Below are 45,891 nucleotides of genomic sequence, written 5' to 3' on the forward strand. Positions count from 1 at the left end.
TTGAATGATTACGGGTTGGAGAGGTTGGCGGCGGAACAGAGTTTCCAATTAGTCCGGTTTGACCCAGCCGGTAGGGACTTTAATTATTAAAGACAATACCACTGGAACCCCGACCGTTTCCAATTAGTCCGGTTTGACCCAGCCGGTAGGGATTTTTGAGTTAGAGATCTCAGAGCATAAAGTTAGAAGACTTAAGTTTCCAATTAGTCCGGTTTGACCCAGCCGGTAGGGAGTTCTTATAGGAAGCCTCTCCCAGTATAGTCTTCAGATTGCAAATCTCCATGGGTTATTTTCTTGTCAACTAGTTATAGATTATTGACAGGTAGTTGACTTTGGGATAGAGACCAGAAACCTTATGTAGCAGTGCATCTCCATAGGTTTGAGGCAAAAATAGGTTTTCTGAGGATCAGGTTACCTGTGGAGGTAGTAGCATTTCATAGGAAGAAATAAACTCAAATTTGGCGGGCAAATTAAAAAATGTAAACACTGGGAGGCTCTTGAGATGGGGAAGAACCAAGAGTTAAAGAATTTTTTACTGCCTCTGGGGCGAGCCAATAAAAGCGAACATTGTCTTCATCGAGGTTTATTTGCTTTTCCACCCTTTTATGCAGCTCTCGCATTTCCTCCAGTTCCATAAAACACTCAAACACAGAATATTGTACCCGCCGTCCATAACCTTCTAGGAAATTAGCTAATCGAAGGCGGCGCTTGTCATCAGGAATATCGTAGACAACTACTACCAACATTTTCAGTTATCAGTGAACAGTGAACAGTTATCAAAAAAACGTTATTTTGTAGCTATAGTCTCGATCGCTATAACTTCACTTCTACCATAACCCCCCTATCTTCCTTCATAACAACTGATAACTGTTTACTGTCTATTGTCTCCTCAGCCACGGTTCGTAGATAAAAGCATCATTGACTAGGTATTGCTTATAGCGCCTGATCTGGAATTGAATTGCTCGACGGTAACTGACTTGGGTTTGAATGTCTGAATGAGTGACCAACTCGGATATCCGCTCCTCAAAGTATTTTAGAAATATCCTCCGGGCTGTATTAGTCAGGTAAATACCCCCGTTTTCTTTGTACCAACTAAAATCTGTCGGCTTGATGATTTTTTGGTTGACTAGCTTCATTACCAAAGTATCCACGATGGGCGATCGAAACTCCTCCATCAAATCAAAAGCTAAGTCTGCCCTTTGATCATCCGTGCCGTGCAGATTTCCCAGATAAGGATTTACCCCTTCTGCCAACAGGAGACTGAACACATTATTTAGGAGTTGAGTGTAGCCAAAACTCAGGAGAGCATTCATCGGATTATTGGGGGGATGAAATACCCGCTCCGTCAGTTCAAACCCCTCACTGGTAATAGCTTGCCCCAGAGCCGGGAAGTAACGAGCCGCTCCACAACCCTCATAACCCAAGATTTCAGCAATATTTTCAGCATTTTCTAGAGCTTCTAGATCAGTGCTTAATCCATTGATAGCCGCTTGGATTGTTTCTAACCTACGCTTACGATTTAGCCGGAGTAAGAGGAGCTTGGAGTTGTAGAGCTTGCCTTGGACTACTGCCCTTGCCATCTGGAGCCGAAAAAATTCATCTTGGCGGCGATCGAACTGGGCTAATTCGATGGTCATCGATCGGTTTTCGGCATTCCAGAGCTGCCCCTTGTATTCTCCGAGTTGACTGAGGAAAATCACCGGAATATTCTCTTCTAGGGCTACGAAACAAAGGTCTGTGAAAATTTCACAACGATCAAGTAGATGATAAATTGTGGAGCGATCGAACTGTGGGGCGATCATGACAAAGCTAGAAAGCACCAAATCCAAATCAAGGATTTTCGATAGGTTCACTTTCCCAGCTAAGAATTAATCCTGCTGATCTTCTAACTAATAACTTATTTCTCCTGCTCACTGATTGTCGTTTCCAATTAGTCCGGCTTTTTCAGGGATCAGTCAACAGTAAACAGTTATCAACCTTTTCCATTATTTCTGGCTGAAAAAACAATCTCAGACACAAACAAAAAAGTGAACAATTACTCTGTTAACTGGTAACTGTTCACTGATTGTCGTTTCCAATTAGTCCGGTTTGACCCAGCCGGTAGGGCAGTTTTCACGTAAAAGTCAAAGGGAGCTTTGACCGAATTCTAAAGGTGTTTCCAATTAGTCCGGTTTGACCCAGCCGGTAGGGACTTGAAGTAGAAGATGCAGACACTGGTGAAACAATCCAAGTTTCCAATTAGTCCGGTTTGACCCAGCCGGTAGGGGGAACTACTAAGAGCCAACGGAAAACTAGCCCTAAATGGTTTCCAATTAGTCCGGTTTGACCCAGCCGGTAGGGGCTAAAGTAGCCTCTTTTATGGAGTCCCTAAGACCCGGATAGTTTCCAATTAGTCCGGTTTGACCCAGCCGGTAGGGGCTGAAGTAGTCTGTAATCAAAATAATAATGTTGCCCTGTCAAGTTTCCAATTAGTCCGGTTTGACCCAGCCGGTAGGGTATATATCAAATCGGTCGGTGGGGCAAGCGGATTGATCTCGGTTTCCAATTAGTCCGGTTTGACCCAGCCGGTAGGGAACAAGTCACGCTCATAACTCCATATGGAAATCATTACTTGTTTCCAATTAGTCCGGTTTGACCCAGCCGGTAGGGCAGAGCGGTAATCCTGCTACAATCGACATTACAACGCTACCGTTTCCAATTAGTCCGGTTTGACCCAGCCGGTAGGGAGTTCTTTTAGGAAGCCTACCCCAGTATAGTCTTCAGCTTGCAAATCGACCTAGGTCATTTTTGTGTTAATTATTCATGGCTTATTGACAGATAACAACTTTAGTATGGAGGCTGGAACCCTTGTGGGATAAGCGACCTATCAAAACTCCTCCATCAAATCAAAAGCTAAGTTAAGGAAAGTTATCAGTGAATGGTTATCAGTTGAATTAGGTTATGATTTCTGCAAGAGGTCTGTTAAATAATGAGACTACTTTACTATGCCAGCCAGAGATGTTTACCATGATATTGTTAAAAATGCCCTGATTAAAGATGGTTGGAAAATTACTCACGATCCACTCCGTATTCGTTTAGCACGTGGTAAGAATCTCTTCGTTGATTTGGGAGCAGAACGATTATTAGCGGCAGAAAGAGGAAGCGAAAAAATAGCAGTTGAAATCAAGAGTTTTACAAGTCCTTCAGACATGAATGATTTAGAAAAAGCAGTCGGTCAATTTGTTTTGTATGCTCATTTGCTAAAACGTTATTATCCAGACCACATTCTATATCTTGCAGTGAGTGAAGACACGCGCAAGAGGGTTTTTGAAGAAGAAGCTGGTCAAACTATGATTGAAGACAATATTATTTGTTTAGTAACTTTTGATCCCATTGAGGAGGCGATCGTTAAATGGATTCAGTAAATGTTCATTATCGCAATATTGTAGAAAAAGTCATACAAGACTATATTGATTTTCTGGGTAGTAATGATCAGGTTCAATTTGAACTAGTATTTGATTATGCCCACGATCGCTATCTATTAGTAGAAACAGGATGGGAAAATGGTTATCGCATTTATGGAACTTTGCTACACATAGATATTATTGATAATAAACTTTGGATCCAGCATGATGGAACTGAAGAAGGTATTGCTGTGGAATTAGTAGCTGCGGGAGTTCCTAAAGCAGATATTGTTTTGAGTTTTAGACCTTTAGCTGAAAGAAGATATTCAGATTTTGCTGTTTCATGATGTTATTTTTGTAATTTCCTTAATTGATTTTCCGCCCATGAATCCAATTCAACTTACTTTAACCTCTGGGGAAACTAGCGATCGCTTGGTTTACCAACATCTCCACATTGAGATTACCGGTGATGGCATTGCCGAACCTCAAGACCTAATCGGGTTGAAACTACCAGAGGGAGTGCGATCGAACCAAGGAGTAGTCCTAGAGGGAAAAGCCCCTATTTGGCTCTATGGATATTTAGTCCATGAATGCCATGCCACCGCTTGGGTTGGTTGCTACGATCCGCGTTTAGATGGGGCAGTGGTGGTAGAAAGTCATACTAAAGGAGTCAGCGTGGGGCAAGTGGTGACAGTGAAAAGTGATCAGCAATAACTGATCACTGCTAGGAGATTAATCATTATCATTTCCTCTGTATAGTACTGGGTCAAAGTCGATCGCAACGGGTTCTTTTTGACCTTGGGGTAGAGGGTTTCCTTGCCAATCTCGATCAGAACTTATATATTGCATTTTACGTTTTGGTGGAATACAAGCCATAGCCAGAGCCACACTCATCATTTTTGTGCCGCCAGTCACATCTACTAGGATATGCTCTCCCTTAATGGTAGATTCCTGAAATATCTTTTCAGTAATCGCTGTGAATTCAGCATACTTCCATTCATCAGTAAAAAACTTGCTAGGATCAACATGAACTATGATATCCTTACCATACTGAAACTTTAGATATTTTTGGAGAATCTCGGCAGTTTGCTCAGAACCTTTGCTGCCTACTAACCATACTTCTTGTAGAGTTTTTTCTTGTACACAATGGTATTTCACAGCTTTAATTTGCGGTTCCAGATTTGAGTTGAAGAAGTTTATTCTAGAAAAATCTGCCTCTGTTAAATTATCGATCGATTTGTCTAGTATATTTTTGATTCCCACCTCGATTTCTTTCTTGATTTGCTTCTTAATTTCAGATTCAGTAGTTGATTCCAGTAAGTTAATTCCAGATGAATCTGCTTCTGTCAAATCAGCGATCGAATTATTAAATACCTTTTGAATTCCTGCTTCAACTCGTGCTTTGATTTCATCTTCAATAGTTTTCCTCCCAGCTGAGTATGGTCCTAATAACATAATTAAACCCTTTGCTCCACTGGGGGATACTTTTTCGGAGGTAATTCCAATACTTTTTTCCTTTCGTTGACTAATATCCACCCGATGCAAAAGCCAGTATATTATCGTGAGTAATAATATTCCCCAAAGATTACCAGCAGAGGCTAAGCCAAATGAAATATTAACTACTGCAAAACCAATAAATTGCAGAGAGGAGCTAGGCGTGAATATATCTTTTAGTGTTATTTTCTTAAGCATTTTTACCTCTCTAGAAGATTAATTAAGAAATTGTGAGCTTTGTCTGCCACTAACATGACTTGATGCTATATATCTAAGTATGAGTGATACACAATACACTGCAATTACCTTTGCGCCGGTTCAAGGCTTTATTGAAAAATCTCGCAAGCTCCGGGATTTGTACGGTAGCTCCTATATTTTATCTCACTTGGCAGATGCTGTTTGCCAAGCTGCCGAAGCTAAAAGTTTAACAGTTATATCGCCAGCTTTGATTGCTGTGGCAAAGGGAACACCCAATCAGATCATAATTAAGGGTGATTTTCCAGAGCGAGAAGCACGGGAAGTTTTCCAACAGGCTTGGGGAGAAATTGTCGATCGCTGCCGCAGTTGGATTGAAACAGAAATTCCCCAGACTTATCGCTGGCGTGAGGAATGGAATCAATGGCGGAATTATGCGTGGGAGTTTTTCTGGGTACAGGGGGAAACTGCTGATAGGGCAAGGAAGAATTCAACAGACTTGAAGCGATCGCGCGCGTGGATTGGGATTAACTGGAAAGGGGAAAGCTCGACACTTTCGGGGGCAGATGCGATCGCCTATCCCTCCATGACTCTATTCAACCCCCAAAAAGGTAGCTATACCCAAGAAGATGACAAAATCAAAGCATTCTATCAAGCTCTGAGCGATCGAACTGGGGAAATTATTGAATCCAGTGAACAGTTAAGCATTCCCGAACTGATCAAACGCCTCGTAACCATGCCACAGGTTGCTAGAAGAGTAGGTATTCAAGAAACTCCAGAGACATTTCGAGATCTGAACCGCCTAGAAAGCAATTATCAAACAGGTTGGTTCCAAGGAGATGGAGATAGTTTTGGCACATACCTTAAGTCGCTAACTGAAGATCAATCAAACCCCGGTAAAAGCAAACCAAACGCCGATGAATTAAGTAAGAACTTTAGTTTATCCCTGCGGAACTGGGCTAAGGACCACTTTTCTGACTGGGTAGAAAGAGATCAAGGCGGCAGGGTTGTTTATGCTGGGGGGGATGATTTTCTAGGGATTTTTTATCGCTTATCTTCAGAAGATTCAGCAGATTCTAAATTGATTCCCTTAACTGCAACTAAATGTCTAGAGCGGTTTTATGAGTTTCCTAAAGTGTGGCAGAAACATGGGGAACCCGTTACAGTTAGTGTCGGGTTTGTGTGGGCGTTTCCCGGTGTGCCGCAGCGAGAGGTATTGCAACATTGCAGCAAAGCAGAAAAAAAAGCTAAGGAGTACGGGCGCGATCGCCTAGCTATCAGGGTTCTTTTTAATAGTGGTAATTATTTGGAATGGGCTTGTCCTTGGGCTTATCTCCAGAAGATTTTTGAGGGATATCGCGATCGTTCTGGAGGGCAGAACTGGACACATCTCTACAATGATGTTGCCGTGTTGGAGTCTCGCCATGCCTTTGATCCTCAAGGAGCGATCGCTCAGGCTCTCTGGGAAATTTACTTTCCAGAAATATCTAAAGATTGGAATTTGGATAATGATGATTTCCTATGGAATAAAGAAGATCAAAACAAACAAAGACAAAGCTCTGGAATTTTAGGCAAGCGAGCTACTCCCAGCCAAAGTTTTACAGACTGGTTCATTAAACTTGCTAATGTAGGATTTCATCTATGTTCCAATACTTAATCACCATTGACCCTTTGGGGTTACTCTACGGCAGTGCGGGGCGGTTTCTTTCTCCAGATAATTTAGTGGGGCGATCGGGGGATAGTTTTCCGCCTAGAGCCATGGCGATCGGAGGTTTATTTGCCCATGCCTTGAGTAACGATCCAAAGAAAAAAGAGAAACTAGAAAATCTCGTAGTAGCCGGGGCATTTTGGGCATATAACCAGAATTGCCAAACTATCCAAAATTTCTATGTCCCCACACCCCAAATCTATTTAGTGGATAAGGAAACAAAGCAGGTGAGCGATCGCCTAGTTTGGCAAGGGGAAAAGTGGAGCAAGAGCGATGGTAAATTTGAGCCGGGAACTTGGATGGCAATCAAAGAATGGGATACTACTGCTAAACCAAAAGTTAAAACCTCCCCTTGGGAATCTCACCCCCACCTTCACCCTAAATTGTGTCCCGACGAGCGCCGCACTTACATCGAGCAGTTGGAAGATGGCACAACCCGGGGCGGTTTATTTTTAGAAAATGCAGTGCAACTACACCCCGATGTTTGTTTGGTGTATTTATCTAACCAAGAATTAAAACCGGACTGGTATCGCTTTGGGGGTGAGGGGCATATGGTAGAGGTCAAATGCCATAGGCTGTCAGAAGAAACCAAGAAACTGTTCAACGAACCTGTAGGCAAAAGTTTTGCTCTAATCACTCCCGCCGTGTGGGGTTCTAATAATTTTTCCTATCGAGAGCCGGGTCAGCAAGTAAACGACACTTGGCAAAATGCTTGGGAGGTAGAAGCTTTGTTGACCGATCGACCTCATCCCTTCCGCTATCGTCGGGGTGGACATCTCTCACGAGGACGTTATGCTGTGCCGGCGGGAACTGTGTATGTACTAGAGAAGGAAGAAAAACCTTGGTCTGAATGGTCAGAGGATTGGTTTCCGAGCGATCGAGATAAGCCCGCTAAGGATGAAGATCCCCAGACTTTCAAGAAGCTAACCTTAAAAAATTGGGGTTGTGGATTAGCTCTGCCCCTAACGGTGAGCTAGGAAGATTTTAGAAATTTTTAGTAATAGGAGACTAATTAATGTATCAAAAAGCCTACGGAATTATCGAAACTCTCGCCCCTCTGCATGTGGGAGCCAGTGCTGGGGAAGAAACAGGAAACCTGAACCTAATTTTCCGGGATCAATTCACCCAAACCGGCATCATTCCCGGCAGTTCCATCCGAGGCAGATTTCGGGCAGATATGCGATCGATCGATACTACTGATAATAATTTAGATTATGGTTTAACTAATGATTGCTATGGTCATGAGTCTAAAAATAATGATCCAGAGAGCACGACGGAAGCACAAGTTAAATTTGAATATGCCTCGTTAGTTTGGCTACCAGTCTTTTGTCCCGGTCAGCCAGTTGTCTGGGTTACTTGTCCTAGGTTATTAAGAAGATATAAACAAGTTGCTCAGTTAGAATATGAGTTACCCAAACACTATACTGTTCAATTACAAAAACCGTGTAGAACCCTATTTTTTAACTTAGGTCATCTCACGGGATTAAGAAATGTCAAAAAAACTGATATTGATAACTTAGAGCAATGGATTCCTGAAACTAAAAATCTAAACTTTGCCCCAAATAATTTAGTAGTTGTTGGTGATAATGATATTAATATAATTCATGAAATGTCTCTTTACCGTCAAAGTAGAACTAAGTTAGAAGATGACGTAAAGAAAGTGAAAAATTTCTTTGGTGTTGAAGCTCTACCAGAAGGAAGTATATTAGCTTTTCCAGTAGCAATTAAACAAAAAAATAAGGAAAGAAATGAAACTGAGTGGGAAGAGGCTTTAGGCTATACTCAATGGGAGAAAAAACCATCAGACACTCAAAAGCATATACTGTCTAAAGAACTTTATTTTGGTGGTTTAGAGTCTATTGGTTTCGGTCGTTGCCATGTAACTTTAGCAGGTGAATACTTTAACCAAGGAGATAAATAATGAGTTGGGAACCTTATTCGCTGGATCATGAGGCACGGAAACTAGTAAAAGAACAAAATGAACACTCTCTCCGAGAATCCTACAAAATGCGGGAGGCTGTTGCCTACGGACTTGAAAGATTTTGGGGTGAGGCTAAACGCTACGAAGCAAATCAAGAGAGATATCTAGATGGTGATCAGGAATTAAAAGCTGAAATTGAAGAGAAAAAAGCTGTTTACTGGAGAAATGTCTGGGATAAATTAGCAGAAATCTTAGGAGAAGATATCAATTTACCTAAACACGATCAAGTTAAAGTAGATGCTGATGAACTATGGCAGTTAAACCGTGACAAACAAGAAATAGCTTTAGCTGTTCTTATTCAGTTGTGTGATTGTTTAGTTTGGTGGACACAACGTTATAAATAATCTAGACATCAAAAATGGTGAATTTTTATGCCTCCAATCCCTAAAATGTACCTAGCTCAAATAGAAGGGCGTTGCAGTCTACAATATACTGCTGAGGATGAAGATAGACAGCAATGGTTAAAAGAATGGATCGATCCCAAAAACGACGGCGAGTCCTATCAACATAAAAAAAGAGAAACTAGGCTAGGTTCAGACAATATTTATCGAATTGAACTTAAGTTTCCTTGGCGTGTATTTAGTAATGGGGGAAAAGATAGTATCCCAAGACCTGTTCTAGGTAAAAATGGGATTCCTTTTATTCCGGGTAGTAGTATCAAGGGACTCTTCAAAAGAGTTTGTAACTCTAAACAGAAAAAACTCTATTGTGGCGATGAGAATAATCCGGGTTGCTTAAGATTCCACGGAGCTTATCCTATAGGGAATTGGGCAAAAAATATAACTGTTACTGAAACAAAAGATGGTGTAAAAACTACAAAAGTTTGTTATCTAATTGAAGATGTTGTCCACCCCCAACAAAAACGTCAAATAGAAAAAGAAACAACAACAAGTGCTAGTGCTTTAATTAGTTTTTATGAGCCAACTTTTTCATTTGAATTTAGTAATGTAAATGAAAATATAAATTGGACAGAAGTTGAGAGTATTTTACATCAAGCACTAAGCCGAGGACTTGGAGGGAAAACCAGTACAGGTTATGGATTTGTTGATTCTCCTGAATATGCAAAACCTACAAGTAGCTTATACAATAATGCTGAACATATTAGATTGGAGGGAACTGGAGTTAGTTCTAAGTTAATCAATGGGCAGCCAGAGTTTCGTCCTAATCTATTTAAAGCTACTTTGCGAGGTCACACTATTAGGCTGTTATCGGGATTAATTAATGATAAGTTGATAGACCGATATATCGATCGACTATTTGGCAGTACAAATAATCCAGGTAGTTTACAACTATACTGGGAAAATAAGAAAAAAATATCATTTGATAAGAAAGGCAGGAAGGAAACTAATCCAACCTATAAGGTCGAAGGTATTCTACATATTTGTAGCCAGAATACTCAGGAAGTTTCGTTGATAGGCTTAGTAATTAAATTTGCTTTTATTCTTGGTGGCTTTGGTAAGTCTTGGCGAAGAGTCTCTCATGAACAGTTTTACAAAGAGTATTTTCAAGCTCAAAATAAATATGATATTGGCTGTCACTGGAAATCTTTGGATGAGGGATGGATAGATATTAAAAACTCTGATGATTTAGGGAAATTTCTAGGCAAAGTGCGAAATGATTTTCAGAAATATCTGGGTTCAAATCCTAATTATCAACCAAGCAATAAATGGCGTGAGGTTTGGCATCCCGATCGAGTTGCAGTTTATAGCAATGTTGTTCAAAAATCAGAGGTAATTGAGCTATTTCATAATGAAGTGTTTAAATATACTCCAGCCATTGGAGGGCGAAATCTAGGCGATAAACGTCCTACGGCCGTTAGCTCTGTTTGGCATCGAATGCTGCCCATAGGTGATGGAAATTATTTAGAGATTGTTACTCTGTTCCATCACGCTCGCTCTGATTGGAAACATAAAACACAAGGGAATCAATTATCTAATTTTATTCAAGAGCTAGAATCAGCAGGATTAACTCTTAGTTGGGGAAGTGAACCGGCTGAAAATCCTTGATTTAGATTTGGTGCTTTCTAGCTTTGTCGTAGTTACAGATAGGTCGATCGCCCCCCGAAATTTATCATCTGCTCGATCGCTGTGAAATTTTCACAACCTTCTGTACTGCCTAGGATCGATCGCTTCTGGGAATTAATGGTTAAGGGCTAGAGCGCGATCGAATCATTTAACAATAAATAGTTATCAAGTTTTCTCATAATCTCGAATACAAACAAAAAATGAACAACTACCTTTGTTAACTGGTAACTGTTCACTGATTGTCGTTTCCATATTAGTCCGGTTTGACCCAGCCGGTAGGGCTAGAACGCGCATACACTGACGGTAAATACATCAAGTTTCCAATTAGTCTGGTTTGACCCAGCCGGTAGGGGCCTCATCTTCTTTTTATGAAATCTAAGACAAGCCTGCCTGGTTTCCAATTAGTCCGGTTTGACCCAGCCGGTAGGGACTTGCTTATCCCCCGCCGCACTAATTGAGTTGAGCGAGTGTTTCCAATTAGTCCGGTTTGACCCAGCCGGTAGGGGCTAGGCAGTAGTATCTTTTTGATAGTGTAAGTCCTAGCTCGGAGTTTCCAATTAGTCCGGTTTGACCCAGCCGGTAGGGTTTCTGATCGTACTGGGTTAAGCCAAGCTGAGTGTGAAGCAATGGGTCTTAGGTTTCCAATTAGTCCGGTTTGAACCAGCCGGTAGGGAAGCCAATGAATATCTTTTAAAAAAGCTAGCTGAATTTCTGGTTTCCAATTAGTCCGGTTTAACCCAGCCGGTAGGGACTCAGACGGCCAAATCAGAACATTCATGGACGAGTTCTTTAGACAGTTTCCAATTAGTCCGGTTTGACCCAGCCGGTAGGGTTCACCGCAAGCACAACAGAATCGAAGCGTTGCAGATTATCAAGTTTCCAATTAGTCCGGTTTGACCCAGCCGGTAGGGTTATACCTGGAAACTGGACTAGTCCTCGGCGTGAAAAATACAAGTTTCCAATTAGTCCGGTTTGACCCAGCCGGTAGGGAATCTAATATGGAATTAGAGTTCGCTCACCACGTAGCTAAGTTTCCAATTAGTCCGGTTTGAACCAGCCGGTAGGGTCCCGCTCCCCCTGTAATTCTCTCTCAGACCGATACCAGAAGTTTCCAATTAGTCCGGTTTGACCCAGCCGGTAGGGTATACGGTGCTGTCGCTGCGTTTGATCCCAAGTTGACTGGTGTTTCCAATTAGTCCGGTTTGACCCAGCCGGTAGGGTTCTTTAGCGGTTTCTTTAACTCCTACTGGCACAGTTGAAGTTTCCAATTAGTCCGGTTTGACCCAGCCGGTAGGGAGTTCTTTTAGGAAGCCTCTCCCAGTATAGTCTTCAGATTGCAAATCTCCATAGGTCATTTTCATATCAATTATTAATAGCTTATTGACAGGTTGTGATTTCGAGATGGAGGCTGGAACCCTTATGGAGTAGGCAATCTCCATAGGTCAACGTAAGAATGAGCTTTTCAAGGATCGGGCTACCTGTGAAGGTGGTTGTGTTTCATAGTAAGAAATAAATTCAAATTTGGGAAATGAAACTAAAAAATATAAAGGTTAGGAGGCTCTTGGGGCGGGGGAAAGCCGAGAGTTAAAGAATTTCTTACTGCTTCTGGATGTAAGCCAATAAAACCTAACATTGTCTTCATTGAGGTTTATTTGGGTTTCCACCCTTTTTTGGAGTTTTCGTATTTCTTCCCGTATGTCGATCGCAATCTGTAATAAACGGTTGAGTTGATTTGCTCCGCAAGGCTAATGCCAACGCCCTCTGTGAAATTTTCACAACCATTTAGGGACGATCGCTAATCTCCAAACTTTTTACCCTGGTGTCGATCGCACCCCAGCCTCACGATTACGCTACCCACCAAATGCCCCTTGGGAAATTTTCACAGCAATAGTCGGGCTGTACTGAGAATTACTCTAGAATAGACCGTAAGCAATCCTAGGACGGTGGAAAATGGCAGAACGCATATTGCAGATGGATGATATTAATCTGGCGATCAACCCAGCCCGGGTGACAGAGATATTTCGGAAACTGGGTTATCAAATCCTCGGACAGGCGATCGCTATTGCAGATTTAGAATTATCTTCCCAAAGCACCGCAGATATTTATGAAGCTCATCTCATTGCTGACCAAAGAAGTCGGAACCGGGCTTTGCCGGATTTGCAAGTTTTATTAATTACCCTTAAGCCAGAAGTATGGGAATCGCCTAATGTGGCAAGTGGACGAATGAAGGCGATCGCTACCTCCTTGGCTAAAAATAAATCTGATAACTATCTCCTAATTGGGACAAACCAACAGCATGATCGCTTCCTACTGGTTAACCCCCGCAAAAGTCTTGATGCTCAGGGTAATGTCAAGGTTAGCATCCACAAACTACTGATCGATCGGGCTAACCCCACCGCCCACGATCGGGAACGTCTGGAGGCGATCGCTGTTCGTCATCTCGACCCCCAACAACTTTACAAAGCTCACTGTGAAGCCTTTGATGTGGAGAAGCTGACTAAACGCTTCTACAACGAATATCGGCAATTATTTGAGCGGGTTCAGCAAGTCATTAAGGATCATAATTCTCATCCCTACTTTGAAGATGCTGCCCGATTACACCAGTTTTCCCAGCGATTACTGGGGCGGATCATGTTTCTCTACTTCTTGCAAAAAAAGGAATTTTTAGCGGGCGATCGACGTTTTTTGTCTCACCAGTACGATCGCCTCAACCCCCAACCAGAGGACACCAACTACTACTCCGAACTATTAGAACCGCTATTTTTTGCAACCCTGAATCAAGAGCGCCCAGAACAAAATTCCCCTTGGGGTAAGATTCCTTACTTGAATGGGGGGTTATTTGATCGTGACTATGGCGAAAATATCCGGGATGCCGCAGGTCGGGAAACTCCAAGGACTATTACTTTACCTAATTCTCTGTTTGACCCCAAGGAAAAAAGTAACAGTATTCTCGGTTTCTTCAATGGCTATAACTTCACCGTTTCCGAAAATATCCAAGGGGATGAGGATGTGGCGGTGGATCCAGAGATGCTGGGGAAGGTGTTTGAGAATATGCTAGAGGCGGAAGAACGGGGTAAGAGTGGCACTTTCTACACGCCTAGGGGGATTGTTAATTTTATGTGTGTGGAGGTGTTGAGTCGCTATCTTGCCGATGAAACCGGGATGACTCCTGAAGCTATTCGAGAGTTGATGGAACTAGACCACGACCTCAGCGATCGAGAATTTAACCAGAAAATTACCCCTACTCAGGCTCGGTCACTCAAGCGGGCGATCGCCTCGGTGAAGATTTTAGATCCGGCTGTGGGTTCTGGGGCATTTCCCCTAGGGATGATGCAGGTAATTTTGGCTGTTCGGCAAGCTGTGGGCAGAAGGGAAGGGGCTATGATTCGGCGGGGCAGTCTGGCCATGAGTGAGGTGAAACGAGAAATCATTGCCAATAATCTCTATGGAGTAGATATCAAGCCGGAGGCGATCGAGGTTGCCAAGTTAAGAATGTGGCTGTCGCTGGTGGTGGATATTCCGAGGATTGAGGATGTGGAGGCTTTACCCAATCTGGACTATAAGCTGATGTGTGGGGATTCTTTGATTTCTACTATCCACGGTGAGCAGTTAATTCCAGACCCAACGAAAAACCAGCAGGGAATGTTAGAGGTTACGCCTATTCAAGAAGCCATTCAACCCCTTTTGGAACTTCAACAGAGTTATTACAATGCTGATACTGATACACGGAGGGATTTACGGCAGCAGATTATTGAGGCAGAAGCAAATATATTTCGGGTGGCAGTAAGCGATCGCCTAAATTTCTGGCAAGGGGAGCAGCGTAAATTAGAGCAGGATATTAAGCGGTTAGGCAAAGTTAGTCGGATTCAGGAAAAAAAACGAGCTGAGATTGCTGCCAAAGTTGCAGAGCTTGGGAAATTTTCACAGGAGGTAGAACAGGGAGAGCGATCGCTATCTTTCTTTAGTTATCATCTGCATTTTAGAGATGTGTTCGAGCAGCAGGGTGGTTTTGATCTGGTGGTGGGCAATCCGCCCTATGTGCGGCAGGAGCAATTTAAGGAGCTTAAACCCGCCCTAGAAAAGGAGTTTGATTGTTATACAGGAACGGCGGATATTTTTGTTTATTTCTTCGAGCGGGGGTTTCGATTACTCAAGGAGGGCGGACATCTTACCTACATCACCTCTAACAAATACTTTCGATCGGGTTATGGGGAAAAGCTCCGTAAGTTCCTAGGGGAACAGGCAACTATCCAGACCTTGATTGATTTTGGTGATGCGGCAGTATTTGAGGCGATCGCCTATCCCAGTATTATTGTTTTTAGCACAGATAAGCCCACGGCAGAAACTCAGACACAGGTATTAACTTGGGAGCAAACCCAACTCCTTGAGGAGTTTCCCAAAATCTTTAAGTCCCAAAGTTTCGAGATGCCCCAAGCTGCCCTCAAACCTGATGGTTGGCGTATTGAATCCCCCTCAGTTTTAGCTCTATTAGAGAAGCTCCGCAGGGCTGGAACTCCTCTAGGGGAGTATGTGAAGGGTAGATTTTACTATGGAATTAAAACAGGATTTAATGAAGCTTTTGTGGTTGATCGGGAGACGCGCGATTGGCTAATTGCTGAACATCCCTCATCTGCGGAAGTTTTGAAACCATTTTTGCGTGGTCGTGATGTCAAGCGTTGGTACGTGGACTTCTCTGAACAATATCTTATTAAAATTGAGTCGTCTGAGAATAAAAGTCACCCTTGGTCAAATAAAACTGAAAAAGAAGCTGAAAAAATATTTGCCAAAACTTATCCTGCTATTTACAAACGTTTTAGTTTCAAAGATTTCCGAGATAAACTAATAGCTAGATCAGATAAAGGTAAATTTTTCTGGGAGTTGCGCTCGTGTAGTTACTGGCAAGAGTTTGAGCAACCTAAGATTATTTATCCAGATATTTATGAACATCAGAATTTTACAATTGATAGAGTAGGTTTTTATGCAGGGAATACTTGCTACTTCATTCCAACTTCTGAGTTATGGATTTGTGGGCTTTTAAACTCCCTAGTAATTGAGTGGTTTTACACAATGGTTTCTAACTCTATACGAGGTGGATATCTTAGAGCATTTAGCGACTACATGAAGCAAATTCCTATCCCTACTGCTACTGAACCAGAAAAAAAAATCATAGAAATTCTTGTAGATTATGTTCTTTACCTCACTACTGCCCTCAAAGATATTCCTAGTCAGGGTGCAGGTTTAGAGCAAGCCTCCACCGATAAGGTAATGACTCAATACTTTGAGAACATCATTAATGCCCTAGTTTATGAATTATATCTACCCGAAGAATTCCATGCAGAGAATAAATATTTTATGCGCTATCTCTTGCAAGAAAAGTTACCGAACTTAGATATTATCCAAGGTGACAGAATAGTAGGATTACGCCAGATATTTCAAAAGCTTTTCCATAAAGACCATCCGATCGCCAAGAACCTATTCTTTTTAGATGAAGTTGAAGTAATTCGCATTATTGAGGGCAGAAAATAATCATGACACGCATCACTCAAATTGATATCAAAAACTTTCGTGCCTTCTATAGCAAACACACAATTAATCTCAAGAATGATGGAAAGAACTTACTTATTTATGGTGAGAATGGCAGTGGAAAATCATCATTACTTCTCGCAATAAAACTTTTAATCAATTCTTATATCCAAAACTTAGAATTTTCACCCCATCGCAACATTTTTACAAATCAAGATGATGATGCTTTTATTAAACTAACCCTATCTAACAATGACGGCACAGGCAATAGCATTCACACATGGTCAGAAACAGTGACGGAAACTGGTGCTAATGTCATTCTAAGTGCTGCCAAAACAAAAGGTATTTTAGACTATAAATCTTTACTAGAAGTTTATTTTCTGCAAAGAGAAAATACTGAGTTAAATATCTTTAATTTACTGATAAAAAATTTATTAGCTAATTATTTAGATCTCCGAATTAGCCCTCAATCCATTGCCGAAGAGTGGCAGGATATAGAAATTAGTATTCCTAAAAGTAGAGGATACAAAAAACAGGCTAGAAATTTACAAACAAAACTTGATGGATTTAATAATCGGTTTCGAGAGTTATTAAGCCGACTACAAGCCCAGGCTACTATATTATTAGAATATTTTGGTTACTCGATCGAGCTTAAACTAGAATTACCAGGGATGGTTTATAACTCAGATACAAAACAAATTGACGGAAAGGAAATTATTCTTACAGTTGATTTTCTTGGTCAACCTATATATTCACCACATCAATTTCTTAACGAAGCTAAACTTTCAGCGATCGCTTTATCTCTCTACCTAGCATCTCTCCTGATCATTCCAACTAGTGAATTAAATATCTTAGTCTTAGATGATGTATTAATCGGTCTAGATATGTCAAATCGACTACCAATTATCAATATTCTCCATGATCACTTTAGTCACTATCAAGTATTTTTTATGACATATGATCGGGAATGGTATGCAATCATGAAGCAAAGAATTGAAGCCTCTGACACTCAAAATAATTGGTTATATGTTGAATTATTCAACTCTAAAATAGAAGATGACTTAGAAGTACCTGTGTTTACACAAGACAAAGATTATCTTATCAAAGCAGAAGAGTATCTAGAAAATAATGCCTTGAATGCCTCAGCACTTTATCTACGTATGGCATTTGAGGTTTTAATGAAAAGATTCTGTGAGAAAAAAAGCTTAGGAGTTAGATACAGAGATAAGCCCAAAGACTTAACAACTAAAGATTTCTGGAATCCAATTTTAGCTCATAAAAGAAGAGATAATCATGGTACTGAAGTTTCTTATCTTGACCAGCAACTAGTAGACGAAGTTGAACTATATTTAAGTTTAGTCATGAATCCTCTTAGCCATTCACGCATGACTACAGTTTATCGTCAGGAGATTGAAAATGCGATCGCTACCATCAAAAAATTGAAACAAGCCTTAAAATAGAAGACGATTAAAATAAAACATTAATCTAACCTTAAAAACCATGAGTTTATCTCTTGATATCACAACAAACTACACAGAAGATATCGATCTGAAAATTACACTTTTTGATGGTTCAATAAAAGCTTACCTTGATGGAGAGAGCTTTGAGGAAGCATTAAATAGCGAAAAACCTATAGAAATAGGACATCTTAGAGCATATAGAATTAACTTAGCTTATGACAGCCTTGATCTAGTCACCACAGCAGACTACTTAGGCGGAGATTTATTTCGTTTTACTGAATTTTTTCACTTATCAGTCTTAGACGATCTAGATTACCTCCCTGCTTTTTACTTATTTTACTTATCTAGTATTTCTATTGAGCCAAGATATAGAGGTTCTGATTATGGATTACAAGCCTTAGCTATATTTTTAGAATTATTTGCTCAAGGTCAACTAGTTGGTTGTCATCCTGTACCGATGAAAGATTTAGAAGATAAGCATTCTGAAGAGAAAGGTAAGCTACTGATGAGAAAATACTGGTCAAAGCTCGGATTAAAGAACTATGAGTCAAACGAAAATATTTTGTGGACAGATGACTGGGAGTTACCAGATTGGCTCAGGACTAAGGTATTTAAAGATTAACAACTAACTGATATGCCCCTTCCCGACTACATCGACAACGATCGCCACAACTTCTAATATAGTAGGCAGAGATGTGTGAAAACTCTACTACTTATACAGATTAACGGCTAACGATATAAAATTGCATGGTAGAGCATCTTATCAGCCTTGAAGATATTCAAAATGTCGGCGATTGCGAAAGTATTATTAAGCTCTTCGTTAAGCTGGGCTATAGAAGTGAACTAGCTCTGCCCTTAGATCTTGAGGAAATCGGCATAAGTAAAATACCAATTATCAATAAAGCATTCCTAATTGCAAGTTATCAACTAAAGTATGAGGAATCACAGGTTGTTTTATTTCAACTAGACGGTCTTACTTTTAATTTTGAACGCATAGCTAAAGATATAGCATTGAGAGTTTCAAAACAATTCTGTAGTCGAAGACTTTCCAAATTCCTACTACTCTTTACCTGCAACTATCATCAGATTCTTATTGCCAGCCCTCGCCACAGGCTAAAAGATAATGGTGATCTGTCCTTTAAGGTTAATACCTATTTACTAAATTTCCAGCAACCAAGATACACGGATCGACACCTTCTAGAAAGAGTAGCCGTTAACCAACGAAACCCGGAAATCTTAAATAGAGAACAACACCAAGCAATTTATAATGCCACTCTATTCAAGAAAGCAGAAAAGGATAAAGCCTCTTATCGTGCCGATGATCCTCTAGGTGAATACCTTAAAAAAATCGGAAAATTTCGTCTCTTACGTGCTGATGAAGAGATTGAACTAGCCCGGAAAGCTAATGACTTACTCTATCTAGAAGACATCAAAAAATGGCTGGATAAACAACTCCAATCCTGTGCCAGATTCGATGAGTGGGCAAAGGCAGTCTGGATTGGCGATCGTATTTGCAGAGAGTTTCCGAGGAAAGTATCCCTAGAGGAGTTATCACCCAAGCTAGAGCAAAAATGGCAGAGTGGTGACATAGCACTTAATGCAAGTTGGCAACAGTCAAATGAACAAAGCCAATATATTGCTAGTTTTCGCCACCGTTTGTACAACGATCGCCGTGCCAAAAATAAATTAATAGAGTCGAATTTACGTTTAGTGGTTTCAATTGCCAAGAGATATGTAAATCGTGGTGTTGATCTGTTGGATCTAATCCAAGAAGGAAATCTAGGTTTAATCCGTGCTACTGAAAAGTTTGATCCTACTAAAGGTTATAAATTTTCAACCTATGCAACTTGGTGGATTAAACAAACCGTTACCCGTGCGATTCAAGAATATTCCCGCACTATACGTTTACCTAACCACCTCTATGAAACTATCTCGTTAATTAAGAAAAATACCCGCATCTTATCCATAGAAATAGGGCGGGAGCCTAGCGAAGAAGAAATTTCTGCCCGGACAGAAATAACGAGAAAACAACTACGATTCATAGCCAAAGTATCGCAGTTGCCCGCCTCTCTTGAAGCACTCATTAATGAAGACGGGGATTCATCTCTTGGTGACTTGATTGAATTTACGGGTGAAACGCCAGAAGATTATGTGGAAAGATATTTGCTACTCGAACATATAAAAAAGATGTTGAGTATCTTCAGCCCCAAATCTCAGACTATCATGTACATGCGCTATGGTTTAGATGATGGTCAGGAAAAAACCCTTGAGGAGATCGGTCAAATCTTTGGAGTTACCCGTGAGCGGATTAGACAGATTCAGGCTAAAGCATTACGAAAATTGAGGGTAAGGGGTCGTAGAGGTGAATCCCTGTGTGATTTTTCAATCACAAGCGAAATCAAAGAAATCCCTACAAAAACTAAGATAGTCCAAGAAACTGGTTGGAAAAAGGTAAGGCTTGATGAACTTTCTACTATAAATAAATCTATAAAGGAAAATATTCAATGTATTTTTAACGCTATTTATAATATTCAAAAATCAATAGTAGGGATAGATTTTATTCAGTTCACAAACAACCAAGTGGTTATTGAGTTTGTTATTGATAACTTAGCTATTATTGGTAACGCAGCTACTGATATGCCAGTCAAGGCTCAATTAATGTCTCCAGAACTTCCTTGGTATTCAATGAAAAATTACAAAACTTTTCCAGTGAATTTGCAAGTTACTTGGGTAATTATCCAAAAAGATATTCCCAAAATTGTCTATCCCTTGCAACAGGTGCTAGAAAAATTATAATTACTTATATTTTCATTACTAATAAATGCCCCTCCCCGACTACATCGACAACGATCGCCATAAACTCGAAGCCATCCTCCAAGAACTAATTCTGAACGATCGCCAAACTAATCTTGATATCGCCACGGGCTTTTTTCGGATCGAAGCATGGATGAGGCTAGAAGTAGCCCTGAATCAGTTAACCAACCTACGGTTACTAATTGGACGTGACCCCACCATTCTGCCTGCCGAGCGTAGTAGCGTAGACCTCATTAGGTTCTTTCGCCGGGATATTCAGGGGCAGATAGAAAATAGTGAATTTAACCTAACCTACAAGCAACAGATCGATCGCCTGATTGCCTACCTCAAACAATCACACATTCACGTTAGGCTCTACGGGGTCAACGGCGATCAAGCCTCCTTTCTCCATGCCAAGGCTTATATTTTTGATTATTACAGCATCATCGGCTCCAGTAACTTCACCCCATCGGGACTAGATGGGAATACCGAGCTAAATGTATTAATTAAGAATGAAATATTTGCTAGGGGTTTAAGAACTGACTGGTTTAATAAATTCTGGAACGATCCGAGTGTGAACCTCGATTATAAAGACAAATTAATCCACACCCTCGAAGCCTCCAAGTTTGGCAGCAAGGCTTACACACCCTACCAAGTATTTATCAAAGCCCTGTATGAACTATTTAAGGATGAAACCCAGAGCGAAGGGAGCGATCGAACAACCTTAGAACTAGCTAGTTTTCAGCGACAAGGATTTGAACTAGCCGTAAAATTAATCGATCGCCATGATGCCTGTATGGTTGCCGATGCCGTGGGTTTGGGTAAAACCTATATTGGCTTGAGGTTACTAGAGCATTACCTCCAAAAAGAACGTCGTCCCGGCTATGTCCCCCGTGCCTTGGTCATCTGCCCTGCCCAGCTACGGGATTTAATCTGGATCAAAAAACTAGATGATTTTGGCATCAAAGCCGATATTGTTTCCCAAGAAGAATTAGGGCGCAGCAGTTTTGATATTCGCAAATATACCAAGTATGAAATTATCATCATCGACGAGTCCCACAACTTCCGTAACCCCGGCACAAACCGTTATAGCAACCTGCAAAAACTCCTAGGGACTGGCAAGCGCAATCAGAAAATTGTCCTGTTGACTGCTACCCCCATCAATAACACCGTCTACGACCTGTACCATCAAATGATGCTCATGGCTCGGAATAATGCCACCTACTACCGGGAGTGGGGGATTAGTAACCTGACGGGCTACTTCCAAGCCTTGTATAAGGGCAATATTGAAATTACCGAGCTGCTCATGCAAACCATGGTGAGACGATCGCGCTTAGATGTGATCAAACGACAGCAAGCCGGGGAACAGATTTTTATTGGTGGTAAAGAGATCCGCTTTCCCACCCGCCAGTTAGAAAATTTTACCTACAATTTCGAGGAGATTTACCATGGACTCTACGCCGGGATTGCTGATCAGATCGATCGCCTAAACTTGGCTCCCTACAATATCAAACTATTCAAACGGCGTAAGGATCGAGAGGACGATCGAGAAGTACAGAGAAATAATGCCCTAGCTGCCCTAATGAAATCCCTCTGGTTAAAACGCCTAGAAAGTTCTCTGGTTGCCTTTGAAAATAGTATTACCCGCCAGCAGAGGTTTCAATCAGAGTTTCATAGTTGCTTACAAGATGGCAAACTGCTCACAGCGAAGAAGTTTCGCAAGATTGTAGCGGCAGAGGAAGATGAAGAAGAAAATATCTCCTTTACAGAAATTCTCAATTCCCTAGAAGAGGTCGATCGCAAGGATTACGATTTAGTTCAACTCCAGACAAAGATTAATGAAGATTTTTATACCCTAGAAGACATTCTGAGAAAGTTACGCACCATCCATGAAGCTGTGGCGGAGGGCAAAGAAACCGATCTCAAGTTAGTCGCCTTCAAAAACCTACTCCAACAGCAGTTACAGGGGCAGAAAGTCTTAGTATTTAGCTACTTCAAGGATACGGCTAGTTATCTCTATCAAGAACTGATTCAGGATGAAGCATGGCTAGCCATGATGGGCAACCCAGAGATCGATCTGATTACTGGGGCAACTTCTGGCAAACAACGGGAGGAGAAAGTAAAACGGTTCGCTCCTAAAGCTAACTGTGAAAAAGACTCAGAGGAGTTACAGGAATATTTAGAGAAACCCATTGATATCTTGATTTGTACCGATGTTCTCTCCGAAGGGCAGAACCTACAGGATGCCGGAAGATTAGTAAATTATGACCTCCACTGGAACCCCGTTCGCATGATCCAACGAGCCGGGCGGATTGATCGCCTGGGAACAGATTTTGAGAATTTATTTATCTATAACTGTTTCCCCGAAGAGGGTTTAGAAAATCTCCTAGGGCTGGTGAAGCGACTTCAGGAGAGGATCGCCATGATCGATCGAGAAGTGGGTCTAGATGGTAGTGTTCTGGGGGAAACTATCTCAGAAAAATCCATTGAAGAGTTACGCAAACTCAAACAAGCCGATACCGATGCCGAAAAAGCTGCCATCCTCGAAGAGTTGGAAAAAGCTGCCGATCTGATTTCCCTTGATGAAATGCGATTTCCCTTAATAGAATTTTTCAATCAAAAAAGTAGAGAAGGAATTGAAGAAATCCCCATGGGGATCCATAGCACCCGCCCCGATGGTATTGATGGGATATTCCTTGCCTTCAGTGCCAAAGACCGTAGTATCTGGCATTTCTACCCCCGGATTAATGGAGCAATTACCACCGATCGCACCTCAGCCTATAAAGATTTAATGACCACGGAGAAGCTGCGAATTTTCACGAGGATCCAGTGTAAAGAGAGCGATTACCCAGACCCCGAAACCTTACCCCCCGTGGAGTTCGATAATGCCATTTTTGCCGTCCTACAAGGAGCAGTGAATAACCTAATTGAAGACTTTCAGAAACAGCAATCTAGTGTCCGCATCAAGCCCAACCTCTCTAAGCTAGTCCAGAAAATCAGCACCGCCCTAACTCAAGACGATCACCCCAGTACCGATGAAACGGAAACCCAAGCTAAAGAACGGGTACTAAGGATTCTAACTACTACAGGACTGAAAACCTTTGAGAAGGAAATCAAACAAATCTGGGAAGGGTTTCTAGTTGATCGGAACCTAATTAATCTGGTGGCGGGGCTTGATGAATACTTTATCGACAAGGAAATCGGGCAGGATATTGAGGATGAGGCGGAAACTACCCTAGAAATTATCAAAAGAGAAGATGTGCAACTGGTCTGTTATGAATGGTTTAAGCCAAAATGAAGCAAATATTTGAGGATGCGATCGCCCCCTGTGAAAATTTCACACTATCCCAAGGACAACTCATCACACACCTGAATCCCACCCTTAGCAACAGAGCGAAGTAAGCGCTCGAAAGATCACACGTTCTTAGTAGTTGACAGTCAACAGGCAAAAGGGGAAAGTTGACGTGTTGCCTCAAATTATCCCCAATGACCAGTGACCTCCAGACCAGAGCGAAAGAAGTTGTGATGCCGACCAGTCAGTTACTCGACTTACTGAGTATCATGTTTCCCCAGCAGACTCGCAGAAACCTGAATAGCCGTCTCGATCGCTACCACGACTATCAGAAAGTTGTAAATATCAAAGGTATGACCATCACCTACGCAGGGCAGCCGGGGGGGAATGGAACACAGCACTATTGGGCAGTTAGTGTGGTTAATGCTGAGGCGGATTTACAGGAAATATTTCAAAAGTATCAAAGCAAATTAGGATCGATCGTCCTCCGGGGTTCTCCTCAAGATAATCAAGGACAGAATGCAATCCTAGAATGGCATGGGTTATTTTTCCGATCGCTTGCTGAGTTGAAAATTGCCGAAGTTCTCGACGACAAGCATATTTTATTTTTCCCCAATAGCCGGGGCAGAGTCAGCGACAGATATCAACAGAAAAGCACGATCGAGGTAGATTTTTTAATCGTGTATCAGGGCAAAATTGGGATTCTGGAAGTGGATGGAGCCAACTATCATCCCTCAGCAGCGAAGGATCACCAGCGCGATCGCCTATTCATGCGACAGGGCATTTTGTGTAGTCGGTTTGAAGCGGCAGAATGTTTGGATCATCCCCAGAGTGTAGTGGAGGAGTTTTTAGAGTTGTTGGTGAATAGTTTGCTGTGAAATTTTCACACTAGAACAGGAGTGATAACCCAAGGATTAATTATTATCCAAGTGCAAAGTAAAAATAATATTCCCAATATCTTTGCATTCAAGCTCTTGATCAGGGATTCTTTGATTGAGAACTAGGCGAGTATCGATCGCGTCAGCGGGACGATTTCTGACAGTGGAAAATGTTCCATCATAGGCATAGGGTGAATTTGGAGCAAAATCCCGTAGCTTATAGTAGGCAAATCCTAATATTTCTTCCTTGTCATCCTTGGCAAGGGCGATATTGCTCCGCAACGCTAAAGCGATCGGCACCTCTCCTGCTTCCTGAAAGTGGGTTTTGGGGAGTTCATTTTCTGCAAAGGCTACGGCCGCCACCCTCAAAAAAGGGATTTCCTTTGGGTTTACTGTCTCAATACCTTCAACTAATTGCCAACGGATATTTTTCATGGGTTTGGTGTGGTTTGTTTAATTGATGCAGTTTGGCTGTGAAAATTTCACAGAATTATTTCCCCCGCTAGTCCTACAGGCGATCACCATCGCAATTATTTTCATACTAGATTAGTATTTATTGACTCAGACAGTAGTACTATTATCAGAGGATTACAATACTGTTTCAATATAATTTTAGTACTAAAAAGATATGATTTTAGTCTGTGGCGGTATTAAGGGCGGGGTGGGTAAAACCACTGTTTCTACTAACTTAGCGGTAATGCGATCGCTCTCTGGTAAAGATGTTTTACTGGTTGATGCTGATGCCCAAGGAACGGCTTCGAGCTTTAGTGCAGTTCGAGATGAGACTTTGCCCAACGGATCGGGATATACCACGATTCGCTTATCTGGCAAGGCTGTAAAAACTGATGTTGAAAGGCTTGGCAAAAAACATGATGATGTGATCATCGATGTGGGCGGACAAGATACCGTTGCCCAACGCGCGGCGATGTTGATTGCTGATGTTTATATCGCTCCCTTTAGACCGAGCAGTTTTGATCTATGGGCGATCGAAGATACAAATACTTTGGTAGCTGATGCCATGGGTTTTAATGAAAATTTGAAAGCGATTTGTTTTTTGAACATGGCAGATGCCATCGGGAAAGATAATGCGGAGGCAGCCGAAATTGTTTCAGCTATGGATAATCTGACGTTTCAACAAACGCCCATAGGTAACCGCAAGGCTTTTCGTAATGCTGCATCGGCTGGATTATCTGTGATCGAGCTAAAACCTAAAGATGATAAGGCGATCGCAGAAATTGAGGCTTTGTATAATAGTATCTATTTAGTATGATTTTTATGCTATTTTAGTATTAAAACAATATGATATTAGTACTATAACTACAAAGAAAAACTAAGATCGGAGCTTTGTATAGTAGTACCTATTTAGTATGATTCTCATATTGTTTTAGTATTGTTTCAATATTGTAGTAAGAGGATATTAGTACTATGGCGATCAGGAAAAAACCGAAAACTGAAGATGAATTTTTAGGGCAAGGGGCGGCAGTTCCTGCTAAAGCTGCACCAAAGCTAGAAGAGAAAGCCGTAATTAAGTTTGAGATGAGGTTTCCCCCAGAACTGATAGAAATTATCGACATCGATCGTGGTGAGGGGTTTAAGAAAACAAGTCGAAATACTTGGTTAATTGATGCTGCTGTCAATGAGCTTAAGCGTAAAGGCAAGTTATAAAATAGACTAGTTGCCGTCACTAACAGACAAGCCCAAACCGTCGATCGCCCCCCAATAAGGAAAATTAAGTATGAAAGATGAAACCATTAACTGTGTAAAAATCCCGGCTCCTAAGTTTGACTTGTACGAAGCTGTGATTCTTGAATGGAATGGACAAACAGCAAAAGGACAGATTACCGATCGCCGCTATTGTTTTGATGGGGATGTCTGGGAATATCAAATTTCTGGGGGTCAGTACGCGATCGGCGATTACATTACTAGAAGTTAAGCGAATACAAACCAACTAACCCACGGTCATTATAACCGCAAACTATACTAATTTTTTCTCGTTAAGTGGCGATCGCCCTTGTACTAATAAAAATCTCAATTTTGTACCCAGCGTTGTACCCAAAATCAGTGAACAGAGGGGAAAAATGTTAATACCGTTAAGCATTGATAATTTTTGGTTTGATGAGGATGGCAATCACTCTCAGGATAGTTTGAGTTTCACCTTTACTAGGGATTTTCTAATCGATCGCTTTGATAGCTCTGAGAATCTTTGGATCAGGTTTGGGGATGGTAAGCCTAAATATTACTACTGGAGCCGGGAAAAGGAAATTAAGGCAGATTGCTATTTTGCCGCCCCCTCTGAATTTTGGGCTGATTGGGAAAAAGATTATAACCAGAATCAGAAATATTATCGATCGACCTATGGGGCTGATGACTTTCAAGACTTTCTCAGAAATTGCTGCCCGGAGGAGGATTTCACCTTAGAGCAGTTGATCGCTGATCTTCTTGTTACTGATCTTCTTGTTGCGGAAATACCATAATCTTGAGTAACATCCCTCTAGTTGTGTGGCGTGAGCGCAGCATTAGTGTGAGCTATACTTAGTCAGTAGTAAACTTCCAGATAGGAGGAAGCCAATGGCAAAAACAATCAGAGGAAATCAAGATGGTGAGAATGGCGAGAACCAAACCTACACCATTCATGGACGTGGTTCAGCTATTCCTCGTGAGCAAGTCGTAGAGGAAATTAAGGAAGGTAAACATCCGCATCATTCAATTTACGAAAGAGATGGGGTGGAGTATGTTCGGTCTAAACCTGACTCCGAAACGAAGAACAATGTTGACCCAAACCAATGATCAACTCGGTTACTGATCCGTTTGCGGTGAGTGGTCTAATAATGGGGGTGCAGCCGACCTAACACGCCACACGATAAGGCATTGCAGCCGACCACCTACAGTCTAATTGTCAATAATACGATCGCCTGTGAAATTTTCACACCTATTCTTCCGGCTGCTGAGGAAATACCATAATTTTCAATAGCTCTAACTGTCTTTGTACCTTAGTCCATTCTCGATATACAGAAGCCCTCGATCGATCGAGGGTATTTTGTTGAGCTAGGAATTGTTGAGTATTACCACTGCCAAAACGATAACTTAGAGTAAAAATCTCATGTTGCTGCTCCGATCGCACCGCTATTTCCTGAGAGATTTGAAACTCCCTCGATGCTTGCTCAAAATCTAGGGTAGCTAGGGTGATTTTATCTCGGATAGTCAGGGCTAACTCTGCCTTGCCTTGTTCCAGTTGAGCTACTTTGGTTTGCAAATCCCCAATTAGGATTGAGTTCCTTTGAGCCGCTTGATTTGTTCCTGTCAGCCCTTCCAGTAGTGGGATACCGACCAGCCCTAAGATATCGTTAATGGAGCCGATCGGGTCAGTAAAGATTCCCAAAACATTCTCAATCAGTCCCCGCCGTCGTGGTGGTTGTCCTTCTTCTTGGGTCACGGTCACAGTTAGGAATTGCTGTACTAGTGGTCTGAATATGGATAAGTTCACGGCCGTCTGATTAGCCGATCGAGCCTCGTCTATTTTTTCGTTAATCTCCTCGATCGAGCTAGTGAGAGTTCTCAGGGTGGGATTATTGCTAATTGCCCTCTCTTGAAGCTGTAACACACAGGCAGCAGAACTATCAGCACACGGCAGCCGTCCTCGCATCGATCGCCACAGGTCATCATTGATCCTCGTCTGAATCAACATCCTCAATTCCTCCCCCGGACGATTCAAGGGGTTCACTGGTGGGGCTAATCTCTGGAGTTGTGGATCCAGTTCTCCCGGTTCCTCCTCCTCCTCCGGGTCTTGTGAATCCTCCGCTTCCTCCGTCTCCGTTGGTGGGGCTAGGGGTGCTGATTGGGCTAGGGTTGGTGTTGGCACTAAGAACAAGCTCAACATTAAGGAAATTACCAACTTGATCAATAATGCGGATCCGCCTGATAGTTGCATCATAGGGGCTTTTAATTTGGGCTAATAAACTTAACTTGTCATCGATCGCCTGTAGCTGTAGTTTGAGTTGGCTAACTTGGGACTCTTTGATCCGTTTTTGTTCGGCAACTTCCCCAAGGCGTTGCTGGTAAATCTGGGCAGCCCGACTCTGTTCTTCGATCGCCCTCGACAAGTTAACTGAATGGTCATACTGTAATCGTTGGTAATCTGCCTGAGCTTTGAGCAGCCGTCCCTTAGCCAAATCGTATTCAGCCATAGCAGCCTCAGATTCAGCGATCGCATCCCCCAGCTTAACGGTTTCATGTTCTACCATTTCCGGCAGGGCGTTACTAGTCCTGAGTAAATCCAACATTCTCTGCTGTAACTTAGCCTTCTCTGTAGCCCTTTCTACTACAGTCTTAGCCTTGGTAATAGCAGCTTCTTCGGCAGCATAGGTGGGATTTGGCAGGGCAGATAGAGCAGGCGGGGTTAGGGGTGCGATCGGGTCTAAAATTACGCCATCTTGTATCCGTTTAAGAGATTCTTCGATCGATAACTTCTGGGCATTTAAGCGGGTTCGATCGTCAATCTGATCAGCAATAACCTGCCCCTGTTTGATAGTGTCCCCTTCTTTCACCAAGAGATGATCGATCGCTCTAACCTGTAACTTTAGGCGTAGAGTCCGATTTGCATCCGGGGAGCTGGGGGGCGGTTGTAATATTGCTGGTGGTGGCAGTGGCTCAGGGGTTTGGGCGATTTCCCTAGGGGAAGGCTGCGCCAACGCCACGACAGAGAAGGAAATTATGCCGCAGGTGATGATTGAGAGCCATTGACCATTGATAGTGATGTTCATGATCGATTCCCCCATCCCTGCTCAAATAGGCTTTGCTGGTCAATACTTCTTAAGTGGCGATCAACTTGAGATTCTAAGGTTTTAGCATCAACTAAATCTAGATGGTTCCTAGTAGCCCAGTATCTTTTTTGAGCTAACCGCATCCGCCATACCAACTCTTCAAATTCGTTCACGATATTCTACGAACGCTAACGCGAACGCACCTCCCAGACAAAAGCCATCAAAAATAAAATAATTGAGATTATAAAAAGCAGTTCAAATATCACGACCTCACCTCCTTAATCTCTTTTTTCAAGCAATAGATTCTCAAAAACTCTTCAAGCTCGACACTCGTACTGAGCGGAGCCGAAGTAGGGGTGGATTGCACAATCGCAATATTGGTAATCAACTCCTCCAAAATTTCTGCCGCCGATATGACCTCATATTGATCCTCCAAATCCTGAATATTTATCTGCCCATTCCGCAGGGAATCGAGCAAGATTAGATGACGCTGCGCCATTTTCAATATGCCTAAGATGTCAGATTTCATTCCTTTATCTCCAGAGATTTAATAGTCAGATTCCCAGTACCAAAAGAGTTATAAAGCAGTTGGTACACGTCTACTAACGGGGCTGATTGGAGCTTGATAATATTTCCACTACGCTCGATGCTGGAAAACTTTCCGGGGTTTTGATTAACTGCCAAATCTTCACCAAGGTCGATCGCAATCTCCCCAGATACAAACACTAAATTTCCTGCCAATGGGTACAACTTGGGGGCGATCGCTTCATCGGTAAAACTTAGCTGTGAAATTTTCACAGAGGCTCTTTTGTCTGCATTGGCAGTAATTCGAGTAACTAATATCTGTTTTCCGGTTTGAAATAATCCTCGATCGTTCTGTAAGATAAACTCTCTGCCCACTTGCTCAACTACCAAATACCGACCATCGGCAGGGGTGCGATCGATCGCATAGGTTCCCGACACTTCGGCATAAACTAGATGATCCTTACCCTTGGAATTCAGCACCTGCTCCACGGCGTTAGAATCGCCCATGATTTGAGCTACAGAGTTTTTGAAGCTGCCTTCATTGAAGTTGAGAGCGAGGATTAGAAAGCTAATAAAGATAGCCAAAACCCAATACTCAGCCGGGGAACCAGTAGCCAACCTAGCATGGGGATTTTTACCACAAATAGCCCACGCTCGACGGGGGTAGAACAGTTGTACACCCTGCTTAGTGAAGCAATCAGCCAAACAACTGGTTAAGTGTCCTAGGGGCAAAGCTAAGGCGGGATTCCAAGGTAAAAACTTGAAGTAGTAGAGAGCGATCGAGATAACCGCTAATCCTAGGGTGAAGTAGAGACAGTGGGTGATGGTGCGATGGGGATATCTTTCTTGGATCCAATGGGCGATCGGATAGAACAACTTCCCCATATAACTATCGGTGCTATCGAGGTCGGGCAGTTGGGAGCCTAGGGCAGCGACTAACAAAGTTTGAGGATTGCTATCGAGAGTAAAGGCGGTGATACTGGCGGCGATCGCTAGATGAGTTATGGCCATCATTTCCCTAACCTCCTTGGTTTCTGTTGCAAGAATTGGAAACTGGATTTAAGCATGTACAAGACCGCTAAACTCACACCCCCGATTAAGTACAAGGTTCGATCGCCCGTCCCCAGACCAATGAACCTCAGCACCGCCATCCCTCCAAGGACTGCAAGCACCAAGGGCAAAATATCCACATACTCTTCATGCTCTGGAATCTCTTGTAAAGTACCGAGGTTGTATTCTCTGATTACTTTCTTGGCAAGCATCAAATTAGTCCCGGCTGCTCTCTGCAAAGATGCAAACTTCGCAGGTGGTATTTGTAAGTTGAGGGCGATCGCCTCCCGGTGCATGAGTTCCCGAATATCTAAATCCGTTGGGGGTTCAATCTCTAAATGAGTCAAGCTAAGGAAGACATCGATCGCCTTCCGTTCCACAGCAAACAAGCAAACGATCACCCCTTCTTCTATCAGACTTTGCAGCCAATACCGGATACTCGCTGGATATCTAGTAGCATTGTCCCCAATAATGATTAGTTCGTTCTCCTGTGAAAATTTCACAACCTGCTCCTTTTGGGCTGGGGTTCCTTTCTCTGGTTCCAAATCCAGACTAGTTACCAAGCGCTCGATCGCTTCCTTGATACCACCTGAATAGTCAAGCCGTCCGGCTTCCGGCAACTCTTGAGATATCCGAGCGGCGATCGTACTTTTGCCCGTCCCAGCTTCCCCAGTAATCAAAACAGATTGCCCTGAGATTAAATACCTCAAGGCTTTATCAATCAATGGGTTATGGCAGTTGATCAGGCTGCTAGGGGTTCCAACATCGCCTCGGCTTGGTTCTCCTCTAGAGATTTCTCCTCTAGGGATTCCGGATCCTCTAGGCTCTCTGGTTGGTTCAGAAAGTCCAGATTCATCCCGGTTAGGCTCTGGGCGTACTGGAGGGGATCGATCGACTTTGGGAGAGGTTTGGATTTGTTCACCAACTCCTGATACTCCGGTGGTAGAGAATCTGGATCATCAATGTACTTTCGAGCCAACACATTCTGAGCGATTAACACCCCGGCTGCTTGGCGCTTGGCATTCTCCATCAGTTCAGCGATCGGATCATACTGGGGCAGTTCCTCCAACTCTTCCAAGATTTCCGACTCTGATAGATCAGGTGAATCAATGGATTCTGGAGAAATGGTCATTAGCTCCGATTGCCCCCAAGACTCAAAAGTCCCGCCATTATCTAGATGGATTTTCAACTCCTTCAAGATGGCGATCGATTCATCGTCAAAATAGGCTAGGTTGTTGACCTTAGTTGACTTAATCCCAGTTTTTTTCAACCAAGAATAAAGAGTCGCTTTCTTAATCCCTAAGTGTTCGATCGTCTCATTCAAGCTTTTCATCTGGTTCTACCTCCTCAACGGGTTCATCGTCCGGGAAATCCGCCTCCTCAACATCAACAGACTCCACGGATTCTATAGACTCGCCCTCAGAAATAAAAATTTCATTTGCATAACCACTTAGTGTGAATGTAAATAAAACTAAAACGACCAAGGGTAGAAAGCCTAGAATCTTCAGATATTTCCTTTGTCTGCGGACTTGGGAAGTAGAAAGGCACAATTTTAGGGAAAGTTCGTTTAAAGTAGCAGTGGGATCCTCCGTTATTGCAGTGAGTAATCTTTGTCTGGTTTGTTCACCCTGACGGACTCGTGGATATTGTGTTAGTTGCATAAGCGATAGGGTTGTGGTTAATTTCTACCGCTTATATACGCAACTCTCTATTTAGTCAATAGAAAACCTACCTAGATATATAGGGTTTAATTGGATTCCTTTACTTATTCTTAACCTTAATACGCCTTGCTTCCTCAGATTCGATCGCTTCCCGGAGTATGATCAGATGTCTGTCTTCCAGAGTTTCGATCGTGTTAATGACCGATAAGACCCGTTGATCTACGCTGGTAAGATGACCTAGTGCTTTTTTTTGCTCATCTGTGAGTGGTGGTGTTGGGGTTTCAGTTTCGGTGTCATCAATCGTGAGCAGGGGTGTAGTTGTCTCGGTGGTGGCGGCGGCGTTGCCTCTCTCTTGGAGAATCGTTGGCGTTGCCTCTCCCTTGGAGAATGGCGGGGGTGTAGTGGTGTCGCTGGTGGTGTTGATCGCTCCCGATGTATTATCCCCGTCCTCCTCGGTGGCTCTAGTTCTTTCCCTGCGGATTGATGCAACGGTTCTATAACCAGATTCAGGCAGCCGTAAATAGTGGGCGATCGCTCTCGCTGACCATTCGTTATATCCATCTGGGGGCGCGATCAATACCCGATCAAGTAAGTCTAGAAGCATGGTGATCCGTTTGCGCTGGTCTTTTGGTCTTAAAGGTATCCCGTGGTTTGAGTTCTCAACGGCTTTAATGGAGTAAAGAACTGCATCATCGATCGTCCACGCTGTGAAAATTTCACACTTAATCTGTACCTTATGCTTTCTGGCAGCTTCGATCCGGTGGTGTCCATCGCCAATTAGATAACGGTTTTCATGTTCAAACAAGACGGGTAGGGGGTGTCGTTGAAAATCCCATAAATTATCCCGCATCAGTTCCGCATAACGGGCGATCGCTTCTCCGTCCACACTGTGCCGAATCTGTGTACAAGAAACTTCCTCAATTTGATCTACATAAACCCAAGCAATCCTTGAGGTCAGGTCTAATTGTTTAGGCGATTCTGGGGCAAATATCCCTGTCCTTGTTGAGTGCTTGGGTATGGTGGTAGAGGATACGATCGACTGCGAGGCTTGCAACTCTGGGGTCAAAGAGGTTTCCGAGGGCTTTTCTTCGGTGGCGGGTGGTGCGATCGCCGCTAGGAGTTCCGTAGCTGTAGCTTCTTCCTGTGGATCTGTCCAGCCAATGGGCAGCCCCAAGCTCACCTCTAAAAATTCCGGGTTGGAAACTTCCCCGGGCGCGATCGATCCATTTTGTTTTAATTGACCCTCTAATTTGGTCTGCCCAGGCGGGTTTGCTCCTGATATCCCCTCCCCCAAGGCTCCGGGAGATTCCAAGTATAAGAAGTCTTTTTCTAAAATAGGGGCTTCCAATATGTCCGCTGCCAACAGTGATCCATTCGACATCATACCCGCAGTTGTTAGCCCAGTTGAGGATTGAGAATCTAAAATAGTTTCCCCTATGGATTGAGAGTAAGCCGGGGACGTTTTCGAGCGCCCAGTACGAAGGTTTGATTTCTTCAATGATTTCTCGGACGTAGGGTATACAATCTCTGGGGTCTTGTTGTCCGAGGCGGTTTCCTTGATAGGAGAAGGGTTGACAGGCTGGGCTGGCACTGACAAGATCGATACTTCGGCTACTTCGGCTTCGCTCAGTACAAGTTCGCTCAGTAACACTTTGCGGGGTCTGCCACGTTTCCTTGAATTGTTTGATGTCACCATAGTTGGGGATTCCGGGGTATCTAAGTTTGAGTATGTGGGAGCAGAAGGGATCGATTTCGGCAAGTCCTGCCAACCTAAATCCGGATCGTAGACCTGCGAGGGCAAATCCAGCACCGACTCCTGTGCAGAGGTCAATCTGTTTAAGCATTGCATTCCTTGTAAGTTGCTGAGATGTACGGCAGGCTTCATACCGTCTACTTGTAGGTAATAGCCTCGTCGATCGCTGTGCGTGATTGTGGCGATGTGGTTGTCTAAGTAAGCAAGCTGGGGATCCTTGGTAAGGATGTGGACTCGATCGCCGAAGCTAATGGACATGGTTTAATTCCTCCAAATCTGCTTTTTTCCACCAGTTCTCCTGTGCGTCATAAACTCCTTCTGGAAACATGGGATCCTGTTTTAGTTCGCCTCGATCAATCCTTGCTTGGACTTGGGGATAGAGTTGGACAGCTTCGACCACGGCAGCCGCGGAAGATCTCACCCCGGAACTAGTTTGTGATTTAGCCCACAATCCTTTTAACTCTTCAAAGTTGGCAGAGATCCAAGAATCGATCAGTACTGGGACACTTGGCAATCCTTGCGCCTTTCGTAGGCAGAAATCTCTAAAACTTGAGTTAGACTCCAAAAAATTTGAAATTTCGATCGCTCTCTCTCTTGTCTTATTAGTCTTATTAGTCTTATTAGTCTTAGAGGGCTTGAAACCATTGCTGAGAGAGGGTTCTGGGCTTCGATTGTTGCGTGGGTGCATTTGCTGTTGCGTGGGCGCATCGGGTGTTGCGTGGGTGCATTGCGTGTTGCGTGGAGACAACACATCCTTAGATGGAGAAAATGGGCTTACAGTTACAGAGGCAGCTAGGATTTCAACGCTGGCTAAACCGAGGCGATCGAGTTCTTTAAGCGCTCTTGATACCGTGCTAGGGTTTAAATCAAGACTCCGGGCGATCGCTCTGACCGAAACATTCACGGGGCGATCCTCAAAGGGGGCGATCGATTTCAGATACAGCAAAACCCGTAATTCTGAGTTACGCAATTTGTTAAAGCTCATAAGTTCCTCCGGTGTAAGTTTGTAAAATGTCGAGGTTTCATTCATAGTAGTTACCTGTGAAAATTTCACACCCTCTAGGGTGTTCACTCAGTCTTGTCGAAGTGCAGGGTTGATTGCTGCATATTCCTAGAGATAGCTGGTAATTGTATATGCTCTCTTTCTTTTAGTCCTATTTTTTAACCATAGGGATTACCAATGGCATCTGTAAAGGTTAAGAAATGGTTATCGAGCATTAACTAAAGATATATCTGGGCTTGCCTGTGAAATTTTCACAGACTGATTAGTAGTAAATTGCTTGTCGTTGAGTTTTTATGTAGGTATAGCCTCCAATTGCAAATCAATGTGCAAAACTCCCTTAATTGCGGATTAATACGCTAATAGAGCCATAATAGCAGCTCATCTAGTTATTCATGCTAGAATAAAAAAAATTTAGAGGGTATTACTTATGCGTCAAGGTGGGAACCCAAATTTAAAAAAATACTCCTATTCAGTTAAAGGGTCTAAGCCATTAGATGCTTTGCTATCTGTAAATGTAGAGTCTGAGTTATTGGAAGCGATTAAGTCCAGTAGCAAAGATAGTAAATGGCAAGACAGTTTTCGCGAGATGTTGCGATCGCTCTACCTAAAAAATAATTCCAGTCAGCGTGAAAATTTCCCAAGCTTGGAAAGTAAGACTTAGACAGTGAACAGTTATCAGTTATCAGTTATCAGTAAAAGGCAAAAGGCAAAAGGCAAAAGGTTAAAGCCAGTTTTTTACTTTCTACTTTCTACTTCTAAAATCTTGAGGGCTTGGGGAATTGGACGCTCTAGCTCCACTAGCTCAGGCTTTTCTGGCTGGGTAAGATTCACTGGGATTTGTACGGGCTGAGATTTTCTCCGGGGTTTAGCCCATCCCTGACCACACATGGCGAGGGTCGCCCGTCTCCGTGCTTGAGTCTCTGCCTTCTTGATAGCATTTGATCGCATCATGGATCCAAACGCCTCCACAGCTCCGGTTGCCTCTTCAGTTCGATCGCCACAGGTAGCGGTGACAGTAACGATCGCCAAATAGCGAGTGACAGTTTTCTCAGTCCGGGTTTCTGGATCAGTGATAGTTTCTTGATAGGGTAAAAGCTCGTGAGATTTGACGGCGATCGAGATGCTGTGCTTGGCTCGAAGCTGGCTGGCACCGATTTCGTTAATCATGAGGGTGGATCCGTTCTTCCCTTTGATTAAGTCCAACGGAAAACTGAGGGGATTTAGCCCCAAGCGATCGCAAGTTTCGGTATAAATCTGGTTTTGCTTGCTTTTGGAAAGTCTTGATAAATCCTTGGGTAAATCTAGATAATCGATCGGGTTGGGGTAGTGTGGTTCGACCATAAAGGCTCTCCTAGTAAAAAGTAAAAAGTAGAAAATGAAAAGTAGAAAGTAAAAACTGGTTATTCACTTTACCTTTTACCTTTCTCCTCCCTCCAAATTTCAGCCCACATAAAGGGGATATCTGCTCTGTTTGCTGCTAATTCATCTTCGGCTCGATCGCCTACAAATAGGGCTTTTTCTGGTGAAGATTTAAGACTTTCTAAGGCAGCTTCAATCATGCCCGGCTCAGGTTTTCTATATTTCCTTGTGGTGGTGAGCCTGTCGCAGTCCCAATAAGCTTGATAGCCTTCTCTTTCCTCGTGACTGACTAGATAGCAAGTCTCGCCGTTATCGGGGCAGAAATAGATCCGCTCCATTTGAGGGATAAGCTCTAGAGTGAAAGATTGTTCCCGGATGCAGTTAGCTAGGGATTTATGCCCCGCAAGCACACCACCTTGATTAGTAATCCCCACAATTAGCCAATCTGAGTATTGGGCGATCGCCTCCTTTACCCCCGGAATTAATTCCTGATCCTTGGGGTCATTTATGAAAGTTTTCCCGCTACACGATCGCCTCACCGTGCCGTCTAAATCCAAAAATAAAATATTCATCCTTTATTATCTCTTAAATTTCTGTAAAAGCATGATATCAAGCTATTACAGCTATTATTTTAGCATGATATCAAGGGAAAATGTTATAGTTAATTGTCAACAATTTTGGAGCTTTTATATGGGGACTAAAGCAAGCGGCAGACCGGGGGGTAATCCGGGGCTAAAAAAACACGCATTTAAACCTAAAACAGAAAAAACTTTTGAAAAAATTATAGCGGTGCGAATGTCCTTAGAACTCTTTGAAGCGATTAAATCTGTTGGTGGTAAGAATTATCAGGATCAGTTGCGATCGCACCTTGAGGAAATTTATCTAGGCAAGAAAATTAATGTCGAACCCCCAAAAACCGAATAAAGACCTTTGCTATGTTTGTGGCCAGCGTGGTAAAAATATTCAGATTGCCAACCTAAAATGTAATCGGTGCTTGACTCTTGAAGACTTACCAAAAAGATTGTTTTTGATTCCAGACTCAGTTGTGAAATCTCTAAGGAGCTAAAGGATGATGGATCGATCGCTTTATCCTAAAAACTGGAACTCGCTTGCCCTTGAAATTAAGCAGAGTGTTAATTGGGCTTGTGAAAATTGTAGTCGTCCATGTCGGAAATCTGGGGAGAGCTTAGAAGATTTTGAAGAAAGGGTGATTGATGGATCTAAGTGGATGTTCGAGTATTGGGATAGTGTGAATGATGACGAGGAGGTTTGGTATAAACGTACTAAACGCTTTGAGCTTCAAGTGGCTCACCTTGATCACATCCCCAGTAATTGCGATCGATCGAATCTCCGGGCTTTGTGTACGCCTTGTCATTGTCGATATGATCTATCCCAAATGCCAAAAAAGAAAATGTTACGCCGGGAGCGATCGGGGCAGTTGAGTCTTTTTCAGAATGCGAACCCGTAGGGCAGCCTAGTTTCCCCCACACTCGGCGGGGGGTTAGGGGGGGGTGGGGAGCGCCCCTAAACTTGCCAGTAACGATCGATGCTTCGCCAGCGCGGGAACCAAAAGATCCCCAAAATAAGCCAAAAGTGATCAACTGCGATCTTAATTTCTTAACTGATAACTGATAACTGCATCTTCCGGCGTGGTGGGTGGGAGCTAACCAAAACTTCCTCCTTCTCCTCCTCCTCCTTGAAAACCTTCCCCCAAAATAAGCACAAAAAAATTCCCGCCTTGGGTGGAGGCAGGATGTATCTACAGTGTGGATTCTAGCAGATTTTGAGTGATGGTGGCAGTATCTTAAATTGTCTATTGGCGGGTGGTCTTTGGGGGGCGGGTTGGTGGGCCCAAAATACCTAAAATCAACAGAAAAAACCTGCTCAAGAATGAATAGGCGTATTTACGATCGAGTGTATTTTCAGTGCGATCTACTCCCAAACAGTTGAGCAATCCTCACATTTCCAGCGATCAAAGTCAAAGTAAGTATCTGTGCCTTTACAATTTGGGCAAGGCTCGGCGATCGGTGTACCGTCATCATCAAAATGCTGAGCGTGTTCAGTATCAAGATATTCGGCGTTTTCGGTGGTTTCTGTCTCCATGATTTCTCCTTGTGAAAATTTCACAGCTGATTGATTTGGGGTCTGCGCCTCCCCCCTTGAGGTTAGTAATAGGGATTTAGTTAGAACGGTGGATCAGGTGTCTCTCCTCGATCGAGGGCTTCACGGATCCGGGCGTTGTTCTCTGCATCTCGTCGATCGCTCTCTGCCTTTTCTGGAGAATCTAAATATTCCCGGTGTTTGTGGCATTCAGATTCCCATGAGCAGTATTCACCTTGATCAAGTTCACATTCATTGTCGATCGGACATTTTGCCATAATCATCTCCTTGACAGGGGAATTTCACCCCTAATTTTTATTAGTTAAAAGCGAACTTCATCAAGATTTGCATCGTTGCTAGCCTTACGGATTCGATCCATCTCCTCAGCCTCACGGCGATCGCTCTCTGCCTTTTCTGGGGAATCTAAATAAGCTTTAAGAGCATCACACTTGTCTCTCAATTGGCATTCTTCCCCATCTTCGTATTCCCCGTAACCATCAGCACAATTAGAGCCATCGATCGCACATGTTGGAACTGCCATGATTAATCTCCTTGGGGGCGGTTAAACCCCCGTAATTATTAGTAATAGATACCAGTAGATTTGTACAAGTCCTCTAGATTTTTTCGCTCCTCTAGATCAGATAAAAAAGCATTGTCTCGATCGCTTTCCTCTTGATCATGTTGAGCCTTAACCTCTCGGAAAGTGGTGATAATTTCAGCCCGGATTAATAACTGATTTTCTTGAACTAAGGCTAAATTTCTGCCCAGTGCTTCAGCAATTAAATCATCAAAAACCTCTAATCTTTCCTTGAGAAATCTAATCTCAGTATCAGAAATCATAGATTTAGAAATTTCATCCTCTAACTGTTTTTCTAGGCGCTCGATCGTGCCGTGAAGGATGGCAATATCTTCTAGCAAATTAGCTTTAGTTTTAGCCATTGTCTGCACCTCCCTGAGCTTGGAGTAGAGACAATTGATAAATCCTCTTAGCTGCGCCTAGGTGGGCTTCGGATTGGGCTTTCCTTGCCTTGAGTTGCTGTAGAGCTTTCCGCTTGGCAAGATTCCCAGACTGATTAAGTTTGCTCTGTAAGGCGTTCTTGCGTTGGGCATCATTTTTGTAGTTGGCATCAAAGGCGATCGACCTCTCCGCTACAACTTGCACAGATTCCAAATCTAGGGATAGTGTGAAAATTTCACAGTCAATGTCAATGAGGTTTAATTCGAGCTTAAGAATCGCGTCAACTTGGGCAGCAGCACGGGAAAGCGCATCACTCGATAAACGTGGAAAGTTTTTGTGTTGTATCATGGTCGTAATAAATGAATTAGTGTGGAGGGAAATTTCATCCCCCCGCATTTTTTTTGCATCTTGCGGATCGTATTTGCAACTACGCCCCGTGAGTTTTGCGGCTAGGCTGATCAACGGTTGTACCTCTATCGCTTTACCCCGCCTCAATTGGGGGAATTTCACCCCCTTTGAAACTAGGCAGCTAGCTGTTCGTATGCTTGGGCAGCCTCCTCTAGGTCACATTGATAAGTTAAGTACCGAGTCTCGTACCGAATAACCAACTCCTGAGCAAAGGCAGAATCCTTGATTAAATCTAGAAAACTTTGGGGAACCTGATCCGGCTTAACTCCCCACTCGATCGCCACTTCGACACGTAAGATATTTTCCATTTTCGTAACCTCGTAATAAATGAATTAGTGTGGGATTTTCACCCCCTCTCACGATTGAGATTAATCTCATTATAGCTTGATATCACGCTAAAAGCAAGGTTTTTAAGGATATTTTCTAAGATGTTTTTACTTAGTAGAAGAAAACTGATAACTGATAACTGATAACTGACACTTTGCTCAGTACAAGTAACTGATAACTGATCTAAATTCAGAACTTAGGGGGGTGGGTTGGGTGGGGCGCAAGCGATTGAACAAAGGGACTAAAAAGCCCCAGCAAAGCCGGGGCGGGAACTAGACGAGCGACAACTGCGCCGGGGGCAGGAGACAGAACCAACCGGAACCCAAGGGCGAGAAACCCCAGCCAGAGGGAACCCCAAACGGGGCAAAGACCAAGACGGGAACCCCCAGACCGACAGCGAGAGCCAAGGAACCCCAAGAGCCAGACCCGGCAGAGGAACGCCAACGCCGGGAAGGAACCACACCAGCCGGACAAGGACCAGACGGAAAGGAAACCCACAAACCACCAGCAGACTGCACCGCCCGAACGCAAGCCGAAGACCGAGCCGCAAACGCCCCCCGCCCCACAAAAGACACCGAGCAAACGACAGCCCCCGGAAAAGCCCCACGAAAAAAGGCATCGACCCCAGCAGCGCAACCCACAAAGACACGAGCACCCAAGGGAACACGAGCCGCCACACCAGCACAAACCGAAGGCACCGACGACCGAGAACCGGAGAAACCGAAAGCGGGAAAACTAGCAAAAGGAAAGACCACGATCGCACCCCTGAAAACTAATGATTACAATCATTATAGCATGATATCACGCTAAAACAAAGCATTTTTTCATTTTTTCACCCCTCAAAAAACCGGAACCCCCCCTTCGCTGGCTCTTAAAATCTCTGTATCCCACCGACAGCGATCACATAGCCGCCTTTGCTGGCTCCTCTTCTTCTAGGGAGCATAGCGACACGATCTCTTGATTTCCCTCTTGGGTTTACAGGGGACGGGGGGCGGGGTCTTTCTGGGGTTTACACGGCTTTTAGCGGTGTTTCTTCTCTATAGCTGGGCGAAGCCGGGCGGGTGCTTGGCTCTCACAGATGAGCGCTTCGCTGTTTGTGGACGTTCTTGATTAATTGGAGTGCAATATCGATCGAGCTTTGCAGATGAGCGCTTCGCTGTTTATAAACGTTCTTACTCTTGGGCGCATCAAGGCGCCCTTCATGATCACCTCACGGAAACGATCGTACAACGCTAGAACCTACGCCCTATGTATGATTTTGAGGACGTTGCAGAGTGCGAACCCGAAGGGCAGCCGTGAATATTTCCTAATTCGTCCTTCTCCGGTAATCCCAGGGTTTCTCATTGGTACCATTCCACACACCGATCGATCGTGACCTTGCCTGATTCTCTGCATCTTCAATCTCAAGCCTTCCCCAACAACTATCTGAATACTGGGCGTAATGATAAGCCATCCCCGATCGCACCATCTCGGCATTAATAAATAATTCTTCTTCAGACTGCTGTGAAATTTTCACAAAGACCTCAGCTACAAGTCGCCCATAACGATCGCGCTCGATCGGACTAATTATTATTTCTTTACCTTGTAAAAAATCAGTTAATTTCTGCTTAGATTCCCTGCCCAAAGGTTGGGACATTTCCGGGGCATCAATCCCACAAAATCTAATTTTCTCTTCATTTTGAATCTGCTCAGTAACCCCATCTTGAATCTGCTCAATAGACATACTACACACGATCGAATCACCGTCACTAATTCTGATTAAATTACAACCTTGAGATTGTGCATCAACTGCCGGATCACTCTTTGGAGAAAACAGAAAAACAAATAGGGCGATCGGAATTAGAAAGGGAATTAATTTAAATATAAATTTCATAAATTTACCTATTGCCAAAATTAGAAGTTGCGTATATAAAGCTCAACATTCAGATGAATTTAGGAGGCTTTATGTCTAGAAAAAAAAGATTTTCAATTCTCAGCGCCTCGATCGCCCTCGGCTTGGGATTGATTGCTATTCTGCCACAGGTTGCAACCGCCAGTTTTAACGGGGTGCATCGATCAACTGTCAACGGCAAAGAAAGAGTAGTTATCCCTGGGCAAACTCCAGAGGCTTCGATCGAGATTACCACCCTAAATACTAGGAGTCGTTCTCTAACTCTTAATAACTGCGGTTGGGGCAAGTTTACCGAGTCGACTACGGCTCCCGTGGCTTCGCTCGTCGCTGGTGGATCAACTTTATCGATCGCGCCCGGTGTGGCTCCTACCTGTGTAAAAGAAACTACTAGCACCGGGGCAGTTTTTTACAGCACAAATAATACTGGTCCGACAGGCACGGTTGTTAAGGCTGCCAATGTGATCTGGGTTCGGGGTGGTACTACTATTGGGGCTTATGCGATCGATGTGAATACCAATAAAATCTCCAAAGCTAAATCTAATAAGTGCGGGGTTGCTAGTTTCACCATTACCGCAACTCGCCCCTTAACCAACTTCACCCACTCTGGGACTAACTACACTCTGGCAAGTTTACCCTCTACTACCAACGGGGGCTTAATCTGCCGTAACTCTTCCACCGGGGGCGCGATCGCCTTTGCTCCTTTATCTGGTTTCTAAGTTTTGATTCACTATTAATAGCAAGACTTTAAGGGGTGAAATTCCCCTTTTTTATTATGAGAAAATTGATAGCCTCACTCTTTGCCTTGGGATTGGTCGTGGTTCCCCAAGTAGCTAGCGCGAGTTTTGGTCAGGTTCATCGATCGACTGGTGGGGCGCGCGATCGGATAGTTGTACCTAATCAGACACCGGGATCCTCTGTTCCTTTGATGGTAGAAGTAACTAGAAATAGGAACCTTACCTTAAATGCTTGTGGTTGGGGACGATTTCAACACAAGACGGGCGGTAATATTGGCGGGATCACAGATATCAAGGTTGGCGGGGTTTCGATCGCGAGTAATATGGTGGTCGGAGCTGTACCAACTTGCGCCAGTGGCGTATCAAATGTTAATCACCCTGTAGGCTCTGTTTTCAGGGATGGGAATATCGGCGTTGGGGAGGCTATCTGGTACATTCGAGGCGGGACTGGAGCGGGATCGATCGTAGCTGCGGTGTCTTCTCTGAACATTGTCAGAGTTAAGGCTAATAACTGCGGGTTTGCCTCCTTCCGGATCACGGCTTCTCGACCATTTACAGAGTTTGAGACTGAGTTGCCACTTGTTCAGTACATATTAAGCTCTTTACCAACTACTAACAGTGTCGGCTTAGTTTGTCGGAAGACAGGGAACACTTATACTACTTATGCACCAGCTTCTGGGTTTTAAATCGCTTTTAGTGGTGGGTATAATGGCTCTTTTACCAGAGGTAGCAAGGGCAAATCCTGAATACACGCAACCTTACAGAGCAGTAGTTAATGGGGTCGATCTTCTATATATTCCCAACAATCCCCCAAGGACTGCCGTAGCCATTAGCCTATTGGTAGAAAGCACCTCAACTTATCCGGTTAATTCTGGTTGGATCAAAATTAGTAACCCCAGATTAGATGTTTTTGAAGTAGACGGGATTATCCCTCGTCGGGGTTTAGTTCCTAGTGGCTCCGGGTTCTCTGGTCAGGTAATTGATGCGGGGGCGATCGGGGTTTATTTCTGGGTGGGAACTGAATCCTCTTTTCAACACTTGCGAGTTATTCGGCGGAGATTGATAGTTAATATGACCAATGCTTGCGGTGTGGCTACGTTTGCCAGACCTCTTGCAAACTTTGACTTTAGGGGGACTGTTTTTGATTTTAATCAGTTGTCGGTTATGCCTCTGCCGAGTTATTGCAAGCAAGATCAATGATGGGGTTTACTCGATTTGTTCCGCAAGGCTAACGCCAACGAGGGAGAGCGATCGTTTGAGTTTATCTAGTCAGCTAAGGGGGCGATTCTCCAAATTAATGAGTTTCTTGTGAAATTTTCACAGTTTCCTAGTGTGGTACTGTTTACTGATTTTCGTTTCCGATTAGTCCGGTTTGACCCAGCCGGTAGGGGGGAACAGAAACCCGCTTTACCCTATATGTAAACAGGACTCCTTGTTTCCAATTAGTCCGGTTTGACCCAGCCGGTAGGGATAATGTACAAGTTATGCGTTAATTATGCAGGTCAAGTGTCCAATTAGTCCGGTTTGACCCAGCCGGTAGGGCTTGCAATTGAAAACAATGAGAGTAAGGAACAAACTATTTAAGGTTTCCAATTAGTCCGGTTTGACCCAGCCGGTAGGGAACTAAACCCCAATTCGAAGTCTTTGCATCATGGCTTTGGAAGTTTCCAATTAGTCCGGTTTGACCCAGCCGGTAGGGTGCATTTTTAAGTAAAAAACGTGATAGAGAGTCTGATTTCTCCATTACCGTTTCCAATTAGTCCGGTTTGACCCAGCCGGTAGGGATTCTTGGTATGTCGCTTGGTTTATATAACTGCTGCGGGGGTTTCCAATTAGTCCGGTTTGACCCAGCCGGTAGGGAGTTTGATTTCAGTTGAAGTTCTAGTTAATGGACGTCCGTTTCCAATTAGTCCGGTTTGACCCAGCCGGTAGGGAATCGACATGGAAATTCGGCCAGGGGATAGAATCCATATGTTTCCAATTAGTCCGGTTTGACCCAGCCGGTAGGGAGTAGGTGAAGCAGCACGGTGGGCCTTGCGTGACGGAGCAACTTCCGTTTCCAATTAGTCCGGTTTGACCCAGCCGGTAGGGCTGCGATGAAATTTTTAGCAGGATCTGCTCAGTCTACGAGTTTCCAATTAGTCCGGTTTGACCCAGCCGGTAGGGACTTAAATTATTCAAGCTACATGAGCAAGAGCTACAGGTGTTTCCAATTAGTCCGGTTTGACCCAGCCGGTAGGGACCCAGACAGCACTTAGAGAATATCCAAATTCTCAGGTTCAAGTTTCCAATTAGTCCGGTTTGACCCAGCCGGTAGGGAAAATCTTACATGCTATCAAAGAGTGTCTATAAGTACTAGTGTTTCCAATTAGTCCGGTTTGACCCAGCCGGTAGGGGAACACCGCTCAGGACCAGAACGAACTCATGTTCGGTACCTAAAGTTTCCAATTAGTCCGGTTTGACCCAGCCGGTAGGGAGTCGAAGTTCTAGATTACGCGGCACAACTGATTCCTATTGGGTTTCCAATTAGTCCGGTTTGACCCAGCCGGTAGGGTTGAATGATTACGGGTTGGAGAGGTTGGCGGCGGAACAGAGTTTCCAATTAGTCCGGTTTGACCCAGCCGGTAGGGA

General features: G+C 43.4%; 46 protein-coding genes, 1 pseudogene and 3 CRISPR repeat arrays. Of the genes and pseudogenes, 24 read left to right on the forward strand and 23 right to left on the reverse strand.

The window, feature by feature from the left end; translation table 11 throughout:
• Positions 1–470: 470 nt before the first annotated feature.
• Positions 471–746 (reverse strand): CRISPR-associated endonuclease Cas2, encoded by a 276-nt coding sequence (cas2, locus tag QUA70_RS19595; RefSeq protein WP_333410553.1) that lies wholly within the window; start codon positions 744–746, stop codon positions 471–473.
• Between the two features lie 132 nt (positions 747–878).
• Positions 879–1,853, reverse strand: a complete 975-nt coding sequence (gene cas1 / locus QUA70_RS19600) for a CRISPR-associated endonuclease Cas1 (protein WP_333410555.1) — start codon at positions 1,851–1,853, stop codon at positions 879–881.
• Positions 1,854–2,070: 217 nt separating this feature from the next.
• A CRISPR array of direct repeats spans positions 2,071–2,726; the repeat unit is 36 nt; unit sequence GTTTCCAATTAGTCCGGTTTGACCCAGCCGGTAGGG.
• A 258-nt stretch (positions 2,727–2,984) separates the two neighbouring features.
• Here cas1 and QUA70_RS19605 point away from each other — a divergent pair.
• From QUA70_RS19605 to crn3, 3 genes are read left to right on the forward strand one after another with little or no spacing between them, the layout of a single operon-like run.
• Positions 2,985–3,404, forward strand: a complete 420-nt coding sequence (locus QUA70_RS19605) for a XisH family protein (RefSeq protein WP_333410557.1) — start codon at positions 2,985–2,987, stop codon at positions 3,402–3,404.
• Positions 3,392–3,730, forward strand: a complete 339-nt coding sequence (locus QUA70_RS19610) for a XisI protein (protein WP_333410559.1) — start codon at positions 3,392–3,394, stop codon at positions 3,728–3,730. The genes QUA70_RS19605 and QUA70_RS19610 overlap by 13 nt, the downstream gene beginning before the upstream one ends.
• A gap of 37 nt (positions 3,731–3,767) precedes the next feature.
• Positions 3,768–4,097 carry a CRISPR-associated ring nuclease Crn3/Csx3 gene (crn3, locus tag QUA70_RS19615; protein ID WP_333410561.1) on the forward strand — a complete coding sequence of 110 codons (330 nt, stop codon included), beginning with the start codon at positions 3,768–3,770 and terminating at the stop codon, positions 4,095–4,097.
• A gap of 18 nt (positions 4,098–4,115) precedes the next feature.
• Here crn3 and QUA70_RS19620 read toward each other — a convergent pair whose 3' ends face one another.
• The gene (locus QUA70_RS19620) at positions 4,116–5,075 is read right to left on the reverse strand and encodes a hypothetical protein (RefSeq protein ID WP_333410563.1); all 960 of its coding nucleotides are present in this window, start codon (positions 5,073–5,075) and stop codon (positions 4,116–4,118) included.
• Positions 5,076–5,154: 79 nt separating this feature from the next.
• Between QUA70_RS19620 and QUA70_RS19625 the strand changes: the two genes are divergently transcribed.
• The 11 genes and pseudogenes from QUA70_RS19625 to QUA70_RS19680 all read left to right on the forward strand — a co-directional run bounded on the left by QUA70_RS19625 (position 5,155) and on the right by QUA70_RS19680 (position 24,731).
• The gene (locus QUA70_RS19625) at positions 5,155–6,729 is read left to right on the forward strand and encodes a Cas10/Cmr2 second palm domain-containing protein (RefSeq protein ID WP_333410565.1); all 1,575 of its coding nucleotides are present in this window, start codon (positions 5,155–5,157) and stop codon (positions 6,727–6,729) included.
• Positions 6,714–7,757 (forward strand): type III-B CRISPR module-associated Cmr3 family protein, encoded by a 1,044-nt coding sequence (locus QUA70_RS19630; protein WP_333410567.1) that lies wholly within the window; start codon positions 6,714–6,716, stop codon positions 7,755–7,757. Before QUA70_RS19625 ends, QUA70_RS19630 begins: the two co-directional genes overlap by 16 nt.
• A gap of 38 nt (positions 7,758–7,795) precedes the next feature.
• The gene (locus QUA70_RS19635) at positions 7,796–8,701 is read left to right on the forward strand and encodes an RAMP superfamily CRISPR-associated protein (RefSeq protein ID WP_333410569.1); all 906 of its coding nucleotides are present in this window, start codon (positions 7,796–7,798) and stop codon (positions 8,699–8,701) included.
• The gene (locus QUA70_RS19640; protein ID WP_333410571.1) at positions 8,701–9,105 is read left to right on the forward strand and encodes a hypothetical protein; all 405 of its coding nucleotides are present in this window, start codon (positions 8,701–8,703) and stop codon (positions 9,103–9,105) included. Before QUA70_RS19635 ends, QUA70_RS19640 begins: the two co-directional genes overlap by 1 nt.
• Before the next feature lie 45 nt (positions 9,106–9,150).
• Positions 9,151–10,767, forward strand: a complete 1,617-nt coding sequence (locus QUA70_RS19645) for an RAMP superfamily CRISPR-associated protein (protein WP_333410573.1) — start codon at positions 9,151–9,153, stop codon at positions 10,765–10,767.
• 263 nt (positions 10,768–11,030) lie between these two features.
• Positions 11,031–12,081: a CRISPR direct-repeat array (repeat unit 36 nt; unit sequence GTTTCCAATTAGTCCGGTTTGACCCAGCCGGTAGGG).
• 654 nt (positions 12,082–12,735) lie between these two features.
• Positions 12,736–16,311, forward strand: a complete 3,576-nt coding sequence (locus QUA70_RS19650; RefSeq protein ID WP_333410575.1) for an Eco57I restriction-modification methylase domain-containing protein — start codon at positions 12,736–12,738, stop codon at positions 16,309–16,311.
• Positions 16,312–16,313: 2 nt separating this feature from the next.
• The gene (locus QUA70_RS19655) at positions 16,314–17,768 is read left to right on the forward strand and encodes an AAA family ATPase (RefSeq protein WP_333410576.1); all 1,455 of its coding nucleotides are present in this window, start codon (positions 16,314–16,316) and stop codon (positions 17,766–17,768) included.
• Between the two features lie 40 nt (positions 17,769–17,808).
• Complete coding sequence (locus QUA70_RS19660; protein WP_333410578.1) at positions 17,809–18,390, forward strand: hypothetical protein; 582 nt, start codon at positions 17,809–17,811, stop codon at positions 18,388–18,390.
• A 611-nt stretch (positions 18,391–19,001) separates the two neighbouring features.
• Positions 19,002–20,114 (forward strand): annotated as a pseudogene (locus QUA70_RS28630) (sigma-70 family RNA polymerase sigma factor); the annotation flags it as partial.
• 475 nt (positions 20,115–20,589) lie between these two features.
• On the forward strand, positions 20,590–23,859 hold the full coding sequence (locus tag QUA70_RS19675; protein ID WP_333410580.1) for a helicase-related protein: 3,270 nt from the start codon (positions 20,590–20,592) through the stop codon (positions 23,857–23,859).
• A gap of 188 nt (positions 23,860–24,047) precedes the next feature.
• A complete protein-coding gene (locus tag QUA70_RS19680) occupies positions 24,048–24,731 on the forward strand; it encodes a DUF559 domain-containing protein (RefSeq protein WP_333410582.1) in 684 nt (227 codons plus the stop codon).
• A gap of 36 nt (positions 24,732–24,767) precedes the next feature.
• On the opposite strand, the gene QUA70_RS19685 is transcribed toward QUA70_RS19680, so the two are convergent.
• A complete protein-coding gene (locus tag QUA70_RS19685) occupies positions 24,768–25,166 on the reverse strand; it encodes a hypothetical protein (protein ID WP_333410584.1) in 399 nt (132 codons plus the stop codon).
• Positions 25,167–25,359: 193 nt separating this feature from the next.
• Here QUA70_RS19685 and QUA70_RS19690 point away from each other — a divergent pair, with 193 nt between their 5' ends.
• The 5 genes from QUA70_RS19690 to QUA70_RS19710 all read left to right on the forward strand — a co-directional run bounded on the left by QUA70_RS19690 (position 25,360) and on the right by QUA70_RS19710 (position 27,518).
• A complete protein-coding gene (locus tag QUA70_RS19690; RefSeq protein ID WP_333410585.1) occupies positions 25,360–26,001 on the forward strand; it encodes an AAA family ATPase in 642 nt (213 codons plus the stop codon).
• A gap of 155 nt (positions 26,002–26,156) precedes the next feature.
• Positions 26,157–26,396 (forward strand): hypothetical protein, encoded by a 240-nt coding sequence (locus tag QUA70_RS19695; RefSeq protein ID WP_333410587.1) that lies wholly within the window; start codon positions 26,157–26,159, stop codon positions 26,394–26,396.
• Positions 26,397–26,466: 70 nt separating this feature from the next.
• On the forward strand, positions 26,467–26,664 hold the full coding sequence (locus QUA70_RS19700; protein WP_333410589.1) for a hypothetical protein: 198 nt from the start codon (positions 26,467–26,469) through the stop codon (positions 26,662–26,664).
• Positions 26,665–26,809: 145 nt separating this feature from the next.
• Positions 26,810–27,205: a hypothetical protein gene (locus tag QUA70_RS19705; RefSeq protein ID WP_333410591.1), complete on the forward strand. Its 396-nt coding sequence runs from the start codon at positions 26,810–26,812 to the stop codon at positions 27,203–27,205.
• Positions 27,206–27,299: 94 nt separating this feature from the next.
• Positions 27,300–27,518, forward strand: a complete 219-nt coding sequence (locus tag QUA70_RS19710) for a DUF3892 domain-containing protein (RefSeq protein ID WP_333410593.1) — start codon at positions 27,300–27,302, stop codon at positions 27,516–27,518.
• A gap of 142 nt (positions 27,519–27,660) precedes the next feature.
• Here QUA70_RS19710 and QUA70_RS19715 read toward each other — a convergent pair whose 3' ends face one another.
• The 9 genes from QUA70_RS19715 to QUA70_RS19755 form a co-directional block, all read right to left on the reverse strand.
• Positions 27,661–28,416 carry a hypothetical protein gene (locus QUA70_RS19715; RefSeq protein ID WP_333410595.1) on the reverse strand — a complete coding sequence of 252 codons (756 nt, stop codon included), beginning with the start codon at positions 28,414–28,416 and terminating at the stop codon, positions 27,661–27,663.
• On the reverse strand, positions 28,391–29,491 hold the full coding sequence (locus tag QUA70_RS19720; RefSeq protein ID WP_333410597.1) for a hypothetical protein: 1,101 nt from the start codon (positions 29,489–29,491) through the stop codon (positions 28,391–28,393). The genes QUA70_RS19715 and QUA70_RS19720 overlap by 26 nt, the downstream gene beginning before the upstream one ends.
• Before the next feature lie 262 nt (positions 29,492–29,753).
• The gene (locus tag QUA70_RS19725) at positions 29,754–30,020 is read right to left on the reverse strand and encodes a hypothetical protein (protein WP_333410599.1); all 267 of its coding nucleotides are present in this window, start codon (positions 30,018–30,020) and stop codon (positions 29,754–29,756) included.
• Complete coding sequence (locus QUA70_RS19730) at positions 30,017–31,030, reverse strand: metal-dependent hydrolase (RefSeq protein WP_333410600.1); 1,014 nt, start codon at positions 31,028–31,030, stop codon at positions 30,017–30,019. Before QUA70_RS19730 ends, QUA70_RS19725 begins: the two co-directional genes overlap by 4 nt.
• Entirely contained in the window at positions 31,027–31,791 is a 765-nt protein-coding gene (locus QUA70_RS19735; RefSeq protein WP_333410602.1) for a sigma 54-interacting transcriptional regulator, read from the reverse strand. Before QUA70_RS19735 ends, QUA70_RS19730 begins: the two co-directional genes overlap by 4 nt.
• 17 nt (positions 31,792–31,808) lie before the next feature.
• Entirely contained in the window at positions 31,809–32,399 is a 591-nt protein-coding gene (locus QUA70_RS19740) for a hypothetical protein (RefSeq protein WP_333410604.1), read from the reverse strand.
• Positions 32,383–32,727 carry a hypothetical protein gene (locus QUA70_RS19745; RefSeq protein ID WP_333410606.1) on the reverse strand — a complete coding sequence of 115 codons (345 nt, stop codon included), beginning with the start codon at positions 32,725–32,727 and terminating at the stop codon, positions 32,383–32,385. Before QUA70_RS19745 ends, QUA70_RS19740 begins: the two co-directional genes overlap by 17 nt.
• Before the next feature lie 968 nt (positions 32,728–33,695).
• Positions 33,696–34,571 (reverse strand): DNA cytosine methyltransferase, encoded by an 876-nt coding sequence (locus QUA70_RS28635; protein ID WP_445301496.1) that lies wholly within the window; start codon positions 34,569–34,571, stop codon positions 33,696–33,698.
• 156 nt (positions 34,572–34,727) lie between these two features.
• Positions 34,728–35,510, reverse strand: coding sequence for a helix-turn-helix domain-containing protein (locus tag QUA70_RS19755; protein WP_333410610.1), 783 nt, complete (start codon positions 35,508–35,510; stop codon positions 34,728–34,730).
• Between the two features lie 400 nt (positions 35,511–35,910).
• Here QUA70_RS19755 and QUA70_RS19760 point away from each other — a divergent pair, with 400 nt between their 5' ends.
• On the forward strand, positions 35,911–36,144 hold the full coding sequence (locus QUA70_RS19760) for a hypothetical protein (protein ID WP_333410612.1): 234 nt from the start codon (positions 35,911–35,913) through the stop codon (positions 36,142–36,144).
• Positions 36,145–36,218: 74 nt separating this feature from the next.
• On the opposite strand, the gene QUA70_RS19765 is transcribed toward QUA70_RS19760, so the two are convergent.
• Positions 36,219–36,824 (reverse strand): hypothetical protein, encoded by a 606-nt coding sequence (locus tag QUA70_RS19765; RefSeq protein ID WP_333410613.1) that lies wholly within the window; start codon positions 36,822–36,824, stop codon positions 36,219–36,221.
• 68 nt (positions 36,825–36,892) lie between these two features.
• On the reverse strand, positions 36,893–37,414 hold the full coding sequence (locus tag QUA70_RS19770) for an HAD-IIIA family hydrolase (protein WP_333410615.1): 522 nt from the start codon (positions 37,412–37,414) through the stop codon (positions 36,893–36,895).
• Positions 37,415–37,532: 118 nt separating this feature from the next.
• On the opposite strand from QUA70_RS19770, the gene QUA70_RS19775 reads away from it, so the two are divergent.
• Complete coding sequence (locus tag QUA70_RS19775; protein WP_333410617.1) at positions 37,533–37,766, forward strand: hypothetical protein; 234 nt, start codon at positions 37,533–37,535, stop codon at positions 37,764–37,766.
• 262 nt (positions 37,767–38,028) lie between these two features.
• Here the strand turns inward: QUA70_RS19775 and QUA70_RS19780 are convergent, their stop codons facing one another.
• From QUA70_RS19780 to QUA70_RS19815, 8 genes are all read right to left on the reverse strand, one after another.
• Positions 38,029–38,217 carry a hypothetical protein gene (locus QUA70_RS19780; protein WP_333410619.1) on the reverse strand — a complete coding sequence of 63 codons (189 nt, stop codon included), beginning with the start codon at positions 38,215–38,217 and terminating at the stop codon, positions 38,029–38,031.
• 557 nt (positions 38,218–38,774) lie between these two features.
• A complete protein-coding gene (locus QUA70_RS19785; RefSeq protein WP_333410621.1) occupies positions 38,775–38,969 on the reverse strand; it encodes a hypothetical protein in 195 nt (64 codons plus the stop codon).
• A 295-nt stretch (positions 38,970–39,264) separates the two neighbouring features.
• Positions 39,265–39,483 (reverse strand): hypothetical protein, encoded by a 219-nt coding sequence (locus QUA70_RS19790; protein ID WP_333410622.1) that lies wholly within the window; start codon positions 39,481–39,483, stop codon positions 39,265–39,267.
• Positions 39,484–39,521: 38 nt separating this feature from the next.
• A complete protein-coding gene (locus tag QUA70_RS19795; protein ID WP_333410624.1) occupies positions 39,522–39,881 on the reverse strand; it encodes a hypothetical protein in 360 nt (119 codons plus the stop codon).
• Entirely contained in the window at positions 39,874–40,248 is a 375-nt protein-coding gene (locus QUA70_RS19800; RefSeq protein ID WP_333410626.1) for a hypothetical protein, read from the reverse strand. Before QUA70_RS19800 ends, QUA70_RS19795 begins: the two co-directional genes overlap by 8 nt.
• 173 nt (positions 40,249–40,421) lie before the next feature.
• Positions 40,422–40,616, reverse strand: a complete 195-nt coding sequence (locus QUA70_RS19805) for a hypothetical protein (protein WP_333410628.1) — start codon at positions 40,614–40,616, stop codon at positions 40,422–40,424.
• A gap of 291 nt (positions 40,617–40,907) precedes the next feature.
• Positions 40,908–41,390 (reverse strand): hypothetical protein, encoded by a 483-nt coding sequence (locus QUA70_RS19810; RefSeq protein WP_333410630.1) that lies wholly within the window; start codon positions 41,388–41,390, stop codon positions 40,908–40,910.
• A gap of 551 nt (positions 41,391–41,941) precedes the next feature.
• Complete coding sequence (locus QUA70_RS19815) at positions 41,942–42,508, reverse strand: thermonuclease family protein (protein WP_333410631.1); 567 nt, start codon at positions 42,506–42,508, stop codon at positions 41,942–41,944.
• Positions 42,509–42,579: 71 nt separating this feature from the next.
• On the opposite strand from QUA70_RS19815, the gene QUA70_RS19820 reads away from it, so the two are divergent.
• The 3 genes from QUA70_RS19820 to QUA70_RS19830 are packed head-to-tail and all read left to right on the forward strand — an operon-like array spanning position 42,580 to position 44,460.
• A complete protein-coding gene (locus tag QUA70_RS19820; RefSeq protein ID WP_333410633.1) occupies positions 42,580–43,242 on the forward strand; it encodes a hypothetical protein in 663 nt (220 codons plus the stop codon).
• Positions 43,243–43,298: 56 nt separating this feature from the next.
• On the forward strand, positions 43,299–43,946 hold the full coding sequence (locus QUA70_RS19825; protein WP_333410635.1) for a hypothetical protein: 648 nt from the start codon (positions 43,299–43,301) through the stop codon (positions 43,944–43,946).
• Between the two features lie 22 nt (positions 43,947–43,968).
• The gene (locus tag QUA70_RS19830; RefSeq protein WP_333410637.1) at positions 43,969–44,460 is read left to right on the forward strand and encodes a hypothetical protein; all 492 of its coding nucleotides are present in this window, start codon (positions 43,969–43,971) and stop codon (positions 44,458–44,460) included.
• Between the two features lie 154 nt (positions 44,461–44,614).
• Positions 44,615–45,890: direct repeats of the CRISPR family, unit length 36 nt; unit sequence GTTTCCAATTAGTCCGGTTTGACCCAGCCGGTAGGG.
• Position 45,891 lies beyond the last annotated feature (1 nt).

Origin of the sequence: Microcoleus sp. LAD1_D5, assembly GCF_036702115.1 — a bacterium.
Classification (GTDB): domain Bacteria; phylum Cyanobacteriota; class Cyanobacteriia; order Cyanobacteriales; family Microcoleaceae; genus Microcoleus.

Bases quoted from the DNA above. Each gene is read 5' to 3' on its own strand.
- cas2 (WP_333410553.1), bottom strand. From the start codon at position 746: ATGTTGGTAGTAGTTGTCTACGATATTCCTGATGACAAGCGCCGCCTT.
- QUA70_RS19605 (WP_333410557.1), top strand. From the start codon at position 2,985: ATGCCAGCCAGAGATGTTTACCATGATATTGTTAAAAATGCCCTGATT.
- QUA70_RS19610 (WP_333410559.1), top strand. From the start codon at position 3,392: ATGGATTCAGTAAATGTTCATTATCGCAATATTGTAGAAAAAGTCATA.
- crn3 (WP_333410561.1), top strand. From the start codon at position 3,768: ATGAATCCAATTCAACTTACTTTAACCTCTGGGGAAACTAGCGATCGC.
- QUA70_RS19620 (WP_333410563.1), bottom strand. From the start codon at position 5,075: ATGCTTAAGAAAATAACACTAAAAGATATATTCACGCCTAGCTCCTCT.
- QUA70_RS19625 (WP_333410565.1), top strand. From the start codon at position 5,155: ATGAGTGATACACAATACACTGCAATTACCTTTGCGCCGGTTCAAGGC.
- QUA70_RS19630 (WP_333410567.1), top strand. From the start codon at position 6,714: ATGTTCCAATACTTAATCACCATTGACCCTTTGGGGTTACTCTACGGC.
- QUA70_RS19635 (WP_333410569.1), top strand. From the start codon at position 7,796: ATGTATCAAAAAGCCTACGGAATTATCGAAACTCTCGCCCCTCTGCAT.
- QUA70_RS19640 (WP_333410571.1), top strand. From the start codon at position 8,701: ATGAGTTGGGAACCTTATTCGCTGGATCATGAGGCACGGAAACTAGTA.
- QUA70_RS19645 (WP_333410573.1), top strand. From the start codon at position 9,151: ATGTACCTAGCTCAAATAGAAGGGCGTTGCAGTCTACAATATACTGCT.
- QUA70_RS19650 (WP_333410575.1), top strand. From the start codon at position 12,736: ATGGCAGAACGCATATTGCAGATGGATGATATTAATCTGGCGATCAAC.
- QUA70_RS19655 (WP_333410576.1), top strand. From the start codon at position 16,314: ATGACACGCATCACTCAAATTGATATCAAAAACTTTCGTGCCTTCTAT.
- QUA70_RS19660 (WP_333410578.1), top strand. From the start codon at position 17,809: ATGAGTTTATCTCTTGATATCACAACAAACTACACAGAAGATATCGAT.
- QUA70_RS19675 (WP_333410580.1), top strand. From the start codon at position 20,590: ATGCCCCTCCCCGACTACATCGACAACGATCGCCATAAACTCGAAGCC.
- QUA70_RS19680 (WP_333410582.1), top strand. From the start codon at position 24,048: ATGACCAGTGACCTCCAGACCAGAGCGAAAGAAGTTGTGATGCCGACC.
- QUA70_RS19685 (WP_333410584.1), bottom strand. From the start codon at position 25,166: ATGAAAAATATCCGTTGGCAATTAGTTGAAGGTATTGAGACAGTAAAC.
- QUA70_RS19690 (WP_333410585.1), top strand. From the start codon at position 25,360: ATGATTTTAGTCTGTGGCGGTATTAAGGGCGGGGTGGGTAAAACCACT.
- QUA70_RS19695 (WP_333410587.1), top strand. From the start codon at position 26,157: ATGGCGATCAGGAAAAAACCGAAAACTGAAGATGAATTTTTAGGGCAA.
- QUA70_RS19700 (WP_333410589.1), top strand. From the start codon at position 26,467: ATGAAAGATGAAACCATTAACTGTGTAAAAATCCCGGCTCCTAAGTTT.
- QUA70_RS19705 (WP_333410591.1), top strand. From the start codon at position 26,810: ATGTTAATACCGTTAAGCATTGATAATTTTTGGTTTGATGAGGATGGC.
- QUA70_RS19710 (WP_333410593.1), top strand. From the start codon at position 27,300: ATGGCAAAAACAATCAGAGGAAATCAAGATGGTGAGAATGGCGAGAAC.
- QUA70_RS19715 (WP_333410595.1), bottom strand. From the start codon at position 28,416: ATGTTGATTCAGACGAGGATCAATGATGACCTGTGGCGATCGATGCGA.
- QUA70_RS19720 (WP_333410597.1), bottom strand. From the start codon at position 29,491: ATGAACATCACTATCAATGGTCAATGGCTCTCAATCATCACCTGCGGC.
- QUA70_RS19725 (WP_333410599.1), bottom strand. From the start codon at position 30,020: ATGAAATCTGACATCTTAGGCATATTGAAAATGGCGCAGCGTCATCTA.
- QUA70_RS19730 (WP_333410600.1), bottom strand. From the start codon at position 31,030: ATGATGGCCATAACTCATCTAGCGATCGCCGCCAGTATCACCGCCTTT.
- QUA70_RS19740 (WP_333410604.1), bottom strand. From the start codon at position 32,399: ATGAAAAGCTTGAATGAGACGATCGAACACTTAGGGATTAAGAAAGCG.
- QUA70_RS19745 (WP_333410606.1), bottom strand. From the start codon at position 32,727: ATGCAACTAACACAATATCCACGAGTCCGTCAGGGTGAACAAACCAGA.
- QUA70_RS28635 (WP_445301496.1), bottom strand. From the start codon at position 34,571: ATGCTTAAACAGATTGACCTCTGCACAGGAGTCGGTGCTGGATTTGCC.
- QUA70_RS19755 (WP_333410610.1), bottom strand. From the start codon at position 35,510: ATGAATGAAACCTCGACATTTTACAAACTTACACCGGAGGAACTTATG.
- QUA70_RS19760 (WP_333410612.1), top strand. From the start codon at position 35,911: ATGCGTCAAGGTGGGAACCCAAATTTAAAAAAATACTCCTATTCAGTT.
- QUA70_RS19765 (WP_333410613.1), bottom strand. From the start codon at position 36,824: ATGGTCGAACCACACTACCCCAACCCGATCGATTATCTAGATTTACCC.
- QUA70_RS19770 (WP_333410615.1), bottom strand. From the start codon at position 37,414: ATGAATATTTTATTTTTGGATTTAGACGGCACGGTGAGGCGATCGTGT.
- QUA70_RS19775 (WP_333410617.1), top strand. From the start codon at position 37,533: ATGGGGACTAAAGCAAGCGGCAGACCGGGGGGTAATCCGGGGCTAAAA.
- QUA70_RS19780 (WP_333410619.1), bottom strand. From the start codon at position 38,217: ATGACAAGGCGTACACAAAGCCCGGAGATTCGATCGATCGCAATTACT.
- QUA70_RS19790 (WP_333410622.1), bottom strand. From the start codon at position 39,483: ATGGCAGTTCCAACATGTGCGATCGATGGCTCTAATTGTGCTGATGGT.
- QUA70_RS19795 (WP_333410624.1), bottom strand. From the start codon at position 39,881: ATGGCTAAAACTAAAGCTAATTTGCTAGAAGATATTGCCATCCTTCAC.
- QUA70_RS19800 (WP_333410626.1), bottom strand. From the start codon at position 40,248: ATGATACAACACAAAAACTTTCCACGTTTATCGAGTGATGCGCTTTCC.
- QUA70_RS19805 (WP_333410628.1), bottom strand. From the start codon at position 40,616: ATGGAAAATATCTTACGTGTCGAAGTGGCGATCGAGTGGGGAGTTAAG.
- QUA70_RS19815 (WP_333410631.1), bottom strand. From the start codon at position 42,508: ATGAAATTTATATTTAAATTAATTCCCTTTCTAATTCCGATCGCCCTA.
- QUA70_RS19820 (WP_333410633.1), top strand. From the start codon at position 42,580: ATGTCTAGAAAAAAAAGATTTTCAATTCTCAGCGCCTCGATCGCCCTC.
- QUA70_RS19825 (WP_333410635.1), top strand. From the start codon at position 43,299: ATGAGAAAATTGATAGCCTCACTCTTTGCCTTGGGATTGGTCGTGGTT.
- QUA70_RS19830 (WP_333410637.1), top strand. From the start codon at position 43,969: ATGGCTCTTTTACCAGAGGTAGCAAGGGCAAATCCTGAATACACGCAA.